The following is a 57671-nucleotide window of genomic DNA, read 5'->3' on the forward strand; positions in this document are numbered from 1 at the left end:
CAGCGAAGTGAGGAATGCCACGTAGGAAGTTGGTGGTGCCGTCCAGCGGATCAATGATCCACAGGTATTCTTCGCCTTCGATGCCGGTACCGGCGTGCATGCCGGTCTCTTCGCCACGGATGGAGTGGTTCGGGTAAGCCTTGCGCAGCGCGTCGATGATTTTCTGCTCGGCGGCGCGGTCCACCTCGGATACATAATCCTTGGCGTCTTTTTCGTCGACCTTGATGGTATCCAGGCGCTCGATGGAGCGGAAGATCAGTTCACTGGCGCTGCGGGCGGCGCGCAGCGCGATATTCAGCATGGGCTGCATGGATGTGTCACCTAAGGTTGTTAAAGAAAGCCGCGCATTCTATCAGAACTTTTCTTCAGGTGAAGGTCGCTGTTCGCTTTCATAGCTTAACGGTAGGCTGTTCTGTAAGATTTGCACCCCTTTCCTGTGTCCGAGAGCGCCTCCCTTGCTGCAGAACATTCGTGTCGTCCTGGTCAATACCAGCCACCCCGGCAACATCGGCGGGGCCGCGCGCGCCATGAAAAACATGGGTCTGTCGCGCTTGGTGCTGGTCGAGCCGCGCCTGTTTCCGCACCACGAGGCCGATGCTCGCGCCTCCGGTGCCGGTGACATCCTTGAAAATGCCCAAGTCGTCGCCACCCTTGAAGATGCCTTGGTCGGTTGCAATCTGGTGCTTGGCACCAGTGCTCGTGACCGCCGTATCCCCTGGCCGCTGCTGGATCCGCGCGAATGCGGAACCAAGGTGGTTGAGGAGGCCGGGCAAGGCGCGCAAATCGCTTTGGTATTTGGTCGTGAAGATTCCGGCCTGACCAATGACGAGCTGCAGCGATGTCACTTTCACGTGCATATCCCCTCCGATCCTGAGTTCAGCTCGCTGAATCTGGGGGCGGCGGTGCAGGTGTTGAGCTATGAAGTGCGTATGGCCTGGCTGGCGGCACAGGGTCAGCCGAGCAAGATCGAGAAAGAAGAAGTGGCCTCGGTGAAAAGCGCCGAGCTGGCGACCATGGATGAGCTGGAGCGATTCTATGAGCATCTGGAGCAGACGCTGGTCGCTATCGAATTCCTCGATCCGGAAAAACCGCGGCACTTGATGGCGCGCCTGCGCCGGTTGTACGGACGCAGCTCGGTCAGCCGGGCGGAAATGAATATATTGCGTGGCATCCTCACGGAAACCCAAAAAGCGGCCCGTGGTGAGCTTCTAAGGCGGAAGGACTGAATGATGTTTGAGCGTTTGCGTGAAGATATCCAGAGCGTATTCCATCGAGACCCGGCGGCGCGTAACGCTTTTGAAGTCCTGACCTGCTACCCCGGCATGCACGCCATCTGGATTCATCGATTGGCAGGCATGCTCTGGCGCAATGAGCTGAAATGGCTGGCGCGATTGGTGTCGAACTTCGGTCGCTGGTTGACCGGGATCGAAATTCATCCGGGGGCCAAGGTCGGTCGGCGTTTTTTCATCGATCACGGTATGGGGATCGTCATTGGCGAAACCGCCGAGATTGGTGATGACGTGACCATTTATCAGGGTGTGACCCTGGGTGGCACGAGCTGGAACAAGGGCAAGCGTCACCCGACACTGGGCGACGGCGTTGTCGTGGGCGCTGGCGCCAAGGTGCTCGGCCCGTTCACGGTCGGTGCCGGTGCCAAGGTCGGCTCCAACGCGGTGGTGACCAAAGAAGTACCGCCGGGCGCTACAGTTGTGGGCATTCCGGGTCGAATCATCGTCAAATCCGATGAGGAGCAGGACGCCAAGCGCAAGGCCATGGCCGAGAAGATCGGTTTCGATGCCTATGGTGTCAGCGAAGACATGCCCGACCCGGTGGCGCGCGCCATCGGTCAGTTGCTCGACCACCTGCAAGCGGTGGACGGGCGGCTGGAAGGTATGTGCGGCGCATTGAAGGATCTGGGCAGTAATTACTGTGCGAAAGATCTGCCTGAGCTGCGCGAAGAAGACTTCGCCTGCGTGAAGGGCAAGGATCAGAGTCAGGCCAGCTAAACCGCACCGCTGCTTTCGCGAGTATGGGATTGCATTCCTGTGTGGGAGCGAGCCTGCTCGCGAAGAGCGGTAACGCGGTACCTCTGGCTGTTAACGGCCTGCCTTTGCTATGATGCGCGCGCTCTTTCGCGGGTAAACCCGACTAAAGCACTAGGTCTTATAGTTGACTTAAATACTCGGGAATTGCATACTCGCCCCATTCTGAACTCCGTGGTAATTGTCCATGCGACTGACTACAAAAGGCCGATACGCCGTGACCGCCATGCTTGATCTGGCGTTGCACGCGCAGCACGGGCCGGTGTCCCTGGCCGATATCTCCGAGCGCCAAGGCATTTCCCTGTCCTATCTCGAACAGCTTTTTGCCAAGCTGCGCCGCAGTAACCTGGTTTCCAGCGTTCGCGGTCCGGGTGGTGGCTACCAGTTGTCCCGCGACATGCAGGGCATTCAGGTCGCCCAGGTGATCGACGCGGTGAACGAATCGGTCGATGCCACCAAGTGCGGGGGGCAGGGTGATTGCCATTCCGGCGACACTTGCCTGACACATCATCTGTGGTGCGATCTGAGCCTGCAGATTCACGAATTTCTAAGTGGTATCAGCTTGGCTGATCTTGTGACTCGCCGTGAGGTGCAAGAAGTAGCCCAGCGTCAGGACCAGCGCCGTTGCAACAGCAAGGCGCAACGCCTGGACAAGATTGAAGCGTCCGCCGTCGAATGACAGCCGTAGAGCCAGCGGCACGCCAGCCCTGATTTAGGAGATAGTCCATGAAATTGCCGATTTACCTTGATTACTCTGCGACCACACCGGTCGATCCGCGCGTTGCGCAAAAAATGAGTGAATGCCTGCTGGTCGACGGAAACTTCGGTAACCCGGCGTCCCGTTCCCATGTGTTCGGCTGGAAAGCTGAAGAGTCCGTCGAAAACGCCCGTCGTCAGGTGGCCGATCTGGTCAACGCCGACCCGCGTGAAATCGTCTGGACCTCAGGCGCCACCGAGTCCAACAACCTGGCGATCAAAGGTGCGGCACATTTCTACGCCTCCAAGGGCAAACACCTGATCACCACCAAGATTGAGCACAAGGCTGTCCTCGACACCATGCGCCAACTGGAGCGTGAAGGTTTCGAAGTGACCTACCTCGAGCCGCAGACCGATGGTCTGGTGACTCCGGCAATGATCGAAGCCGCGCTGCGTGAAGACACCATTCTCGTGTCGGCGATGCATGTGAACAACGAAATCGGCACCATCAACGACATCGAAGCCATCGGCGAGATGCTTCGCGCCAAAGGCATCCTGTTCCACGTTGACGCTGCTCAGTCCACCGGCAAGGTCGACATCGACCTGTCGAAACTGAAAGTCGACATGATGTCGTTCTCCGCCCACAAGACCTACGGCCCTAAAGGCATCGGCGCGCTGTACGTGAGCCGCAAGCCGCGTGTGCGCATCGAAGCGACCATGCACGGCGGCGGTCATGAGCGCGGCATGCGTTCCGGTACTCTGGCGACCCACCAGATCGTCGGCATGGGCGAAGCGTTCCGTGTGGCCAAGGAAGACATGGCTGCTGAAAACGTGCGCATCAAAGCCCTGAGCGACCGCTTCTACAAGCAGGTCGAGCATCTGGAAGAGCTGTACGTCAACGGCAGCCTGACTGCCCGCGTTCCGCACAACCTGAACCTGAGCTTCAACTACGTTGAGGGCGAGTCGCTGATCATGGCGCTCAAGGATCTGGCGGTTTCGTCCGGTTCGGCGTGCACCTCGGCATCGCTTGAGCCTTCGTACGTACTGCGTGCCTTGGGCCGCAACGACGAACTGGCACACAGCTCGATCCGCTTCACTTTCGGCCGTTTCACCACCGAAGAAGAAATCGACTACGCCGCGCAGAAAGTCTGCGAGGCCGTTACCAAGCTGCGCACTTTGTCGCCGCTGTGGGACATGTACAAAGACGGCGTCGATATCTCGAAGATCGAGTGGGCGGCACACTAAATATAGAAGCCGCCAGATACAGATCCTGTAGCGACGCGGCGACTGACGCAGCGCAGCTACAGGGCCTCAAGAGCGGCCCTGATGAGTGAGGATTAGAACCATGGCTTACAGCGAAAAGGTCATCGACCACTACGAAAACCCGCGTAACGTCGGCAAGATGAATGCCGAAGACCCGGATGTCGGCACTGGCATGGTTGGCGCACCAGCGTGCGGCGACGTGATGCGTCTGCAGATCAAGGTCAACGATCAGGGCATCATCGAAGATGCCAAGTTCAAGACTTACGGCTGCGGTTCGGCAATCGCCTCCAGCTCCCTCGCTACCGAGTGGATGAAGGGCAAGACCCTGGACGAAGCGGAAACCATCAAGAACACCCAGCTGGCCGAAGAACTGGCCCTGCCACCAGTGAAAATTCACTGCTCGGTACTCGCTGAAGACGCTATCAAGGCGGCTGTTCGCGATTACAAGCAGAAGAAAGGCTTGATCTGACTTTCAGGATTTGGCGACGAGTAAGGAGTCACCGATGGCTATCAGCATGACAGAAGCGGCTGCTCGACACGTGCGGCGCTCCCTCGACGGGCGCGGCAAGGGTGAAGGGATTCGTCTGGGTGTTCGCACCACAGGTTGTTCCGGCCTTGCCTACGTGCTGGAGTTTGTCGACGAGGTGGTTGCAGAGGATCAGGTGTTCGAAAGTCACGGCGAAAAAGTGATTATCGACCCGAAAAGCCTGGCCTACCTGGACGGCACCGAGCTCGATTTCGTCAAGGAAGGGTTGAACGAAGGCTTCAAGTTCAACAACCCCAACGTACGCGGTGAGTGTGGCTGCGGCGAAAGCTTCAACATCTGAGGCTTGTCGTGGGTACTCCTTGTCATTTCGCTTTATTCGAGCTGCAACCGAGCTTCCGTCTGGATCTCGAGCAGTTGGCCACGCGCTACCGTGAGTTGGCGCGTGGTGTTCATCCTGACCGCTTTGCCGATGCTTCCGAGCGCGAGCAGCGGTTGGCGCTTGAGCAATCTGCCGGCCTCAACGAGGCTTATCAGGTGCTCAAGAGCCCGCCCCAGCGTGCGCGCTATCTGCTGAAGGTCAGTGGGCATGAAGTGCCGATGGAAATCACGGTCCATGATCCCGAGTTTCTTTTGCAGCAGATGCAATGGCGCGAAGAGCTCGAAGACCTCCAGGACAGTGCCGATCTCGACGGCGTCGCGGTATTCAAGCGTCGCTTGAAAGTGGCCCAGGAAGAACTCAACGAAAGTTTTGCAGCCTGTTGGGACGATGCAGCGCAACGTGATCAGGCCGAACGCCTGATGCGGCGCATGCAGTTCCTCGACAAGCTGACCTACGAAGTGCGCCAGTTAGAAGAGCGCCTCGACGATTAACCCAGTGCCGCTCCGGTCGCACGCCTGATATACAGATAAGTCCTGATCACGATGGCCCTACTGCAGATCGCCGAACCCGGCCAAAGTCCTCAACCGCACCAGCGTCGCCTGGCTGTGGGGATCGACTTGGGTACTACCAATTCGCTGGTCGCTGCGTTGCGCAGTGGTCTTTCCGAGCCGCTGGCCGACGCAAACGGGCAGGTCATACTGCCGTCTGCCGTGCGTTACCACTCCGACCGCGTCGAAGTCGGCGAGTCGGCCAAGCTGGCTGCCGCTTCCGATCCTTTGAACACTGTGCTGTCGGTCAAGCGCTTGATGGGTCGTGGTCTGTCCGACGTCAAGCAATTGGGCGAGCAACTGCCATACCGCTTTGTCGGCGGCGAATCGCACATGCCGTTCATCGATACCGTGCAGGGCCCGAAAAGCCCGGTCGAAGTCTCCGCCGAAATCCTCAAAGTGTTGCGCCAGCGTGCTGAAGCGACCTTGGGCGGCGAACTGGTTGGCGCGGTGATCACCGTTCCGGCGTATTTCGACGATGCTCAGCGCCAAGCCACCAAAGATGCGGCCCAATTGGCCGGTCTGAACGTGCTGCGCCTGCTCAATGAGCCGACCGCGGCCGCTGTGGCTTACGGTCTGGATCAGCACGCCGAAGGCCTGGTCGCGATCTATGACCTGGGCGGCGGCACTTTCGATATATCGATTCTGCGTCTCACTGGCGGTGTGTTTGAAGTTTTGGCGACTGGCGGCGATAGCGCGCTGGGCGGCGATGATTTCGATCATGCGATTGCCAGCTGGATCATCGAGAGCGCGGGCCTGTCCGCCGATCTCGATCCTGGCGCGCAACGTAATCTGCTCCAAACCGCTTGCGCGGCCAAAGAAGCCCTGACCGATGCGGCCAGTGTTGAAGTTGCCTACGGCGACTGGAAAGCACAGCTGACCCGCGAAGCCTTCGATGCGCTGATCGAGCCGATGGTCTCGCGCAGTCTGAAAGCCTGCCGCCGTGCTGTTCGTGATTCCGGCATCGAGCTGGAAGACGTGCATGCCGTGGTCATGGTCGGCGGTTCGACTCGCGTCCCGCGCGTTCGAGAAGCGGTTGCCGAAGCCTTTGGTCGTGAGCCGTTGACCGAGATCGACCCGGATCAAGTGGTGGCCATCGGTGCCGCGATCCAGGCCGATACGTTGGCTGGCAACAAGCGCGATGGCGGCGAACTGCTGCTGCTCGACGTGATTCCGCTGTCCCTGGGGCTGGAAACCATGGGCGGTCTGATGGAGAAGGTGATTCCGCGCAACACCACCATCCCCGTCGCCCGTGCTCAGGACTTCACCACTTATAAAGATGGTCAGTCGGCAATGGCGATTCACGTGCTGCAAGGCGAGCGTGAGTTGATCAGTGACTGCCGCTCGCTGGCGCGTTTCGAATTGCGTGGCATTCCAGCGATGGTCGCGGGTGCGGCGAAGATTCGCGTGACCTTCCAGGTCGACGCTGACGGTCTGCTCAGCGTTTCCGCCCGCGAACTCGGTTCGGGCGTTGAAGCGAGCATTCAGGTCAAACCGTCCTACGGTCTGACCGACGGCGAAATCGCCAAAATGCTCAAGGACTCGTTCCAGCACGCCAATGACGACAAGGTCGCTCGCGTTCTACGTGAACAGCAAGTCGATGCCCAGCGTCTGATCGAAGCCGTGCGGGGTGCTCTGGAGGTGGATGGCGAGCGTTTGCTTGACGCCGAAGAGCGCATGGTTATCGACCTGCAATTGCAGGAACTGGCCGAACTGATGAAAGGTACCGATGGTTACGCCATCGAGCAGCAGACCAAGCGTCTGTCGCAAGTGACCGATGCTTTTGCTGCCCGCCGCATGGATTTGACGGTGAAAGCCGCTCTGTCGGGGCGCAATCTGAATGAAATCGAGGATATCTGATGCCGCAGGTCATTTTTCTGCCCCACGACAAGTTCTGCCCTGAGGGTATGGTGGTCGAGGCTGCGCCCGGCACATCGATTCTTGAACTGGCCCACGAACACCACATCGAGATGGAAAGTGCTTGCGGCGGCGTCTGCGCCTGCACCACTTGTCACTGCATCATTCGCGAGGGTTTCGACTCGATGGAAGAGGCTGACGAGCTGGAAGAAGACTTCCTTGATCGTGCCTGGGGTCTGGAAGCGCAATCGCGACTGGCCTGTCAGGCTATCGTGGGTGAGGAAGACATCACCGTCGAGATTCCGAAATATTCGCTTAACCATGCGGCCGAAGCGCCGCACTGACTGGTAAGACTGTCATGAGCTACGGTTGGAATGATGTTCAACGTATTGCAGAAGAGCTGGCCGAGGCCCACCCCGGTATCGATCCGTATTCTGTAGGTTTCGTCCGTCTGCAGCAGATGATCATGAATCTGCCTGACTTTGATGACACCTCTGGTCGCGTTGGCGAGAAAGTACTGGAAGCGGTTCAGACGCTCTGGGCCGAAGAATTGGACTGATCGTCCTCGCAGGTTAGGCAATACCCAAGAACCCGCGTATAATTCGCGGGTTTAATTTTTCACAAATTACCGTTTCTGGAGTTACACCATGGCTGTTCAACGCACTTTCTCCATCATCAAGCCTGACGCTGTTGCAAAAAACGTCATCGGCGAAATCACCACTCGTTTCGAAAAAGCCGGCCTGCGCGTTGTAGCTTCGAAACTGAAGCAACTGTCCAAAGCTGAAGCTGAAGGCTTCTACGCTGAGCACAGCGCTCGTGGTTTCTTCGGCGACCTGGTTTCCTTCATGATCTCCGGTCCTGTTGTTGTTCAGGTTCTGGAAGGCGAAAACGCTATCGCTCTGAACCGTGAGCTGATGGGCACTACCAACCCTAAAGAAGCTGCTGCCGGTACCATCCGCGCTGATTTCGCTGATTCCATCGACGCCAACGCTGTTCACGGTTCGGACTCCGAAGCCGCAGCTGCTCGTGAAATCTCGTACTTCTTCGCAGCTACTGAAGTAACCACTCGCTAAGCATTGGCTTAAGAGTGAAGGTGAATCCATGACTACATCGACTGTTAAAACCAACCTGCTGGGTCTGACCCAGCCGGAAATGGAAAAATTCTTCGACTCAATCGGGGAGAAGCGTTTCCGTGCCGGTCAGGTAATGAAATGGATTCACCACTTTGGCGTCGATGATTTCGACGCCATGACGAACGTCAGCAAGGCCTTGCGCGACAAGCTCAAGGTTATTGCCGAGGTCCGTGGTCCCGAAGTTGTCAGTGAGGACATCTCCACCGACGGCACCCGTAAGTGGGTGGTGCGCGTGGCGTCCGGCAGCTGTGTCGAGACCGTGTACATTCCCCAGGGCAAGCGCGGCACCTTGTGCGTTTCGTCCCAGGCAGGCTGTGCCCTGGACTGCAGTTTCTGCTCCACCGGCAAGCAAGGCTTCAATAGCAACCTCACCGCCGCCGAAGTCATCGGTCAGGTGTGGATTGCCAACAAATCTTTCGGCAGCGTCCCGGCCACAGTCGACCGTGCCATCACCAACGTGGTGATGATGGGCATGGGTGAGCCGCTGCTGAACTTCGACAACGTCGTCGCCGCCATGCATCTGATGATGGATGACCTCGGCTACGGGATCTCCAAGCGCCGCGTGACCCTGTCCACGTCGGGTGTGGTGCCGATGATCGATGAGCTGTCCAAGCACATCGACGTATCCCTGGCGTTGTCCCTGCACGCACCGAATGACGCATTGCGTAACCAATTGGTGCCGATCAACAAGAAATATCCGCTTAAGATGCTGCTCGAGTCGTGCCAGCGCTACATGTCGTCCCTGGGCGAGAAGCGCGTGCTGACCATCGAGTACACCTTGCTCAAGGACATCAACGACAAAGTCGAACATGCCGTTGAGATGGTCGAGTTGCTGAAAGACATTCCATGCAAGATCAATCTGATTCCGTTCAACCCGTTCCCGCACTCCGGGTACGAGCGGCCTAGCAACAATGCTATCCGCCGGTTCCAGGATCAACTGCATCAGGCAGGCTTCAACGTCACTGTGCGCACCACCCGTGGTGAAGACATCGACGCGGCTTGTGGACAATTGGTAGGACAGGTGCTGGATCGCACCCGTCGCAGCGAACGTTACATTGCCGTGCGGGAATTGAACGCCGACGGCGATCTGGCGCAGAACGCCGCGAATACAAACTAAGAGAGGATCTCTATGTCCCTGCGCTTTGCGCTGCTGTTGCTGCTGGCCAGCCTGAGTGCTGGCTGTGTCCTGTCGGGTGACTACAACCCGATGAAGACCAGCAAGGGCCGCGACGAAGCGCGAGCCGCTTATGTGCAGTTGGGGCTGGGGTATTTGCAGCAGGGCATGACCGAGCGCGCCAAGGTGCCGCTTAAAAAGGCCCTTGACCTGGACAGCTCTGACCCTGACGCCAATGCTGCGCTCGGTCTGGTGTTCCAGGCCGAGATGGAGCCTGCACTTGCTGACGAACACTTCCGCAAGGCCTTGTCTTCACGTCCCGCCGATGCCCGCACCCTCAACAACTACGGCAGTTTTCTCTACGAAGAACAGCGTTACAAGGAAGCCTACGAGCGTTTTGAACAGGCCGCCGCCGATACCCTGTATCCTGAGCGCTCGCGCGTGTTCGAGAGCCTCGGCATGACGGCGGCAAAGCTCGGCCAGCGTGATCTGGCGCAACAGCAGCTGGAAAAAGCCCTGCGGTTGAATCGTCAACAACCGCGCGCATTGCTGGAAATGGCTGAGTTGTCCTTCGAAGACAGGCATTATGTGCCCGCACGTGACTATTACGACCGTTTCAGCCTGCTAACCGAACAAAATGCACGTAGTCTATTGCTCGGCGTTCGGCTGGCGAAAGTGTTTGAAGATCGCGACAAGGCAGCCAGTTATGGCCTGCAATTAAAACGACTCTATCCCGGTACGCCGGAATATCAGCAATACCTGTCGGAGCAATGATGAAAGCGGCGCATCCCGAAGTTGTAGCAGCGAATCGCGTTAACCCCGGTGAGACCTTGCGCCAGGCCCGCGAAAGCAATGGCTGGTCGCTGGCCGAAGTGGCCCTCAAGCTCAACCTCACCGTGACTTCCCTGAGCAATCTTGAAGCCGGCGCTTTCGACAAGCTGCCGGGGCACACCTTCGCTCGCGGCTATATTCGCGCCTATGCCAAGTTGCTCGGCATGGACCAGACCGCTCTGGTTCAGCAATTTGACCAGTCCACCGGCACCGATTCCCAGGGCAGCAACGTGCATGCGCTGGGTCGTATCGAAGAGCCGGTGCGGGTTTCCCACACCATTTTGCGCATCGTCAGCCTGCTGTTGCTGATCGCGGTCATCGGTGGCGGTTTCGTCTGGTGGCAGGATCAAACTTCGCAGCGCACCAAAGACCTGACCAGCCTTGCCCCTGAGCACGTCGAAGTCGAAGGCGCCGACGGTACCACGCAGATTCACCCGATTGACGAGCCGGAAGACCAGGCCGTTGCCGAAGGTCAGGCCGAAGGCACGACTGATTTGGCGCTGCCACAATCGGAAACCACCGCTGAATCCACAGGCGCCGAGCCTGCTGCTCCGGCAACGGCTCCAGCAGCACCGGCCGCGACGCCAACTGCACCGGTTCAAACGCCAGCTCCGGTTGTCGCTGCACCGGCGACGCCGGCAGCGAATGTTCCGGCTACTCCTGCGCCGACCGTCGCCGCTCCGGTGGCTCCTGCGACGCCAGCGCCAACCGCGCAAGCGGCTGCGCCAGTTGCGGGTCAAGGTCAGGTTTCTGTGCAATTCGTTGCTGATTGCTGGACGCAAGTCGCCGATGGCACCGGCAAGATTCTGTTCAGTGGCCTCAAGCGTAAAGGCGATAGTCTGTCTGTTGCCGGCAAACCACCGTTTGCCGTACGACTGGGCTATGCCCGTGGCGCACAGGTCAGCTACAACGGCCAGTCGGTCGATACCGCTCCGTTCACCAGTGGCGAGACTGCTCGCCTGAAGTTGGGTCAATAAGTCATGCACGGCGAATCTCCAATCAAACGTCGCGTTTCGCGCAAGATCTGGGTCGGCAACGTACCGGTAGGCGGCGATGCGCCTATCGCTGTGCAGAGCATGACCAACAGCGACACCAATGACGTAGCCGCCACCGTTGCGCAAATCAATCGTCTGGAAGCGGCCGGCGTCGACATCGTTCGCGTTTCGGTGCCGGACATGGACGCCGCCGAGGCATTCGGCAAGATCAAGCAATTGGTCAAGGTGCCGCTGGTTGCCGACATTCACTTCGACTACAAGATCGCTTTGCGCGTAGCCGAACTCGGTGTGGACTGCCTGCGTATCAACCCGGGCAACATCGGTCGCGAAGATCGCGTGCGTGCAGTGGTTGATGCTGCTCGTGACCGCGGTATCCCGATTCGTATCGGCGTCAACGCCGGCTCGCTGGAAAAAGACCTGCAAAAGAAATACGGCGAGCCAACTCCGGCGGCGCTGGTCGAATCGGCCCTGCGCCACGTTGAGCACCTCGAACGCCTGAATTTCCAGGACTTCAAAGTCAGTGTGAAGGCCTCCGACGTGTTCATGGCCGTCGAAGCCTACCGCTTGCTGGCGAAAGAAATCGTCCAGCCGCTGCATCTGGGCATCACCGAAGCGGGTGGATTGCGTTCTGGCACGGTGAAATCCGCCGTGGGCCTAGGTATGCTGCTCGCCGAGGGGATTGGCGATACTATCCGCATCTCGCTGGCGGCCGACCCGGTCGAGGAAGTTAAGGTCGGTTACGACATTCTCAAGTCTTTGCATTTGCGTTCCCGTGGCATCAACTTCATCGCCTGCCCGAGCTGCTCGCGGCAGAACTTCGATGTGGTCAAGACCATGAACGAGCTGGAAGGGCGCCTTGAAGACCTGCTGGTGCCGCTGGATGTCGCGGTGATCGGTTGTGTAGTCAACGGCCCCGGCGAAGCCAAGGAAGCCCACATCGGCTTGACCGGCGGCACGCCAAACCTGATTTACATCGACGGCAAGCCGGCGCAGAAACTGACGAATGAAAATCTGGTGGATCACCTGGAAAAGCTGATCCGCCAGAAAGCGGCCGAAAAGGTCGAAGCTGACGCAGCGGTTATCGCGCGCGGCTGAGCCTACAGAGCCGAACGAATTTAAGGATTTAAAGTGAGCAAGTCATTGCAAGCCATTCGTGGCATGAACGACATCCTGCCCGAACAGACCCCGCTGTGGCGTTATTTCGAGGGCACTGTTGCGCGTCTGCTGGATAACTACGGTTACAAGCAGATCCGCATGCCGATCGTCGAGTTCACCGAGCTGTTCAAACGCTCGATCGGTGAAGTGACCGACATTGTCGAAAAAGAGATGTACACCTTCGAAGACCGCAACGGCGACTCCCTGACCCTGCGTCCGGAAGGCACCGCGGCATGCGTACGCGCTGTACTTGAGCACGGCATCACGGGCGGTGGCCAGGTGCAGAAACTCTGGTACATCGGGCCGATGTTCCGCCACGAGCGTCCGCAGAAAGGCCGTTATCGCCAGTTCCATCAGATCGGTCTGGAGGTGTTCAACCTCGACGGTCCGGACATCGACGCCGAGCTGATCACCATGACCTGGCGCCTGTGGGGCGAGCTGGGCATCCGTGATGCGGTCAAACTCGAACTCAACAGCCTCGGCACCAGCGATTCCCGTGGTCGCTACCGTGAAGCGCTGGTCGAGTATCTCTCGGCGCATCACGACAAGCTCGACGAAGACAGCCAGCGTCGCCTGAAAACCAACCCGCTGCGCGTGCTCGACACCAAAAATGCCGACACCCAGGCCGTGCTGGTCAATGCGCCGAAAATGGCCGACTACCTGGACGACGAATCCCGTGCACACTTTGAAGGCTTGAAGGCCCGTCTGGATGCCGTCGGCATTCCGTACGTGCTCAACCCGAAGCTGGTACGCGGCCTCGATTACTACAGCAAAACCGTATTCGAATGGGTCACCGACAAGCTCGGCGCCCAGGGCACTGTGTGCGCGGGCGGTCGTTACGACGGCCTGGTCGAGCAAATGGGCGGCAAGCCGACCACCGGCGTTGGCTTCGCCATGGGCATCGAGCGTCTGGTGCTGATGCTCGAGACCCTCGAGCAGATCCCGGAAGAAATTTCCCGTCAGGTCGACGTCTACCTCTGCGCCTTCGGTGAAGAAGCCGAGCTGGCCGGTCTGGCTCTGGCCGAGCGTGTGCGTGATCAGCTTCCAAACCTGCGTCTGCAAGTCAATGCCGGCGCTGGCAGCTTCAAAAGCCAGTTCAAGAAGGCCGACAAGAGCGGTGCGCTGTACGCACTGATCCTCGGTGACGACGAAATGGCCCAGCAAGTGGTAGGTTTCAAACCCCTGCGTGGCCAGGGCGAACAACAAAGCATTGCCTGGGATGCGCTTGCCGCTCACCTGGCCACCTGCGTCGTGCAGGGTTGAAGCTGTCCTAACAGCCGATTTAGCGATTAAGGAGTATTGGGGTGTCGAGTACCGAAGACGAACAGTTGGCGGATTTGAAGGACTGGTGGACACGCAACGGCAAACCTCTGGTCACCGGCGGCCTGTTGGCGCTGGTTATCGTGTTCGGCTGGCAGGCTTATCACAAATATCAGGACAACCAGTCGCAAGGCGCCTCGGTGCTCTATCAGCAACTGCTGGAAACCACGCTGACGCCTGACGGCAAGCCTGATGCTGCCCGCGTTGCGGATCTGGCCGGCAAGCTCAAGAGCGAATTCGGCGGCACTGCTTACGCGCAGTACGGCAGCCTGTTCGTGGCCAAGGTTGCAGTCGACAGCGGCAAGCTGGACGACGCCGCGACCGAACTCAAAACCATCGTCGACAAACCGGCCAATCCGGCGCTGGGCGAAATCGCCCGTCAGCGTCTGGCGCAGGTGCTGGGCGCGCAGGACAAGGCGGATGACGCTCTGAAACTGCTCGACGGCGACGCCGACACGGCGTTCCTGGCCACTCGCGAAGAGCTCAAGGGCGACCTGCTGGTGAAGCTGGGCCGTACCGACGACGCGAACAAGGCGTATCAAAAAGCCAAGGCAGCACTGTCGGATGAAGCGGCGGTCGGTGGCCTTCAAATCAAGCTCGACGACCTGGCTAAAGGGGATGCGTGACGTGATCCGTTGGAAGCATGCAGCATTGCTGGCTCTGGCCATTTTGGCCGCGGGTTGCAGCAGCAACAGCAAAAAAGAATTGCCACCGGCCGAGCTGACCGACTTCAAAGAAGAAGTGGTTCTGCAAAAGCAGTGGAGTCGTTCGATCGGTGACGGTCAGGGCGAAACCTACAACATGCTGGTACCGGCGATCGACGGTGACACCATCTACGCGGCCGATGTGACCGGCGTGGTAATGGCCATGGATCGCGGTAACGGCGACGTGAAGTGGGAACAGGATCTTGATTTGCCTGTCTCGGGCGCCGTTGGCGTCGGTTACGGTCTGGTTCTGATTGGTACGCTTCGTGGCGAAGTCGTCGCTCTGGACACCATCAACGGTGAAGAGAAGTGGCGTGCTCGCGTCAACAGCGAAGTCCTTGCGCCGCCGGCCAACAACGGCGACGTGGTCGTAGTGCAGACTCAGGATGATCGTTTGATCGGCCTGGATGCTTCCACCGGTACTCAACGCTGGGTGTATGACAGCACTCCAGCCGTGCTGACCCTGCGTGGCACCAGCGCACCGCTCGTGACCAACCGCCTCGCGGTGGCTGGCCTGTCGACCGGTAAAGTAGTCGCCCTGGATATTTCCAATGGCGTCCCGGTGTGGGAACAACGCATTGCGATTCCACAGGGTCGTTCGGAACTGGAGCGCGTGGTCGACATCGACGGCGGTCTGCTGCTGTCCGGCGGCACGCTGTACGTTGCCAGCTATCAGGGTCGCGTTGCGGCACTGGATATGGAAAGCGGTCGTCAATTGTGGCAGCGCGATGCGTCGAGCTACGCCGGTATTGCTCAAGGTTTCGGCAGCGTCTACGTGAGCCTGTCTTCGGGCACCGTTGAAGGCGTCGACGAGCGTTCTACCACGGCTTTGTGGAGCAACGATTCGCTGGCTCGCCGCCAGCTGTCGGCTCCGGAAGTGTTCTCCAGCTATGTTGCAGTAGGTGACCTGGAAGGTTATCTGCATTTGCTGAGTCAGGTTGACGGTCGTTTCGTCGGCCGTGAGCGCATCGACAGCGACGGCCTGCGTGCCCGTCCGCTGGTGGTGGGGGACACGATTTATGTGTATGGCAACAGCGGCAAACTGGAAGCCCTGACCATCAAGTAACAACTATGCTTGGGGATAACACCCCAGGCAGCTTCACTTGTGGGAGTGAACCTGTTCACCCCGCAGTGTTGCCCCGAGCACCAGCCGCTGCCTCGCAGCGGCTTTTGTATTTTCTGAAATAACGAAGTGGAGAGCCGCATGGTTCCCGTAATCGCCCTGGTGGGCCGACCGAACGTCGGCAAGTCCACCTTGTTCAACCGCCTGACCAGGACTCGCGACGCCATCGTCGGCGACTTGTCCGGTCTGACCCGTGATCGCCAGTACGGTGAGGCCAAGTGGCAAGGGCGTTCCTACATTCTGGTCGACACCGGTGGTATCTCCGGTGACGAGCACGGTATGGACGAAAAAATGGCCGAGCAGTCGCTGCTGGCCATTGAAGAAGCAGATGTTGTGCTGTTCCTGGTAGATGCCAAGGCCGGTTTCACCGCCGCCGACCAGATGATCGCCGAACACCTGCGCAAACGTAACAAGTGTTCCTACGTGGTTGCCAACAAGGTCGACAACATCGACCCGGAAATGGCCCGCGCTGAATTTGCTCCGTTGGGCATGGGCCACGCGATTCCTATCGCCGGTGCTCACGGCCGTGGCATCACTCAGATGCTGGAAATCGCCCTGGGTGAGTTCCCGAGAGACGAAGAAGAGCCGGAAGACGGCGAAGAAGAAGTCGTTGCCGAAGGCGAGGAAGCCAAGCGCATTCCTGGCCCGAGCGAAAAAGACGGCATCAAGATCGCCATCATCGGTCGTCCGAACGTTGGCAAGTCGACTCTGGTTAACCGCATGCTCGGTGAAGACCGGGTAATCGTTTATGACCAGCCCGGCACCACTCGCGACAGTATCTACATCCCGTTCGAACGGAATGAAGAGAAGTACACGCTGATCGACACCGCTGGTGTGCGCAAGCGCGGCAAGATTCACGAAGAAGTCGAAAAATTCTCCGTGGTCAAAACCCTGCAGGCGATCAAAGACGCCAACGTGGTGATCTTCGTGATGGACGCCCGCGAAGGTGTGGTCGATCACGACCTCAACCTGCTGGGCTTCGCCATCGAGTCGGGTCGTGCGCTGGTGATCGCGATCAACAAGTGGGACGGCATGACGCCGAGCGAGCGCGACTTCGTGAAAGTCGAACTTCAGCGTCGCCTGTTCTTCGTTGACTACGCCGACATCCACTTCATCTCGGCACTGCACGGCACTGGCGTGGGCAACCTCTACGCTTCCGTACAGAACTCGTTCAAGTCGGCGGTCACCCGCTGGCCGACCAACCGTCTGACCCAGATTCTGGAAGACGCGGTTGGCGAACACGCGCCACCGATGGTCAACAACCGCCGGATCAAGCTGCGTTACGCCCACTTGGGTGGTGCGAACCCGCCGATCATCGTGATCCACGGTAACCAGATCGAGAAAGTGCCGAAGTCGTACGTGCGCTATCTGGAAAACACTTACCGCCGTGTGCTGAAGCTGGTCGGTACGCCGATCCGCATCGAGTTCAAGGGCGGCGAGAACCCGTACGAAGGCAACAAGAACACCCTGACTGACCGCCAGGTCAACAGGAAGCGTCGGATGATGTCGCACAGCAAGAAAGCCGACAAGAAACGCCGCGACAAAAAATAAAGAAGCAGCTGCCAGTTTTTAGCTGCAAGCTTCAATTAAAAGCAAAAAGGGCTCTTTTCAGAGCCCTTTTTTGTGTCCGACAGTTTGATGCTTGAAACTTGCGGCTTACAGCTTGAAACTTGCAGCTCACCTGCAAGGGGCTACCGATGATCACCAGTAAGCTGCCGAATGTCGGCATCACGATTTTCACGCAGATGTCTCAGCTCGCGGCGCAGACCGGCGCCATCAACCTGTCCCAGGGTTTTCCTGATTTCGACGGCCCGCAGTCTCTGCGCGATGCGGTAGGTCGGCACATTGCCAGTGGCCATAACCAGTATTCGCCGATGACCGGCCTGCCAGCACTGCGCGAGCAGATCGCGGCGAAGATCGCCCGCAGCTATGGCGTGAAGGTGGATGCTGAACATGAAGTGACCGTGACGCCCGGCGCCACCCAGGCGATCTTCTGTGCGATTCAGGCAGTTATCCACAGCGGCGACGAAGTCATCGTGTTTGACCCGTGCTACGACAGCTACGACCCCGCGACGCAATTGGCTGGCGGTCGCTGCGTGCATGTGCAACTGAGCTCCGACGATTTCTCCATCGATTTCGACAAGCTTGCTGCCGCCCTGAGCCCGCGCACGCGAATGATTGTCCTCAACACCCCACACAACCCGAGTGGTGCGCTGATCAGCCGCGCCGAACTGGATCAATTGGCGGCGTTGATTCGCGATCGCGACATCTATCTGATCAGCGATGAAGTCTACGAACACCTGGTGTTCGACGGCGTGCCGCATGTCAGCGTGCTGGCTCATGAAGAGCTGTATCAGCGCGCTTTCGTGGTCAGTTCGTTCGGCAAGACGTACCACGTTACTGGCTGGAAAACCGGTTATGTCGTCGCGCCGCCAGCCCTGACGGCTGAACTGCGTAAAGTGCATCAGTACGTCAGTTTCTGCGGCGTTACGCCGCTGCAATACGCCTTGGCCGATTACATGGCCGAGCACCCGGAGCACGTCGAAGAGCTGCCGGCGTTCTATCAGGCCAAGCGCGATCTGTTCTGTGATCTGCTGGCACCGTCGCGATTCACCTTTAACCGGGTTGCCGGCACCTATTTTCAGCTGGTCGATTACTCGCAGATTCGTCCTGACCTGAACGACGTCGAGATGGCCCTGTGGATGACCCGCGAGCACGGCGTGGCGAGTATTCCGATCTCGGTGTTCTACCAGAGCCCACCTGAAGGCCAGCGCCTGGTGCGCCTGTGCTTTGCCAAACGCGAGGAGACGCTGCGCGAAGCGGCGACAAAACTATGCGTGATCTGAGTGCATTACCTGACCTTAATCTGGCGCTGATCCAGACCAGTCTGGCGTGGCACGACCGCCAGGCCAACTTCGAACATTTCGAGGTGTTGCTGGAACAGGCGCGCGGGGCGGATTTGATCATCCTGCCGGAGATGTTCACCACTGGCTTCTCGATGGAGTCGGAAACCCTCGCCGAAGCCGAGAATGGTCCGACCAGCAAGTGGCTGCGACTTCAGGCCGCCAGGCTTGATGCGGTCATTACCGGCAGCGTGATCATCCAGGCGGCCGACGGCAGCCATCGCAATCGCCTGCTGTGGGCACGGCCGGACGGTGAAGTGCTGCATTACGACAAGCGTCACCTGTTCCGCATGGCCGGCGAACACAACCACTACACGCCCGGTGAGCGGCAGGTGCAGTTCGAACTCAAGGGTTGGCGAATTCGTCCGCTGATTTGCTACGACTTGCGTTTCCCGGTGTGGAGCCGTGATGCGCAGGACACCGATCTGCTCCTGTACACCGCCAACTGGCCGGGCGCACGGCGTCTGCACTGGAATCGATTGTTGCCGGCGCGCGCCATCGAAAACCTCTGTTACGTGGCAGCGGTGAATCGCGTTGGCACCGACGGCAAAGGCTTTGCCTACACCGGCGACAGCCAGGTGCTGGATTTCCAGGGCGAGTCTTTGCTGGCGGCGGGGGAGGCGGACGGGGTGTTCAAGGCTGTGCTGGAAGCGGCGCCACTGGCGGCTTATCGCGAGCGTTTTCCGGCGAATCTGGATGCCGACACCTTCGCATTCACCTGAAATTCAAGCGGTGACGGGGAGGGCCCTTTCGCGAGCAGGCTCGCTCCCACATTGGAATGCGATCCTCCTGTGGGAGCGAGCCTGCTCGCGAAGGGGGCTGTGAAATCTGCACAAAAATGTCAGGAAAAAAAAGGCCCCGGAGCTTTAACTTCGGGGCCTTTTGCGTTTCAGCGGTGGATTAAGCCGCTTTCGCTTCCGGCTGGCTCAACGAGCGATTCAGCGCGCTGAACAGCGCCTTGAAGCTGGCAGTGGTGATGTTTTCATCGATACCCACGCCGTGCACCGCTCGTTCGCCGTTCACGCGCAGCTCAATGTAAGCCGCCGCTTTGGCGTTGGTGCCCGCGCCAATCGCGTGTTCGTTGTAGTCCATGATCTCCACCGGAATCGGCAAGCCGGCCACCAGTGCTTCCAGCGCACCGTTGCCCTTGCCGCGCCAATGCAGATTGGTTTCGCCCTGACCCTTGCTCGCCACTTCAACTTCGACGGCGCTGTTGCCGTTTTCTTCCTGCAGGCGATGGCTCACCAGCGCATAAGGGGTGTTGGCTTGCAGGTACTCGCTGATCAACAACGAGTGGATCTGCTTGGCTGTCATCTCAAGGCCCAGGCGATCGGTTTCACGCTGTACGACCTGGCTGAATTCGATCTGCATGCGACGCGGCAGGCTGATGCCGTATTCCTGCTCCAGCAAGTAGGCAATGCCACCCTTGCCCGACTGGCTGTTGACGCGAATCACCGCCTCGTAGCTGCGGCCAATATCGGCCGGGTCGATCGGCAAGTACGGCACTTCCCACAGGGCATCTGGTTTCTGCTGGGAGAAGCCTTTGCGGATCGCGTCCTGGTGGGAACCGGAGAATGCGGTGTGGACCAGATCGCCAACGTACGGGTGACGTGGGTGAACCTGAATCTGGTTGCACTCTTCAACGACTTTGCGCACGCCGTCGATGTCGGAGAAGTCCAGCTGAGGATCGAGGCCCTGGGTGTACATGTTCAGTGCGACGGTAACGAGATCGACGTTGCCGGTACGCTCGCCGTTGCCGAACAGGCAACCTTCGACGCGATCGGCGCCGGCCATCAGGCCCAGTTCGGTGGCGGCCACGCCGGTGCCACGGTCGTTGTGGGTGTGCAGGCTGATGATCACGCTGTCACGACGGTTGATGTTGCGACCGAACCATTCGATCTGGTCGGCATAGATGTTCGGCGTCGCGCACTCAACAGTGGCCGGCAAGTTGAGGATCATCTTGTGCTCAGGCGACGGGTTCCAGACCTCGATCACTGCATCACAGACTTCCTTGGCAAATTCCAGTTCGGTGGCGCTGAAGGTTTCCGGCGAGTATTCGAAAGTCCATTCGGTGTCCGGCTGCATGGCGGCGTATTTGACGAACAGCTTGGCCGCGTTTACCGCGATGGCCTTGATGCCGTCCTTGTCTTGGTTGAAGACGATGCGACGGAAAGAAGGCGAGGTGGCGTTGTACAGGTGAACGATGGCTTTCTTCGCGCCGCGCAAGGATTCGAACGTGCGCTCGATCAGGTCTTCACGACCCTGGGTCAGCACCTGAATGGTGGTGTCGTCCGGGATGTGGCCTTCTTCAATCAGGGTACGCACGAAGTCGAAGTCGGTTTGCGAAGCTGCCGGGAACGAGGCTTCGATTTCCTTCACGCCCACTTGCACGAGGGTTTTCCAGAAGCGCAGCTTTTTCACCGCGTCCATCGGTTCGATCAGCGACTGGTTGCCGTCACGCAGGTCGGAGCTGCACCAGATCGGCGCGGTATCGATGGTTTTCGACGGCCAGGTGCGATCAGGCAAATTGATGACGGGGAACGCGCGGTATTTCGAGGACGGATCTTTGAGCATGCTCATCGGGAAATTCCTTATTGTCTGGGCCGAAAAGAGGCGGCCTGCCGGTGCAACGAATGTGTTGGGAAAAGCGTAGGACGAGGCGCCGCGATTCAGCCTGGCAGTCGTGCGCTGACGAGGCACAGGCTGCGGTGCTGGCGAAGCTGAATAAGGGTGTGAGAGGTTTTCATGCCTTCAACCCTAACCGCGAGGACAAAGGTTGGCAAGCGGTCGAAAAAAATTGAGAGGAATACTCGAAAAGACGGGTTTTGCGCGATTTTATTGTTTGTAAGTTGCCGGATCGTTTTGATGTTTGCGCGAGGTTTGGTTGGGGCGCAATTGAGGGTGATGTGTTATTCCAGAATATTTCGGTGACAGTGAGTCCGTCATCGCGGGCAAGCCACGCTGCCACAGAGATTGGTGGTGTACACAACATTCATGTTCACCTCGAACCCTGTGGGAGCGGGCTTGCCCGCGATGAGGCCGGTAGCCTCATCACATAGCTCAGGGCTGAAACGCACCAATGAAAATCGCCGGATCCACCCGCGCATCATTCAGGCTGATGTTCCAGTGCATATGCGGCCCGGTCGCCCGGCCAGTCGAGCCGACCTTGCCAACCACTGCCCCACGAGCCAACTGATCGCCAACCTTCACGTCGATTTTCGACATATGGCAGAACATGCTGATGAAGCCCTGGCCATGATCGACAAACACCGTATTGCCGTTGAAAAAGTAATTGCCGGTCAGGATCACTTTGCCCCCCGCCGGAGTCTTGATCGGCGTGCCGGCCGGTACGGCGAAATCGAGGCCGGCGTGAGGATTGCGTTCTTCACCGTTGAAGAACCGGCGCACGCCGAACTTGCTCGACAACGGCCCGTTGACCGGTTTGTCCAGCAACAGATTGCTTGGGATGTTCGGGCTGAAGCTGCGATAAGCCTTGATCTGCTCGGCCAACTCGCCCTCGATGCGCTTGAGGTTGGCCGGGTTCGGATTGACCTGCTGAGTGTTCTTCAGGGTGATGCGCTGTTCCGGGTATTTTTTGCTGCCAACGGTGAACGGCAAGGTTCGACCGCCACTGCTGATCTGTTGAGCGCCAGGCTTGACCGTCAACGGCACACCGACAATCGCCAGCCAGTTGTTCTGTTCTTTCACCACAAGCACTGGTTTGCCCTGATACGTGGCTTTCGGCGCCTGAGCGGCAGCGCCAAGATCAACCACGGCCACGCCGCCGGGCACCGGTTTGTTGAGCAGACGGGTGATATAACTGTCTGCGTGGGCATTGAAGGTCAGGCACAGCAAAAACAATGGAGCCAGAAAACGCGGCATGGATCAGTCCAGTAAAGAAAGGGTGACGGGCGTCAGGTGATTGTCCTCGACGCGCACTTGCAGTTCGCCTTCGCCGAGTTTGGCTTTCAGGCGCTGGCCGGTGTGTGTCTGCGCGGCGTTGCGAATCGCGTTGCCGCGCTCGTCGAGCAAAATGCTGTAACCGCGGCCCAGGGTTGCCAGCGGGCTGACCACATGCAGCGTCTGCATCTGACTTTGCAATTGCATTCGACGACTTTTCAGAGCTTCGCGCATGGCCCGGGGCAGACGTTCGGCGAGGCTGTCGAGGCGCTGGCGCAACATCGCCAGTTGGCGTCCCGGATGTTGTCCGGCGAGGCGGGTTTCCAGACGGATGAGACGTTCGCGGCGGGTATTGAGCTGGCGCTCGAAAGCCCGCCGCATGCGCATATCCAGATCATCCAGGCGCTGAGCCTGCTGGCGCAGACGTTCGCCGGGATGACGCAAACGACGAGCCATGCCTTCCAGGCGCAAGCGATCGCGCATCAAGCGGTCACGCATACGCATCACCAAACGACGATGCAGGCTTTCGACCTGACGGATCAGATGACTGGAGTCGGGGGCGAGCAACTCGGCGGCAGCGGAAGGTGTTGGCGCACGCACGTCGGCGACAAAGTCGCTGATCGACACATCGGTTTCATGGCCGACGGCGCTGACGATTGGCGTCACGCAGGCATCGACCGCACGGGCCACGGCTTCTTCGTTGAAGCACCAGAGGTCTTCCAGTGATCCACCGCCACGGGCGAGGATCAATGCGTCAAAGCCGCGCGCGTCCGCCATTTTCAAGGCGCGGACGATTTGCGCGGTGGCTTCGCGGCCCTGCACGGCGGTCGGGATCAACGTCAGCTGCACTTGTGGCGCCCGGCGGCGGAACACGCTGATGATGTCGCGGATCACCGCACCGGTCGGCGAGCTGATGATGCCGATGCGCTGCGGATGGGCCGGCAGCGGCACTTTGCGTTCGGCGCTGAACAGACCTTCGGCGCTGAGCTTTTCCTTCAGCGCGTCGAAGGCCAGGCGCAACGCGCCGTCACCGGCCGGTTCCACGGTGTCGAGTATCAATTGATAGTCGCCACGGCCCTCGAACAGCGAGACCTTGCCGCGCACCTTCACCGCCAAACCGTCCTTCAACGCCTGACGCACCCGAGCGGCGTTCTGTCGAAACAGTGCGCAGCGCACCTGAGCACCGCTGTCCTTGAGGGTGAAATAGATGTGGCCGGACGCCGGACGGGCGAGGTTGGAGATTTCGCCCTCGACCCAGATGTTACTGAACACGTCTTCAAGCAACACCCGCGCGCGGCCGTTGAGCTGGCTGACGGTCAGGACTTCACGGTCCAGGCCAAGTCTTGCAAAGGGATCTTTAATCATGGGGCGCAGTTTAAAGGCATTCGCCGGTGAATGTCTGGAGGAAGTGTTGGATCAAAGGTGTGGGATTTTGCCTATAGGCGAGGGCGCCGGTGCTGTTGCAATCGGCATCCGAGGGAAGGAATCTTACGCCGATGGGGGCGCTGTCCTGAATCAACAGCAAAAATCGAATGGTTGCGGCTGCTGCCGTGCATGGCGGTGGGCTGTTTGCCATCGCAGGTGTGTATGCCGAGCTACCCTTGTTGATGCTGGCGCTGTGTTTGTTACCGGCCATGGCATTGGGATTGTGGACTGGTCGGCGGCTGACGATGCGTTTGTCCCGCGAGGCATTTGTGCGACTGGTGATGTGGCTGGTGCTGGCAAGCGGGATTGCGTTGATCGTGCGCTACTTCAGCACTTGACCGGATTTCGTCAGGGATTAAGCTGCCGGCCGCACTGACGCCATCGCGGGCAAGTCGAATCGGCGCACCGATGCTCCCACAGTGATTTGAGTCGATCACAATGTTTGTATTCGCCTCAGACCCTGTGGGAGTGGGCTTGCCCGCGATGGCGGTGGAGTGAGCACCGCAGAACTTCCATTAGACGTCGCAGGCTGCATCATGAATTCGCAAAGCATCATCGTCCCGAAAATCTCCACCCTGCCGGTGCACGAGCCCCGGGCGCGGGCGATCGTGCGCTGGCTGGTGCGCAAGAACATCGTCAAGGAAGAGCTAAGCACCTGCGGGCGCACCGGCAACCGCATGGCCTACGCGATCGCTGATGGCGCCCGCGCGGTGGTGCTGCATCCCGAGGCGCTGCCATTCGGTGAGGCGATCAATGGCCTGGAGATCGTCACCAAGCGCTGCATCTTCACCCCGGCCAAGGGTTTTCTCGAAGAAGCAGGTTGCGCCGAATGTCGTCGGGAAATCGGCGAAGCGCTGTTCGATAGCCTTGAGGAATGGATGCCGGCACGCACCGACAACTTCACCTGCCCCGAATGCGGCCATGAAGACGACATTAATGGCTTTCTGTTCTTGCAGGAGTGCGCGTTCTCCAACCTCGGGTTCATCTTCAACAACTGGCTGGAAGCGGGTTTCAAACAGAGCTTTATCGACGAATTTGCCGATTGGCTCGATCAACCTGTCTCTTGGGTCAAGGTGGAGCTGTAGCAGCCGTCGTTCCCGTATATCAGCAACATTTATATAAGGCTGAGTTTTACATTGAACAGCAGGGGGTGTCTGACTATAATGGCGCGCTTCCATTTTCCCGCTCGGGAGCCCCCGCGATGCTGCGTATCAGCCAAGAAGCTCTGACCTTCGACGACATTCTTTTAGTACCTGGTTATTCCGAGGTGCTTCCTAACGAAGTCAGTCTCAAGACCCGTCTTACCCGTGGCATCGAACTGAACATTCCTCTGGTTTCTGCCGCCATGGACACCGTTACTGAAGCCCGTCTGGCAATCGCCATGGCTCAGGAAGGTGGCATCGGCATTATCCACAAGAACATGACCATCGAGCAGCAAGCTGCCGAAGTGCGCAAGGTCAAGAAGTTCGAAGCCGGTGTGGTCAAGGATCCGATTACCATCGAGGCTGACGCCACGGTGCGTGACCTGTTCGAACTGACCCGCATGCACAATATCTCCGGCGTTCCGGTGCTGCACGATGGCGACCTGGTCGGCATCGTCACCTCCCGCGACGTGCGTTTCGAAAGCCGTCTGGAAGCCACCGTCCGTGAAGTGATGACGCCCAAAGAGCGTCTGGTCACGATCAAGGAAGGCGCCAGCAAGGACGAAGCACGCGAATTGCTGCACAAGCACCGCATCGAGCGCGTGTTGATCGTCGACGACAAATTTGCCCTCAAAGGCATGATGACCGTCAACGACATCGAAAAAGCCAAAGCCTATCCGCTGGCCAGCAAGGACGATCAAGGTCGTCTGCGCGTGGGTGCTGCGGTCGGTACCGGTAAAGACACCGGTGACCGCGTCGCCGCTCTGGTCAATGCCGGTGTGGACGTAGTGGTGGTCGACACCGCTCACGGTCACTCCAAAGGTGTGATCGACCGTGTTCGCTGGGTCAAACAGAATTTCCCTGACGTGCAGGTGATCGGCGGCAACATCGCCACCGGCGCTGCCGCCAAGGCCCTGGCCGAAGCTGGCGCCGATGCGGTCAAGGTCGGTATCGGCCCTGGCTCGATCTGCACCACCCGCATCGTCGCCGGTGTCGGCGTTCCGCAAATCAGTGCCATCGCCAACGTCGCCGCTGCCCTTGAAGGCACAGGCGTGCCGTTGATCGCCGACGGCGGCATCCGTTTCTCCGGTGACCTGTCCAAGGCCATCGTTGCCGGTGCTTCCTGCGTGATGATGGGCTCGATGTTCGCCGGTACTGAAGAAGCGCCGGGCGAGATCGAACTGTTCCAGGGCCGTTCGTACAAGGCTTATCGCGGCATGGGTTCGCTGGGCGCCATGTCCCAGGCTCAAGGTTCCTCCGACCGTTACTTCCAGGACTCCTCGGCAGGCGCCGAGAAACTCGTTCCGGAAGGCATCGAAGGCCGTGTGCCGTACAAAGGCACCCTGAGCGCGATCATTCACCAGTTGATGGGGGGTCTGCGTTCCTCGATGGGTTACACCGGCAGCGCCGACATCGAAGAAATGCGCACCAAGCCCGAGTTCGTGCGGATCACCGGCGCCGGCATGGCCGAATCCCACGTTCACGACGTGCAGATCACCAAAGAAGCGCCAAACTACCGCGTAGGTTGAGCCTTCAAGCAAATCGTTAAGCAACCGGGGCTGTGTTATTCAGCCCCGAGTTGTTTCTGAATCACGACTGTTTCTGAATTACTTAGACGAGACTGAATCATGGCCCTCGACATTCACGCTCACCGCATCCTGATCCTCGACTTCGGTTCGCAATACACGCAACTGATCGCCCGCCGCGTGCGCGAGATCGGTGTTTACTGCGAACTGCACCCGTTCGACATGGACGAAGATGCGATCCGCGAATTCGCACCTAAAGGCGTCATCCTCGCCGGCGGCCCCGAGTCCGTGCACGAAGCCAACAGCCCGCGCTGCCCGCAAGCCGTGTTTGACCTCGGCGTGCCGGTCTTCGGTATCTGCTACGGCATGCAGACCATGGCCGAGCAACTGGGCGGCAAGGTTGAAGGTTCCGAGCTGCGTGAGTTCGGTTACGCCCGCGTTGACGTGGTCGGCAAGAGCCGTCTGCTCGACGGCATCGAAGACCACATCGACGCCGACGGCCTGTTCGGCCTCGACGTGTGGATGAGCCACGGTGACAAGGTCACCAAGATGCCGGAAGACTTCCACATTCTGGCCAGCACCCCAAGCTGCCCGATCGCTGGCATGTTCAACGACGACCGCGGCTACTACGGCGTGCAGTTCCACCCGGAAGTGACCCACACCAAACAGGGCGGCCGCATCCTGTCGCGCTTCATCCTCGACATCTGCGGCTGCGAAGCACTATGGACGCCGTCGAAGATTGCCGAAGACGCCATTGCCAACATCCGCGCACAGGTCGGTACCGACAACGTGTTGCTGGGTCTGTCCGGCGGCGTTGACTCCTCGGTGGTTGCCGCGCTGCTGCACAAAGCCATCGGCGACCAGCTGACTTGCGTCTTCGTCGACAACGGTCTGCTGCGTCTGCACGAAGGCGAGCAAGTGATGGCCATGTTCGCCGAGAACATGGGCGTCAAGGTGATCCGCGCCAACGCTGAAGAGCAGTTCCTGAACAATCTGGCCGGTGAAGCCGACCCAGAGAAGAAGCGCAAGATCATCGGTCGTACCTTCATTGACGTCTTTGATGCCCAGTCGAACAAACTGGACAACATCAAGTACCTCGCTCAGGGCACCATCTACCCGGACGTGATCGAGTCGGCTGGCGCCAAAAGCGGCAAGGCTCACGTGATCAAGTCGCACCACAACGTGGGCGGCCTGCCGGAAGAGATGAACCTGAAACTGGTCGAGCCACTGCGCGAACTGTTCAAGGACGAAGTCCGTCGTCTGGGTCTGGAACTGGGCCTGCCGTACGACATGGTTTACCGTCACCCGTTCCCGGGTCCGGGCCTGGGTGTGCGCATCCTCGGTGAAGTGAAAAAGGAATACGCCGACCTGCTGCGTCGTGCCGACCACATCTTCATCGAAGAACTGCGCAAAGCCGACTGGTACCACAAGGTCAGCCAGGCGTTCGTGGTGTTCCAACCAGTGAAATCGGTTGGCGTGGTTGGCGATGGCCGTCGTTACGCCTGGGTCGTTGCCCTGCGTGCCGTAGAAACCATCGACTTCATGACCGCACGTTGGGCGCACCTGCCTTACGAACTGCTGGAAACTGTCAGCGGCCGCATCATCAATGAAATCGAAGGCATTTCGCGCGTCACTTACGACGTGTCTAGCAAGCCGCCGGCGACCATTGAGTGGGAATGATTCCGCTGCACTTGAATGCCTGCATCAAGTGACTGAAAACCCCTGGCCTCGGCCGGGGGTTTTTCGTTTCAGGTGCGCGAAAACGTTCAGAGGGGCAGGCGGCTTTGCAGTTTCAGCCCTATTTCCGTCAGGCGCTGGGAGAGTGCGGCGATATCAGGAAACAATACGCCACTGATCCGCGGCATGGCCTGGACCCAGACATACACCTGGCCGTCCACTGTCTGATTGACCGGGGTTCGGACAAGGTTGCCCGAGCTATTGCGGCGTATGAGGGTGTAATTGTTCTGGGTTTTTTCCAGCAGGTACATGCCATTGCGGTGCAGCAGCCGATCCAGCGTTTCCTCGGTCCAGGTCACGGGGGGCGCTTCGATTTGCAGGCGCAGGTCGGCGTAGAGATAGTCGAACGAGTCGCGTGTGCTTGCGCCATTGTCGAAGGGGCCGCGAGCGACTTTGATGCCGGGGTCGATGTCCACGCCAACCTCCTCTGACGGCAAGGCCTCTTCTATCCGCAACCCGATGCCGCCCCGCAGTTCGCTGATGCCGGGCAGGTTCCTGAAGTTATTGGTGTTCTGGGCATCGATCAGTGCGATCCATTTGCCCGGACCGTTAAGCACATCATCACCCCACATGATTTGCGACATCAGGCTGGTGTGCATCATTTGCTCTTCAATCGAGGTGAGGGACACGTTCATTTTGTAGCTGGCCGCGCAATCGATCCCTTGCACCCGGATGCCATTGACCTGGGCCGTCCTGACCAGCTCGAGCATGTTGAACCTCTCGTTCGGATCGGTCCCGAGGCTGGTCAGGTAAAGGCGTAAATCTTCGGACATCTGCCCGCTGGTGTAGAAGTTGTTCAGATCAACCTGAGCGAAATCGTTGAGCAGGCCACGCACATAGAGCGTCTTGGCATGTCGGGCAAGCGCGGGCATGTTTTCGATCATGAAGCGCATGCTGGTGATGCGATCGAGGGTTTCGCCAACGGCCAGGCCTTCGGCGTGTTCAAAGATGCCGTCAATCAGTTCGCCGGTTGGCATGGCGCGGGTGATTGCAGGCTGTTTCGGCCGTACCGGCAGGTTGTTCCAGTCCAGCTCGGCGTAAAACTCCTTGGCCTCACTCAGAAGCTGTGCGCGTCGGTGGCTGAAATGGGTGGCATACACGTGGTCGACCGTTCTATTGCCGGCGGCGCCGGCAGCTGCATCGGCTGAATCTTCGGGCAGGTTCATTGCCCATTTTCTCAGGTTGAGCATGTCCGAACCGTACACGTCGTAGAGGGTACGCACGCGGCGCAACGGGCGGGAAATCGTCGCGGGTGGCAGGACCAACGATTCGTCTGGCGTTGGTTCCAGTGAGGGGATCGACGAGCTCTTGCCGGGGCCACAGGTGCCCAGGCATTGCCCGCCGCCTTTGAGACGCAGCGCCGGCATGCGCTCCCAGGTGCCGTCGGCACTCAAGCTAACCGGCAAGGAATAGGCGAACTGGCTGGGCCGCTCCGGGTCGACGATCGCCCAGTTGCCACTGTCCTCGGAGGCGGTGAAGTAACGCACGTAGTACGGTTTGCCATCGAGGCTGATGGCATACGCTGGCTCCGAGTCGAGGCGGTAAATGCCCTGGAACTTCCCCGGTTCGGTTTCGGCGTGAAGGTGTTCAAGTACGGCATCACACTGATACCGGACAGGGATTTTCAGCGCCGAAGACGATGGTGGTGCAGCGGGGGCGAGCACCTCGGGAGTGGGCGAAGGGGTTGTGGCCTCATCCGACAGTCCGGTTGCCGTCTCGCCCGCCTCGGCTACGGCCTGCGGCGCATCGAGCGCTGGCAGAAACGGCTCGTTCGCCGCGGTGAACTCGATCAACCCGGCCATTTCCTCGGCCTCGGCAAATTCAACCTGCGGGCCCACTTCCAGCAACGCGCCGGAGCCGCTGAGGAACGGAACGTTGAGCAGCGCCTCGACACCGTCGAGCACCGCGCCCAGGGTGCCGACCCTGCGCTCGGCGGGAGTCCTGCCGTTGACTGCCAGGTCGATGTTCAGGCTCATGTTGGCGATGCCGGCGCCAATCACCGGTAGTGCCAACGGCCAACCCACAACGGCCATCGGGCCGAAGACCTTCAGACCCGCGCTCAAATAACCCATCCACAGTTTTTTGCGCAGATCGCTGTTGGCGGTCAGCGCCAGACGGGCCTCGGCAAACATGGCGTTGCGTGTCGAATCGGTTAGCCAGGTGAACGGGTCAGTGCTGATGGCGACGCTGCTGCCATTGACCAGCCGATGATCGCTGCGACCCCAAGTGCTCACCAGACGGTTCATCAGATCGGTCAGCTTTTCGTTCATCGCGTTGCGATCGGCCAGCGGGAACCGGTTTAGGAAGGCTTTGCGCTTGCCCTCGGTGTTCATCTGTTCGAGCACCCACCAGTGCAGATCCGCGTCATCCTCCATGACCCGCAAAGCTCGGGCTTCGCCGGGCAGATAGAGGATCTGCCGGCCACTGTCCTGCACCAGGCGCAGGGCATTGATGGCGACATGTCCGTCAATTTCCAATGCACGTACTTCGCCGCTGGCCGCGTGGCTTGCCTGCAGCATTTGCAGGGTGACGGGCCAGGTGATGGGGCCAGTCACCGCGTCGATCACTCGTTGGAAATCTGTCCCGTCAAGGTGGCCTTGCTTGAGTGCCTGAACTGCGAGGGCGAGAAAATTGCACTTGGCCAACGTGCGGAAGTCGTCCGCCGAGGCCTGCCAGAATGTCGTCAGCTCCCCGGTGTAGCGCGTGCTGAAATCGATGTTCCAGAATTCATTCAACACATCACTGCCCAGCAATCGCACTTCATTGCTCTGATCAAAGCTTTCGGCCTCCGGCCCCTCGGAGTAGAAACCGCAGTAGAGCGCCAGCAGGTCTGCGTTGTCCTGATCGGTGGCGCGAAAACGCTGGATCACCAGTTGCGTGAGGGTCAACGACTCGTACGGTTTTTCCTGCGGGTGTTCCCAGCCGGTGAAGGTCAGGGCGCTGCTCTGCGCGGTCCTGAATCGATGGAAGTAAATCCGGTCCGGATTGGCGCCCGACAGACCTTTATCAGTCAGTAACTGAGTGGCGACGGCTCGGGCAGCGTCCTCAAGGCCTGGACATACCAGCACGAGGGTTGTAGCGATTGCCTTGAGGCTGGCCTTGTCTGCCGCGTTGGGCAACTGGCGGCGTTCGGGTGCGTTCATGCACTTCTCCATCCATGGGGAAAACGAAGATCGAGCATGAACGATTGGTTGCGGGCGCAGGCACTAACTATGTATCGCCCATGGAGGCTGGCGTGGAAATAGCAAACCCCTGGCTCGCGTCAGGGGTTTTGTCTGTCTGAAGCGGGTGTCAGTCGGGCAGGCGGCTCTGCAGCGACAGGCCCATTGCGGTCAGGCGTTGGGACAGTTCCTTGATGTTGGCGAAGCGGATGTCGTTGACCTTTGGCCAGCCAGGGCGATGCAGGGAAACGGCGCCATCAGGCAGTTGCGTCACGGGTGTGCGCATCAGCATGCCTCGCTTGCTGCGGTGCAGCACGGTCCAGCTGTCGTCGTTCTTGATGAACATGAACATGCCGCGTCGATGCAGCAGGTTGTCCAGCGTGTCCTCATTCCAGTTCACCGGTTCTGCCGGCATTCTCAGGCGCAGGTCAGTGCGAATCACGTCATGATTGACTGACGCTCCGGCTTCGGCGGAAAACGCCTCGCGACGCACTTCCAGGCCCGGATCGACATCGACCACCGTGGGTTGGCCCATTGCCGCCTCTTCGATGCGCAAACCGATGGCGCCCTTGATTTCGGCGAGACCGTCCAGGCCTCTGAAGGTGTTGGTGTTCTGCGCGCCGGTCAGCACCATCCATTTTCGCGGACTGTTGATGTAGGTGTCGCCGGTCATGATGTCACTGGCCAGATACGTGCCGATCATTTGCTCGTCGTAGGGCGCGGCCGGCGAATTCATCTTGTAGCTCGCCGCGCAATCGATGGCCTGTACCCGCACGCCGTTTTCCCTGGCGACCCTGACCAGTTCCAGTGCATTGAAGCGTCCCGCCGGGTCGGTGCCCAGACTGGTCAGATAGGTGCGCAGGTCTGCCGACATGGCGCCGCTGGTGAAGTAGCGGTTCAGGTCCACCTGCGCGAAGTCACTGAGTACGCCGCGCATATAAAGGGTTTTGGCATGGCGGGCGAGCGCCGGCATGTTTTCGATCATGAAGCGCATGCTGGTGATGCGGTCCAGGGTTTCGCCCACGACCAGCCCGGGCGCCGACTCAAAGATACGGTCGAGCAGTTCGGCTATGGATGTCTGCTCATCAAAGGCAATGGGCGGGCGCGGCGGCGACGTGATCCACGGCAGATCGTTGAAGAATTTTCTCGCGGCGACTTGCAGCGACTGCCGCTTGGCCAGCGCATGGAGTTCGAAGGGGTCCTCCATGCCGAAAGTGCCGTCGACGGTGGGCGTCAGTTCGACATGGGTTTCGTCGAGGTTCAGCGCCCAGGCCTTGATCGAGCGGCGCACCGTCGGATCGATATCGTAAGCCGAGGGCACGATGCGCACCGCGCGCGGTATCGGCGACTGTGGTTCTGTCGGCGGTAGCGTTTCGGCCTCGGTGGATTCAGTCGACTCAAGGGTGTTGAGTTCGATAGGCGGCGTGCACTGTTTGCCCGCGCACTGGCCACCGCCTCGAAGGCCCAGCGCCTGCATCCGCTCCCACTCGCCTTGGGGGTTCAGGCGCACCGGCAACGAATGCACGAACTGGTTGGGACGATCCGGATCGACAATCGCCCAATAGCCGCCCTCGCTGGCATCGCCGAAAAAGCGCACGTAATACGGGTTGTTGTTGAGCAGGATGGCGAACGGTGGATCACGATCAAGGCGAAAGATCCCTTGAAACTGTCCGGGCTCACTTTGCGCAGTCAGCCCTTCGAGCAGTTCGTTGCACACGTATCTCTGCGCAATCGGTGGCGGGGTCGCACGGCCAACCGGGCCCGGCCAGTTTAACTCGGCGACCGGGGTGAGCGTTTCGGCGTCCTCGGCCGCTTCGCTGAATGCTTCAGGCGCAAGCGGATCCGCCGGCGTCTGGGCCGCAGTTGCTTCGCTGAACTCGGCCATCTGTTCGGCTTCTGCTGCGTCCACCTCAACGCCGACCTCCAGCGTTGAGCCTGAGCCTTTGAGAAACGCGACGTTGAATAGCGCGTCAATGCCACTGAGCACCGCACCGAGCACCCCGGCCTTGCGTTCACTGGCGCTTTTGCCATTGACCGCCTGATCGATGTTCAGGCCCATGCTGGCAAGGCTGGCGCCAATCACCGGCAGGGCAATCGGCCAGCCGACCGCAGCCATGGGGCCGAATACCTTGAGGCCCGCGCTCAGGTAACCGATCCAGAGTTTCTTGCTCAGTTCGCTGTTGGAGGTCAGGGACAGGCTGGCCTCGGCGAACATCGCGGCGCGGGTCGCTTCACCGAGCCAGCGCATCGCATCACCGCTGATCGCGCGATTGTGCTGGTTGATCAGGTGATGGTCGGCGCGTCCCCAGGTGCCGACCAGCTGGTTCATCAACTCGGTGAGACCCTCGGTGATCTGCTGCCGATCCGCCAGTGCAAAGTGGCTCAGCAGCGCCTGTCGCCGAGTTGCCTCGTTCATCTGTTCGAGCACCCACCAGTGCATGTCCGCCGGGGTCTGCATGACCACAAAAGCCTGCGCTGCGCCCGGCAGATACAGGATCTGCCGACCGTCGGCAGCCACGATGCGCAGCAGATTGATGGCGACATGCCCGGCGATATCGAACGCACGCACATCACTGGTCGTCGTGTGGCTCGATTGCAACATGGCCAGCGTCACCGGCCAGGTAACGGGGCCGATGACCGCATCGACGATCCATTGGAAATCGCTGCCGCTCAGTTGCTCGAGTTCAAGTGCCTGCACCGCCTGACTGAGAAAGTTGCACTTGGCCAACGTGCGGAAATCTTCCGCGTGGGCGCTCCAGAAGCTGTTCAGCTTTTGCTGGTAGCGCGAGCTCAGATCAATGGCCCAGAAATCGTTGAGCACTTCGTTGCCATGCAGGCGCACTTCATTGGTGTGGTCGAACGTCTCGGCCTGCGGCCCGTCCGTGTAGAAGCCGCCGTAGAGGTCCAGCAAGTCGGCATTGTCCTGATCGGTGGCGCGAAAGCGATGCACCACCAATTGGGTGAGGGTCAGCGATTCGTAGGGCTTTTCGCCGGTGTGCTCCCAGCCGGTAAACGACTGCGTGCTGCTTTGCGCCAGGTTGAAACGATGGAAATAAACCTGATCCGGGTCGATCTCGGTAAGGCCCTTGCGCACCAGCAACTCGCTGGCGACTTGATGGGCCTCGTCGTAAAGGCTGGGGCAAAGCTGCACGACGGTGGTGGCGATGGCCTTGAGTGACGCTTTGTCTGCCGCATTCGGCAGACGACGCTGTGGGGACGATTTCATGTGCTCTCGATCCTTGAGAAATGAAGGTCGAGCATGGCCGAATCGCTGCGGCGGCGTGCATTAGATACCTACCGCACAGGGTGTCTGCAAACGTGTCGAGGGTCAGCGCCGCGCCACGTCGGAGAAGTAGAACTTGTCCAGGGTGTGTCGGGATTCGGTGTATTCGAACTGGCGGCCATCCTGAAGGAATGTCTGGTTGCTGACGACGATCACGTGGCTCTGGCCGTCGAGGTCCAGGTGCGACAGGTCATCCTTGCTGCACGGGCGGGCTTCGATGGTGCGCTGCGCGTAGGCGATCTGAAGCTGCAGGGTCTGTTCGATGTAGGCGTAGATTGATTGCTCGGCGATATCGAGGGACAGGCCGGGAATGACCTCGGTGACAAAATGGTTGATGTCGAGGATCACCCGTTTGCCATCAATGCGCCGCACCCGTTTGACCCGGGTAATCAGGCTGCCGGGCTGCGCATCGATGTGTTCGAGCAATGCGCCTTCGAGGGGAATCTGCGCCAGCTCGACCACTGCGGTGCTGACGTCGTCGCCCAGGCGTGGGTAGGTCTCCTGAAAACTGACGATGCCACCGAGCTGAAATTCGATCGGGTTGGTCGACAGGACGAAGGTGCCCTTGCCATGGACTTTCTGCGCGAAACCGCGCTCCTGAAGTTGCTCAATGGCCTTGCGCACGGTGCCGCGGCTGGCCTGATAGCTGTCCATCAGCTCGGTTTCGGAGGGCAGGCGAGCGCCGCGTTGCAGACGTTCAGTGGTGATACTCGCCAGCAGATCGCTGTAGATCTGGTTGTATTTGCTCATGAGAGGGGGCTCGATGCCGGCTGTGCTCAAAGCTTCGAACCTTAAGGGCAGGGTAGGGCTTTGTCCATGTGGGGATTGGAAATCACCTTAGGCTGAGGTAGGAAAATTCTCTGCTGGTCTGGCAAAAACATACAAAAACAAACTCGTCTGTACGAGTTGTTGCAATAACTCGTACAGACGAGTACTTTTCGTTCCCACGTGCTGCCAATAACAACAATCCACAGCGGAAGAACTAGCATGAGCCACGACTATCCGAACATCGCCCGAGCGCTGCTGCAAAGCCTTGGCGGTCGCGAGAACATCGAACAGGCCGCGCACTGCGTCACGCGCCTGCGCCTGGCGTTGAAGAATCCAGCCCTGGTCAACAGCGCCACGCTCAACCAGATCGATCTGGTCAAAGGCTCGTTCTTCACCGGCGGTCTGTATCAGGTGGTGATCGGTCCGGGCGACGTGGAAAAGGTCTACGCCGAATTGCGCCGACAGACCGGCCTCGCCGCGTCGACCATCGCCGACGTCAAACAGAAAAGCGCCGAGAAGATCAACGCCATGCAGCGTCTGGTGCGGGTGTTCTCCGACGTGTTCATGCCGATCCTGCCCGCGCTGATCGTTGCCGGTTTGCTGATGGGCATCAACAACCTGATCGGCGCCAAAGGCATGTTTATCGAAGGTCAGACCCTGCTGGATGCCTACCCCAAACTCGAGGGACTGTGGAGCCTGATCAATCTGATGGCCAACACCGCGTTCGTGTTCTTGCCGGCATTGGTGGGGTGGTCGGCGGCCAAGCGCTTTGGCGGCAGTGAGATTCTCGGCATCGTACTCGGCCTGATGCTGGTTCACCCGGATCTGCTCAACGCCTGGAACTATGGCAAGGCGGTGGCCGGTCTGGACGGTCAGCAGATGCCGTACTTCGACATCCTCGGATTGTTCCAGGTAGAGAAAGTCGGTTATCAGGGGCAGATCCTGCCGATACTGCTGGCCGCTTACGTGATGAGCGTCATCGAAAAATGGTTGCGGGCACGCGTGCCCAACGCAGTGCAATTGCTGGTGGTGCCTATCACCACGATTGTCGTCACGGGAGTTCTGGCGTTGGCGGTGATCGGGCCTGTAACCCGTCACATCGGTATCTACATCACCGAGGGCGTGGTCATGCTGTTCGACCTGGCGCCGATGGTCGGTGGGGCGATTTTCGGACTGCTCTATGCGCCGCTGGTGATCACCGGAATGCACCACATGTTCCTCGCCGTCGATCTGCAACTGATCTCGACCCAGGGCGGCACGTTCATCTGGCCGATGATCGTCATGTCCAACCTCGCTCAAGGCAGCGCGGCGTTGGCGGTGTTCTACATGACGCGCAATGCGCGGGACAAAAGCATGGCGTCGACCTCAGCGATTTCCGCGTATTTCGGTATCACTGAACCCGCCATGTTCGGGGTCAATCTGCGTTACAAATTTCCGTTCTATGCCGCGCTGACCGGCTCGGCGCTGGGCTGCATCTTCCTGTCGATTAACAAGATTCAAGCCTCGGCCATCGGCGTCGGCGGCTTGCCCGGGTTTATCTCGATCATTCCGCAGTTCATTCCGATGTTCGTGATCGGGATGATCATCGCCATGGTTGTGCCGTTTGTTTTGACCTGTGCGCTGAGCATGAAGATTGTCCGCCCCGGCTATCGGGTCGCCTGATATCGACCCGTAGGAGCTGCCGCAGGCTGCGATCTTTTGATGTTGTTTTTTGAAAAGCCAAAGTCAACAGATCGCAGCCTTCGGCAGCTCCTACAGGGGGCACTGGGTTTGCCGGTTTTAAAATCAAGAGGGAAATGTGCCATGCAAGACTGGCAGCGTTCGGTTATCTACCAGATCTACCCGAAGAGTTTTCACAGCCATGCCGGCAACCCGACAGGTGATTTGCTCGGTGTCGTGGCCAAGCTCGATTACCTGCAATGGCTGGGTGTCGATTGCTTGTGGATCACGCCATTCCTGCGCTCGCCGCAACGTGACAACGGCTATGACATCAGCGACTACTACGCGATTGATCCCAGTTACGGCAGCATGGCCGACTGCGAGTTGCTGATCGCCGAGGCGGGCAAGCGCGGGATCAAGTTGATGCTCGACATTGTGGTCAACCACACCTCGATCGAACATGTGTGGTTTCAGCAGGCGCGCAGCAGCCTCGATAATCCCTACCGCGACTTTTATATATGGCGCGATCAGCCGAACAATTGGCAGTCCAAGTTTGGCGGTTCGGCCTGGGAGTACGAAGCCCAGACCGGTCAGTACTATCTGCACCTGTTCGACCACACCCAGGCTGACCTGAATTGGGACAACCCCAAGGTACGCGCCGAAGTCTTCAAAATGATGCGTTTCTGGCGGGACAAGGGCGTGGGTGGTTTTCGGCTGGACGTGATCAATCTGATCTCCAAGCCTGCGGATTTTGCCGAGGACAACAGCGACGGCCGACGCTTTTACACCGACGGGCCGAACGTCCATGAGTACTTGCAGCAGATGCACCGTGAGGTCTTCGCCGGCCACGACCTGATCAACGTCGGGGAGATGTCATCCACCAGCCTCGAACACTGCATTCGTTACTCCAATCCGCAGTCGCAAGAGCTGTCGATGACCTTCAACTTTCATCATCTGAAAGTCGATTATCCAAACCTGGAAAAGTGGGTTCGCGCCGATTTCGATTTCCTCCAGCTCAAGCAGATTCTGTCCGACTGGCAGACCGGCATGCAGGCCGGCGGTGGCTGGAATGCGCTGTTCTGGTGTAACCACGATCAGCCTCGGGTGGTCTCGCGGTTCGGTCATGACGGCGCATATCGTGAGCTCTCGGCGAAAATGCTCGGAACGGCGCTGCACTTTTTGCAGGGCACGCCGTTTGTGTACCAGGGCGAAGAACTGGGCATGACCAATCCGGGTTTCGAGCGTATCGATCAGTACCGGGATGTCGAGACGCTGAACATCTTTCGGCTCAAGCGCGAAGCAGGCACCAGCGACATCGACAACATGGCGGCGATCATGCAGAAGTCCCGTGACAACGGGCGTACGCCGATGCACTGGAACGCGGAACCGAATGCCGGTTTCAGCCACGTCGAACCGTGGATCGGGTTACCGGCCAATGCCGCCCGGATCAACGTCGCCCAACAGCTTGATGATCCCGATTCGGTTCTTCATCACTACCGTCTTCTGATCGCGTTGCGGCGCACAGAGGCGCTGATTTCGCTGGGCATCTATCGACAGTTGTTGCCTGAAAACAAGCAGGTCTGGGCTTATCTGAGAGAAGGCACCGGCGAGCGTCTGCTGATCGTGAACAACTTCTATGCCACACCGTGTGAAATCGAACTGCCAATAGAGATTGATGAGACGCTGAACCAGCGGTTGCTTGTCAGCAATTATCCGGACTGTCCGCCACGTAATCGACAGGTGAGTTTGCGCCCGTATGAATCGTTCGTCCTGCACCTGATTGATCCCTGATTCCTAACTAAAAACAAGATTTCAAAAAGCACGCAGAGCACTGCGCGGGGGAGTTTTGCGCGCCGAATTCATGGAACACACAATAAAAATAATGGGGTGGCTTATGAAAACAACAATTAATCGCAGCCTTGCAGTCGCAGGTTTATGCCTCGCGTTACCACAGACATCATCAGCGCTGGAGTTCGGTGGTTACTTGCGCAGTGGCGTTGGCAACGCGACCAAGGGCGGTAGCCAATCGTGTTTCCAGTTGCCGGGGGCGCAGACCAAATACCGCTTGGGCAACGAATGTGAGCAGTACGGCGAGCTTGAGTTGCGCCAGGATTTGTACACCCTCGACGATGGCTCGGTACTCAGCGTCGATGGCATGGTCTCGCTGTACAACCGCTACAACCAAAGCCTCACGTTCAATGAAGACAACGGCTCGGTGCGTCTGCCGCAGGCCTATGCACAGTGGTCGAACATGCCCGCGCTCAATGGCGGTTCGCTCTGGGCCGGACGCCGTTACTACAAACGTAATGACATCCACATTTCCGATTTCTACTACTGGAACCAGAGCGCTACCGGTGGCGGGATCGAAGATGTGCTGATCGGCGATCTGAAATACAGCTACGCCTTTTCGCGAAAGGACAACCTCTATCAAAAGGACTACATCAACCGGCACGACTTCAACGTCGCCGGGTTCGCTACCAATCCCGGCGGCGAGCTTGAGTTTGGCTTGAGCTACATCGACAAGCCCGACAGCCGCGATGCGCACCGGGGCTGGGCGATCACCACGCAGCATGTGCAGAAGGACTTTCTCGGTGGTAAAAACAAACTGGCCTTCCAGTACGGCGAAGGGCCTGGCACCGGGCTGGGCTATACCGGTAACGTCAAACTGGACGACAGCAATAAAAGTTATCGGATTGTCGAGTTTTTCGACTGGCAACTGACGCCGCGCTTTGGCGGGCAAATCGAGGCGGTGTATCAAAAAGACATTCGCCCTGACGGTGCTGACCAGAACTGGCTGTCGCTGGGTGTGCGTCCGACCTATGCGCTTACCGAACAATTCAAACTGGTCACCGAACTGGGCCATGATCAAGTCGATGCACCGGGCGGCACGCGCAAATTGAGCAAGTTCACCGTTGCGCCAACATGGTCACCCAAGGGCCCGGAATTCTGGGCGCGCCCCGAGGTGCGTTTGTATTACACCTATGCCAGTTGGAACGAGGCAGCCAAACGTGCGGCCAACGAATTGGCCCAAGGGTCGGCGCTGTCCGATACCGGCGCTTTCGGTACCGCTCGCCACGGTGCGAACGTTGGATTGCAGGTCGAATACTGGTGGAAATAAGCGATGCTGGTGGGGCGGCGCGCTCCACGGGTACTTCCAAGAACAAAACCGCAGGTGACAACATGGCCACACCCCAACAATTGCAACTGCTGGCGCCTTTGTCCGGCGTGCTGATCCCAATGGATCAAGTGCCCGACCCGGTGTTTGCCAATCGCGTGATCGGCGACGGCCTGTGCATCGACCCGACTTCATCTGCCTTGTGCGCTCCGCTGGCCGGGGTGATCAGCAACGTGCAGGCAAGCGGTCATGCCGTGAGCATCACCGATGACCGTGGCGTTCAGGTGTTGCTGCACATCGGTCTGGATACGGTGAATCTGGGCGGTCAGGGCTTCACCCACCTGGTTGAAGAAGGTCAGCGGGTGGCGGCTGGCGAAACGCTGATCGAGTTCGATGCCGATTACATCGCCCTGCACGCGCGCAGCCTGATGACCCTGATGCTGGTGGTCAGCGGTGAGCCATTCACCTGGACGGCCGCGCAGACGGGGCTGGTCCAAACGGGCCAACCTCTGCTGAGTCTCACCGGTGCGCATGCCATCCGCGAAGAACAGGTCGCGCCAACAGGCGAAGTGATTTTCTCAAATGTGCTGAAACTGCCCAATCCCAACGGTCTGCATGCGCGTCCGGCCGCGGTATTCGCACAAGCGGCGAAGGTTTTTTCGGCAAAGATCTATCTGCATAAACAGCAGGCCGAAGCCAACGCCAAGTCACTGGTGGCAATCATGGCGTTGCAGACCGCTTTGGGTGACAGCGTGCAAGTGAGCGCCGTGGGCGAAGACGCGCAAGCAGCAATCAGCACACTCTCGCGGTTGCTCGCCGAGGGGTGCGGGGAATCGGTCACAGCGTTGCCTGTGACGGAGCCTTCCGAGCGCGTCGAACCTGAGGTGCTGACGGTTCTGCGTGGAGTCTGTGCATCGCCCGGTTCGGCATTGGGCCAGGTCATGCAGATCACCGAGCCAAGCCTCGACATAAAAGAGTCCGGCGCCGGGGCGAAAACGGAACAGGAGGCGCTGACGAACGCGCTGATCGAGGCGCAAATGGCGTTGCAGCACTTGCGCGACACGGCGGGAGGCAGCGCTCAGGAGGAAATCTTCAAGGCTCATCAGGAACTGCTCGATGACCCGAGCCTGCTCGATCAGGCACAGGCGTTGATTGCCGATGGCAAAAGCGCGGCGTTTGCCTGGCATGCTGCTACCGCGTCCACCGCGACGCTGTTTCGGCAGTCGGCCAGTCCGTTGCTGGTTGAACGTGCGGCAGATCTGTCGGACGTGAGCTTGCGAGTCCTCAAGTTGATTCTCGGCGTGCAGGACCCGGTCCTGACGTTACCGCACGGGACGATCCTGATCGCCGATCAACTGACACCGTCGCAGACGGCGGGTCTCGATGTCACAAAGGTGCTTGGCATTGCCACGGTCGGGGGCGGCGCCACCAGTCATGTCGCCATTCTTGCGCGGGCCTTTGCCCTGCCGGCGATTTGCGGGGTGCCGGCGCAGATGCTGGCATTGGCGAACGGCAGCACGGTGCTGCTCGATGCCGACAAGGGTGAACTGCAACTCAATCCCGATCCGCTCGCCATCGAGCAATTGCAGGCCAGACTCGAGCAACAGCGTCTGCGCCATCAACATGACCACGCGCAGGCGACACTGGCCGCTTGCACCCGCGACGGGCACCACATCGAAGTGACAGCCAACGTCTCCTCGCTGAGTGAAACCGAACAGGCGATGGGCCTGGGCGGTGCCGGCGTCGGGCTTTTGCGCTCGGAGTTTCTTTATCTGGATCGCAACCACGCGCCCACTTTCGACGAACAAGTCTCGACCTACAGCGCCATCGCCCAGGCCGTGGGGCCGTCGCACAATCTGGTGGTGCGCACCCTGGATGTCGGCGGCGACAAACCATTGGCCTACGTGCCGATGGACAGCGAAACCAATCCGTTCCTCGGACTGCGCGGGATTCGGCTGTGTCTGGAGCGCCCGCAACTGTTGCGCGAGCAGTTCCGGGCGATCCTTGGCAGTGTCGGTCTGACGCGCCTGCACATCATGTTGCCGATGGTCACGCAAATCTCGGAGCTGCATCTGGCCCGGCACATGCTGGAGGAGGAATCGCAGGCACTGAACCTGGTCGAACGGCCAAAACTGGGGATCATGATCGAAGTGCCGGCGGCGGCACTGATGGCCGATGTGTTCGCGCCCTACGTGGATTTCTTCTCGATCGGCACCAACGATCTGACCCAATACACCCTGGCGATGGATCGCGATCATCCTCGCCTGGCCAGTCAGGCCGATAGTTTTCATCCCTCGGTGTTGCGCCTGATTGCCATGACCGTCAAAGGCGCGCACGCCCATGGCAAATGGGTCGGCGTCTGTGGCGCGATGGCCTCGGAACGTCTGGCCGTGCCGCTGTTGCTGGGGCTCGGCGTGGATGAGTTGTCGGTCAGCGTGCCGCAGATTCCGGCGATCAAAGCGGCAGTGCGGGAGGTGGATCTGCTCGACTGCAAGGCCATCGCCGACCAGGTACAGAGTCTGGAAAGCGCTGAGGAAGTACGCGAAGCGCTGCGCCTGTATCACGAGGCAACGGTCGATATTTCACCGGTTCTGGAGAACTGACATGTTCGATAAATTGCAGCAGGCGTTCTGGAAAGCCCTGACCCCGGATCTGGTGCCGGACGAGCTGACAATACCGGCCGAACCTGCCGAGGGGTTAAGCGCAGATATCGTTGCGGCGTTGGGGGGTGGGGATAACCTCAAAGCGCAGCAACCGGTGGCGTTGACCCGGGTGCGGGTGGTGTTGCGTGATGTTTCACGCATGGACCGTCAGGCATTGAGCGAGGCCGGTGTCGCGGGCGTCATGCCCCTTGAGGATGGGGTGGTGCACCTGATTACCGGCCTGCGGCCATAAGTCCGTAGGGGTGTGCGGCCTCAGGTCACCCTTACTGTTTCTCAACCGCAGGTGTATCGTATTCGCCTTTTACGGGCCTTCAGGGGTCTGTCGCTGATATGTGAGGTAGTTGAGTTCATGTCCTTTACCCGTCGCCAAATCCTCGGTGGCCTGGCCGGTCTTGTTGTCGTAGGCGTTGGAGCGGGAGGCGCGTCGCGTTACTGGCTGGGCAAGATGGCTGACGCCGAGGCGGGCCACGACTACGAGTTGATCGCCGCGCCCCTGGATGTGGAACTGGTGCCGGGGCACAAGACCGAGGCCTGGGCGTTCGGCCCGTCGGCACCGGGCACCGAGTTGCGCGTGCGTCAGGGCGAGTGGCTGCGGGTGCGGTTCATCAACCATCTGCCGGTGGCGACCACCATTCACTGGCACGGCATTCGCCTGCCGCTGGAAATGGACGGCGTGCCATACGTGTCGCAATTGCCGGTGTTGCCGGGCGAATACTTCGACTACAAATTCCGCGTGCCGGACGCCGGCAGCTACTGGTATCACCCGCATGTCAGCAGTAGCGAAGAACTGGGGCGCGGATTGGTCGGGCCGCTGATCATCGAAGAGCGCGAGCCGACCGGTTTCAACTACGAAAAGACCCTGAGCCTGAAGAACTGGCACATCGACGAAGAAGGCAATTTCGTTGAATTCAGCATCCCTCGTGAAGCCGCGCGCGGTGGTACGGCGGGACGTTTATCGACCATCAACGGCGTGCCGTTGCCGGTAATCGACCTGCCGGCCGGGCAGATCACCCGCGTGCGTTTGCTCAATCTCGATAACACCCTGACTTACCGCATCAACATTCCTGGTGTTGAGGCAAAAATCTACGCGCTGGACGGCAACCCGGTTGAGCCGCGCCCGCTGGGCAAGGAATACTGGCTCGGCCCCGGCATGCGTATTTGCCTGGCGATCAAGGCACCGGCGGCAGGCGAAGAATTGTCGCTGCGCAATGGCCCGGTGCGTCTGGGCACTCTGCGCTCGGTGGCCAACACGGACGCGCCGACCGAGTGGCCGCCGGCGCTGCCCGCCAACCCGGTGGCCGAACCGGACCTGGCCAATGCCGAGAAACTCAACTTCAATTTCGAATGGGTCGGTTCGGTGTCGGTCAACGTCGACAACGGCAAGCCGCCGAGTCTGTGGCAGATCAACGGCAAGGCGTGGGACATCACCGACAAGACGTGCGCCGATCGTCCGATTGCCAGTCTCAAACTGGGCCAGAGCTATATTTTCGAATTGAAGAACATGACCCAGTATCAGCACCCGATTCACCTGCACGGCATGAGCTTCAAGGTGATTGCGTCGAACCGGCACAAGGTCATCCCGTACTTCACCGACACCTATCTGCTGGGCAAGAACGAGCGCGCGCAAGTGGCGCTGGTGGCGGATAACCCGGGGGTATGGATGTTCCATTGCCACGTGATCGACCACATGGAAACCGGCCTGATGGCCGCCATCGAGGTGAAGTGATGCGCCAGATTCGCCCCGCAGCGATCATCGACCGCAGCCGTGACCGCGACTTCATGCGCGAAGCGCTTGCCCTTGCAGCGCAAGGCGCAGCCCTCGGCGAAGTGCCGGTGGGCGCGGTGCTGGTGCAGGAGGGCGAGATCATCGGTCGTGGCTTCAACTGCCCGATCAGCGCCAGCGACCCGAGCGCTCACGCCGAAATGGTCGCGATCCGCGCCGCGGCGCAGGCGGTGGATAACTATCGACTGCCCGGCAGCACGCTGTACGTGACGCTGGAGCCGTGCAGCATGTGCGCCGGTTTGATCGTGCATTCTAGGGTGGCGCGGGTGGTGTATGGCGCGCTGGAGCCAAAAGCCGGGATCGTGCAAAGCCAGGGGCAGTTTTTCACCCAGGGCTTTTTGAATCACCGGGTGTTGTATGAGGGCGGGGTGTTGGCAGAGGAGTGTGGGGCGGTGTTGACCGAGTTCTTCAGAGCCCGTCGCGCACGCCGGGATTAAAATCAAAAGATCGCAGCCTTCGGCAGCTCCTACAGGGATCGGTGTAGGAGCTGCCGAAGGCTGCGATCTTTTGATCTGCTCTATTTTTTCGCCACAATCACCGCCCGCATCGGCGCCGGCAGCCCTTCGATCGTCTTGCTGTGATCGTCCGGATCAAGGAAGTCACTCAGCGACTGATACTTCATCCACTCGGTGCCGCGCTGTTCCTCAATCGTCGTCGTACTGACATCCACGCATCGAATATCGGTAAACCCGGCACGCCGTAACCACAGCTCCAGCGCCGGCACCGACGGCAGGAACCACACGTTACGCATTTGGGCGTAACGGTCTTCAGGCACCAGCACCTGGTGCTTGTCGCCTTCAACCACCAGCGTTTCCAGTACCAGTTCGCCGCCCTTGACCAGGCAATCCTTCAGCGCCAGCAAGTGCTCGATCGGCGAGCGGCGGTGGTAGAACACGCCCATGGAAAACACCGTGTCGAAACCTTCCAGATTCGGCGGCAAATCCTCGAACGGGAAGGGCAGGTGCCACGCGTTTGGCTCAGACAGATAACGCTGCACAGCCTGAAACTGGCAGAAGAACAACCAGTTCGGGTCAACCCCGATCACGCTGTCCGCACCGGCGCCAAGCATGCGCCACATGTAGTAGCCGTTGCCGCAACCGACATCGAGGATGCGTTTTCCCTTCAGATCCAGATGCGGGGCGACCCGCGACCACTTCCAGTCCGAGCGCCATTCGGTGTCGACGTGCACACCAAACAGATCGAACGGCCCCTTGCGCCACGGCGACAGGCCCATCAGGGCGGTGCGCATTTGCGCGCGGGTTTCGTCGTCGCAATCGGTGTCGAGTTTCAAGCCGTTGAGCAGGTCGACTTCGCTCGGCTGGATCTTCGGCAAGGCGTCCAGCGCACTTTGCCAGCGCTCCAGATCGCCGTGGCCCTTCTCCATTTTCTTGTCGAGTTGACGCTGCAGCGTGTTGGCCCATTCGGCCAGCGGTGTACCGGCCAGACGGCGGGCGAGGGGAGACAGATCAATCATGGCAAGGCAATCAACGAGGCAAAGTTAAGACACTGGAACCACGGCACGACTTTCGAAAACCCGGCGGCCAACAGGCGTTCGCGGTGTTCTTCGAGGCTGTCGGGCTTCATGACGTTTTCGATGGCGCTGCGCTTCTGGGCGATTTCCAGTTCGCTGTAGCCGTTGGCGCGTTTGAACGCGACGTGCAGATCGGTGAGCAATGCATGTTCTTCGGCGTCGTTGAAGCGCAGTTTTTCCGACAGAATCAGTGCGCCGCCGGGCAGCAATGACTGGTGGATGCGCGACAACAACGCGGTGCGCTGATCCGGGGCGATGAATTGCAGGGTGAAGTTCAGTGCCACCACCGAGGCGGGTTGAAAGTCGAGGGCGAGGATGTCGCCTTCGATGACCTCGACCGGTAGCAACTCCTGAAACATCGAGTCCTGCCCATTGAGGTATTCGCGGCAACGTTCGACCATGGCGGCCGAGTTATCCACCGCGATTACCCGGCAACCGTCGGTGCGCACGTGACGGCGCAGGGCCTGGGTCACCGCGCCAAGGGAGGCGCCGAGGTCGTAGAGCACGCTGTTCGGCTGGGCGAACTGCGCGGCAAGCACACCGAGGTTTTCGACGATGGTCGGGTAACCCGGCACCGAGCGCTTGATCATGTCCGGGAACACCCGCACCACGTCTTCGTTGAAGGCGAAGTCAGGCACCTGGGCCAAAGGCTGGGCGAAAATGCGATCGGATTCTTTGCTCACGGCGGTTTCCGGCGGTGTCGGTGGAAAAGGCCGGCATTTTAGCCAAAGTGGCGCGGGGATGCTTGGGTTGTCCGACGTGGCGAGGGGATTTAGCGGTGTTTTTGCGAGAAGGCCGATGCTGCAATGCCCCATTGCCCCAGCCAATAGCTGAGGATGATGACGTACGGCGCAGCGTGGAACGGCGCGACAAAGCGATCGATGCCGATCACGCTGTCGGAGAACACGAACGCCAAGGCACCGCCGGCGGCCAGCAGCGCCGAGCACTTGGGCACATCGCTGCCGAGGCGGGCGAGGGCGCGCCAGAGCATGGCGCTGATGGCGGCGCCGTAAACGATCACGGGAATCAGCAACGGCCCCAGCCCGCTGGAAATCAGAATCCCCAGCAGCACCGCACCGACAGCGACGGCGAACACCAGCGGCAACAGCGCCAGACGTTTGCAGTCACTGAGGTAAGCCTTGAGATACGCCAGATGCGCAACAAGAAATGCGCCAAGGCCGAACACGAACAGATCCCCTGGCCACGCCAACAACACATCGCCCAGCAGGGAAAAAATCAGACCTAGGCTGATCCAGCGGCGATAGTCGCTGGGCGGTGCGTCGTGCAGCCAGCCGAGCAATGCCAACACCGGCAACGGTTTGACCAGCAGACAAAGCAGCGCTGCGTGGGTGCTCAAGCCGTAGAGAAAGGTCACCGCGCCCATCAGCGCCAGAATCAGCCAGCCCACGATCAATTCACCGAAATGGCGCAGTCAAAGGTTTCTACCGGCAACACTTCCGGCGCCCAGGGTTGTTGCGAGGTCAGGCGCAGACGCCCGGTGCCCGCAGCAAACGCTTGAAAACGCCAAGCGGAAAGCCCGGCAGCACCGACCACGCCAGCATCTTCCGGGTTGCTGTAGACCTCGGGGCTGAGGGCGCGCAAGACGCCGCCGGCGGAATCCTGAATCGCCCAGCGATAACCCGTGGTCGGGTTGCTTGGCAGCATCACGATCAGGTTTTGCCCGGTGGTGAGTCGCACGGGGCATTCGCTTTGTTTTTCCACGGTCACGTTCTGTTTCGGCTGCGTGGCGCAAGCGGCCAGCAAAGAAAGGGCGATAGGGACAAACAGGCGAATGGGGGACATAAGGTCAGCGGCTCCGGCGTTGGCGACGAACGGCGAGCATAACCGAAGATGAGACAAATTGTGACAGCGCGGCGGTTTGGCGGTGTTGTCAAGGACGCCATCGCTGGCAAGCCAGCTCCCACAGGTTTCTCGGTAGAGCACAAGATTTGTGAGCACCAATGAACATTGTGGGAGCTGGCTTGCCAGCGATAACGGTAGTGCAGTTGCTACTTCATGTTCAGAAGAGCACCTTCGCCACATCCGCAAACCGCTTGGCGAAATGCACGGTAATGCCTTCTTTCAAGTAGTCCGGCAGCTCCTCGAAGTTGCCCCGATTCGGTTCTGGCAGGATCAACTCGAAAATCTTCTGCCGCCGGGCCGCGATCACCTTTTCACGTACCCCGCCAATCGGCAGTACATGCCCGGTCAGTGTCAGCTCGCCGGTCATCGCCACGCCTTTTTTCGGCGCTTGATTGCGTGCGAGAGAGAGCAAAGCGCTGGCCATGGTCACGCCGGCGCTCGGGCCATCCTTCGGTGTCGCGCCTTCCGGTACGTGCAGGTGGACGAAGGCTTCGTCGAAGAACTTCGCATCGCCGCCGAATTGCTTCAGGTTCGAGCTGACGTAGCTGTAGGCGATCTCCGCCGATTCCTTCATCACGTCACCCAACTGTCCGGTGAGTTTGAAACCGCGATTGAGCGTGTGAATCCGCGTCGCTTCGATCGGCAACGTGGCGCCGCCCATGCTGGTCCACGCCAGCCCCGTGATAACGCCCGTGCCGGACAGCACTTGCTCGTTACGGAACACCGGATGGCCCAACGAGGCTTCCAGATCTTTCGGCCCGAGTTTGATCACCGCTTTTGGCTCGTCGATCAGTTTCATCACCGCTTTGCGCACCAGTTTGCCCAGTTGTTTTTCCAACTGACGCACCCCGGCTTCACGGGCGTAACCGTCGATCAAGGTTTTCAGGGCGCTGTCACTGATGCTCAGGCTGCCCTTGGATACGCCGGCCTTTTCCAACAATTTCGGCCACAAGTGACGCTTGGCGATGGCGACTTTTTCTTCGGTGATGTAGCCCGACAGACGAATCACTTCCATACGGTCGAGCAACGGGCCGGGGATCGAATCAAGCGTGTTGGCGGTGCAGACGAAGAGGACTTTCGACAAGTCCATGCGCAGATCGAGGTAGTGGTCGAGGAATTCGACGTTCTGTTCCGGGTCGAGGGTTTCGAGCAGCGCCGAGGCCGGGTCGCCCTGGTAGCTCTGGCCCATCTTGTCGATCTCGTCGAGCATGATCACCGGGTTCATCACTTCGACGTCTTTCAACGCCTGCACGAGTTTGCCTGGCTGTGCGCCGATGTAAGTGCGGCGGTGACCCTTGATCTCGGCCTCGTCGCGCATGCCGCCGACGCTGAAGCGGTAGAACGGGCGGCCGAGGGATTCGGCGATGGATTTGCCGACACTGGTTTTACCCACACCTGGCGGGCCGACCAGCAGCACGATAGAACCGCTGATCTCGCCTTTATAAGCACCGACGGCGAGGAATTCGAGGATGCGGTCCTTGATGTCGTCGAGGCCGGCGTGGTGTTTGTCCAGCACCTTGCGCGCGTGCTTGAGGTCGAGTTTGTCCGCGCCATAAACACCCCACGGCACCGACGTCGCCCAGTCGAGGTAGTTGCGGGTGACCGCGTACTCCGGCGAGCCGGTCTCGAGGATCGACAGTTTGTGCGTTTCTTCGTCGAGGCGTTTCTGCACCTGAGCCGGCAGGACTTTACCTTCCAGACGCTGCTGGAACTGTTCGAGGTCAGCGCTGCGGTCGTCCTTGGTCAGGCCGAGTTCCTGCTGGATGACTTTGAGTTGTTCCTTGAGGAAGAACTCGCGCTGATGCTCGCCGATCTTGCGGTTGACCTCAGCGGAGATTTCTTTTTGCAGGCGCGCGACTTCGACTTCCTTGCGCAGCATCGGCAGGACTTTTTCCATGCGCTTGAGCATCGGCACGCAGTCGAGCACGGCTTGCAGCTCGGGGCCGGTGGCCGAAGTCAGGGCGGCGGCGAAGTCGGTCAGTGGCGACGGATCGTTGGGGCTGAAGCGGTTGAGGTAGTTCTTCAGCTCTTCGCTGTACAGCGGGTTGAGCGGCAGCAATTCCTTGATCGCGTTGATCAGCGCCATGCCGTAGGCCTTGACCTCGTCGGTCGGCTCGGTCGGCTGATGCGGGTATTCGACTTCCACCAGATACGGCGGGCGGTGGTGCTTGAGCCAGGTCTTGATGCGGACGCGGCTCAGGCCTTGGGCGACGAACTGGAGTTTGCCGTTTTCGCGGCTGGCATGGTGCACCTTGACCAGTGTCCCGTACTCGGGGAGGGCGTCGGTGTTGAAGTGGCGCGGGTCTTCCTGGGGCGTGTCCATGAAGAACAGGGCCAGGGAGTGGTGTTCGGATTTGCTGACCAGTTCGAGGGTTTCGGCCCACGGTTCTTCGTTGACGATGACCGGCAGTACTTGCGCCGGGAAGAACGGGCGGTTGTGGATCGGGATGATGTAGACCTTGTCCGGCAGGTTCTGGCCGGGCAGGGCCAGCCCTTTGCCGGAGGTGGTGTGTTCGATGTGGTCTTCGCTGGCTTCGGTGTAGTCGTCGGAGTTATCGGGGAATTCTTGCTGGTCGCTCATGGGGCACCTGCGCAATTGGGTATGGGTGTTAGATGGGGCAGGGCTTGAGTGGTTTCAATGGGGGTGGGTGTTTCTGGTTGTGTGTTCAGGGTTTTGACAGGGGTCTCGCTTTGGACTTGGCGGCCTTTGGGCCGACCATGTTCTTGGGGTTTTGGGGGTATATCCGTTTTTGCGGTGCCGCTGCTGGCGGTTTCGCTTTTACAGCGAGTCACTTTTGCAGACGCCCAAAAGTAACCAAAACGCTGGGCCCCGGCGTTCGGCCCGCTCGCTGGGGCTCGGGGTTCCTTCGCTCCGGCATTGATCCGGGGGCATCGCTTCCGGTTTGCTTCGCTGCACCTCCTTTCGATGTATTCGACTTCGTCGAACGGCGCTACGCGCCCACCCCCCGGATCAATCCCTCCACTCAGCCTGCCGAAGGGGCCAGGTAGATCAAGAGCTGCAGCCGAGCTAACGCTCATCCTGTTGAGTGGTGAAGAGCGTGCGGTTGGCTTTTGACACGTATTTGCCCCTCTCCCGAGGGAGAGGGAGCCGTTTTTTGGGCTTTTCAGGATTTGAGTTCGACTCGGTATTTCACGTCGGCGTATCTCGCCCAGACACCTCGGTCAGTCCCCTCTCCCTCTGGGAGAGGGTTAGGGTGAGGGCTGCTTCAGAGGCTGTTTGAGTTTGAAGAGCAACCCTCAACTTTTTTTCCATCAAACTCAGCTGTGTGGCGCCGGTTGTGGGATTTCGAGGTTATCCAGCACCCGATTCACCGCCAATTCGGCCAGCATGATGATTTGCTGGATCGCCAGGATCGTGCGCCGCTGGGGCAGGTCGATGTAGGCGGCGATGTCGCTGCTCATGAGGCTGGCTTGTGCCAGGGATTCGCAGGCGTGAACCAGCAGGCTTTCGCTGTCCTGGTCTGGCGCGACCTGGAACATGGTGCTGGGTTTGTGGAAGCGCAAGGTGAGTGCGTTGGGTTTGAGGTAGTGGTCGAGGGCGCGTTCGGCGGCTTCGTGGAATTTCTTCGAGTCGGGGGATTGGTAGGGCGAGGTGTCGTTGGTTTCTGGTGGGTTGGGTGTGGGCTTTTTCATGGTGAAACTCCGAATGATAAGTGGGGCTGTCACTCTCAATCACCGCGACGCGACAGAGGGTGGCAGCTGTACGCGGGTTCGCGGACCGAGCCATTCGGCAATCTCGGCATACCCGAAGGTATCCCGCGCACAGCCACCATCAAACCAAACGAAAAGCGCTGGGCGCTCCAGTTTGGGCTGGCGATTATGCATCAAATCGAATGAACTGCTCGGGCCGCGACGCCCGGTCGCTGAATTTGCAGCGACCCACCGAGCCTATCCAGCCGGTTTCCGACGCACAACCGACGCGACTTGTCGGAAAACTCCCTGCAATTCCAGGCGTCTGTAGGACGAGCAAAATTCCTACATCCAACGCTGATCAAACTGTGGGAGCTGGCTTGCCAGCGATGGCGTTCTTCCAGCCGGCATGTGTGCCGTCTGACCCACCGCTATCGCTGGCAAGCCAGCTCCCACAGGTTTCTTTGGTGGACTCAGAAATTGCATGCACAAAAAAGGCGATGCCCCTTTCGGGACATCGCCTTCATCACTACCGGTTAAATCTTATTCCGGCAGTTTGTACGCAATCACATAGTCACCCATCTTGGTGCCCAGCGAACCGTGACCGCCGACAACGAGCAGGACGTATTGCTTGCCGTCCTTGCCCGTGTAGGTCATCGGGGTCGCTTGACCACCTGCTGGCAGACGCGCTTTCCACAACTCTTTACCGGAGTTGACGTCGTAGGCGCGCAGGTACTGGTCGAGGGTGCCGCTGAGGAAGCCAACGCCACCGGCCGTCACGATCGAGCCGCCCATGCTAGGCACGCCCAGGGTGAAGCCGATCGGGATTGGCGAGCTGTCGCGGCTGGTGCCGTTTTTGCGTTTCCACACGACTTTGCCGGTGGTCAGGTCGATACCGGCCACGTAGCCCCAGGCCGGGGCCTGGCACGGTACGCCGAAGGGCGACATGAACGGGTGCATGATCACCGCGTAAGGCGCGCCGGTGTTTGGTTGCACGCCAGAGGTTTCGCTTTCGCGTTTGCTGCCGGCGGCGACTTGCTCGCGTGGCACCATTTTCGAAACGAAGGCCATGTAGTTCGGGCTGGTGAACAGCATCTGGCGAACCGGATCGACCGACACGCCGCCCCAGTTGAACACGCCGACGTTGCCCGGGTAGATCAGGCTGCCCTGTTCCGACGGAGGGGTGTACTGGCCTTCATAACGCAGTTCCTTGAACTGGATGCGGCACAGCATCTGGTCGAACGGGCTCGCGCCCCACATGGCTTTTTCGGTCAGTTCCGGGGCCAGCAGGTTGAGGTCCGAACGGGCCTGGGTCGGTGCGGTGAAGTCGCCTTTGACGGCGCCTTGCGGTACCGGGATTTCCTTGATCGGGATGATCGGCGTGCCGTCACGACGGTCGAGGACGTACAGGCTGCCCTGTTTGGTCGGGGCGATCAGCGCAGGTTTCACGCCATCGGCGGTTTTCATGTCGAGCAGGGTTGGCTGGCTGCCAACGTCCATGTCCCACAGGTCGTGGTGGGTGAACTGGTAGTTCCAGCGCACTTTACCGGTGGCCAGGTCCAGAGCAACGATGCCAGCGCTGAATTTCTCGGCGCCCGGGGTGCGGTCGGCGCCCCATTGGTCAGGCGTCTGGTTGCCCAGTGGCAGGTAGACCATGCCGAGTTTTTCGTCGACGCTGGCCAGCGACCACATGTTGGCCGAGTTGCGGCTGTAGGTTTCGCCCGGTGCCAATGGTTCGGTGGCGTCCGGCTTGTCGCTGTCCCAGTTCCAGACCAGGTGGCCGTCGTGCACGTCGAAGGCGCGGATCACGCCCGATGGCTCGTTGGTCGACTCGTTGTCGGTGACGTGACCGCCCATGATCACCAGATCACGGGTAATCGCGGCCGGCGAGGTGGAGTAGTAGCCACCAGCCGTGAACGGGCCGATGCCTTGGGTCAGGTCGACCACGCCCTGGTTACCGAAGCCTTCGCAGATCTTGCCGGTGTCGGCATTCAGTGCGATCAGGCGAGCATCAGCGGTTGGCAGGTACAGACGACGCGGGCAGGCCTGAGCAACGGCTTTGCCAGCTTCGGAGATGACCGCAGAGGCAGCGTTTTCAGACTTGGCGTAATTGGCTTCGTCGTAGTACGACACGCCACGGCAGGTCATGTGGGCGAAGCCTTTGAAGCCGACAGGGCTCTTGATCTGCGGGTCGAAGCGCCACAGTTCTTTACCCGTGTCCGGGTCCAGTGCCAGCACTTTGCTGTGCGCGGTGCAGGCGTAGAGCATGCCGTTGGCTTTGAGCGGGGTGTTTTCGTTGGTCAGCTCAACCGGGTCATCAGCGCTCGGCAGGTCGCCGGTCTGGATGCGCCAGGCTTCTTGCAGCTTGCCGACGTTGGCCGGGGTGATCTGCTTGAGCGGCGAGTAACGGTCACCGAACTCGCTGCGGCCATAGGCCTGCCAGTCGCCATCAGGCATGGCTGGTGCGGTGCTGGTCATGTCCGCGGTGTCGCGGCCCAGTTCGCCGAACGTTTCGCCCGGATGGGTGAACAGGCTGGCCACAGCGGTAACGCCGGCCAGAATCACGGCCACGGTCAGGCCGCCAGTCCCCATGCGGGCAGGGCCGTTGATCAGCAGTGGACGACGGAACCACGGCAGCAGCATCACGAAACCGAGGGCAAACCACAGTGCCAGACGCGGCACCAGTTGCCACCAGTCCAGACCGACTTCCCACAGCGCCCAAACGGTGCTGGCAAACAGCACGATGGCGTACAGGCCCAGCGCCGCGCGACGACGCAGCAGCAACAGAATACCGGTCAGCGCGATGCCGATACCGGCCAGCAGGTAGTACAGCGAGCCGCCGAGCATGCTCAGCTTGACGCCTCCGGCCAACATGGCCAGGCCCATCAGTAGAAGCAGAATGCCGAGCAGGCTTGGTAGCAGACGGCCCCGACTCGAAGCACTTTCGGTGCTCATAGTGTGATTCTCCGTGACGTTTATGTAGTCCCGCGCTGTAGTCACTTTAGATGACGATTTGGCGTGGGCATGGTTCAGATAAAAACTTGTCTAGCTAACGAATTTTTCCCGATCCCTGTGGGAGCTGGCTTGCCAGCGATGGCGGTCTATCTGCCGGCACATCTGCGGTCTGACCCACCGCTATCGCTGGCAAGCCAGCTCCCACAGGTTTTTTCGGTGTTGGTTAGAACGAGGACTGGATCTTGATCCCGCCGATCAGTGCGTCATCAACCTTGTCCACACCGCCCGGATGGCGGATGTATTGCAGGTTCGGGCGCACGGTCAGCCAGTTCGTTACATGCACGCCGTAATACAGTTCGGCGCTGTATTCGGTGTCTTGCGGCGGCAGGAACGATGGATCGTCGTAGTCGTAGACAGCGCGCGCCTGATTGCTCTTCTCGGCGTTTTTGCGATAGGCCGGGTTGACGTGGACGCGGGCCATGGCGAAACCGATGTCGTCTTTGGCGCGACTGGCGAGCAGGCCTTTGTAGACCAGACCTGCCTGCACGTAGTTGTCGATGGCGTTGGTTTTCTTGTCGTGCATCGTGCCGTTGGCGAACACGCTCAGGCCCCGCGAGTTGTCGCTGGCCATGCTGGTGATTTGCTGCTGCACGCCGAGCCACACACCGTGTTTGCTGGAGGCGCTGCGGTAGGCTTCGCCACTCAGGGCGGCAGGTTGACCGTTGTTGTCCTTATAGACATCGCTGGCCTTGGCGTTGCTGTAGTAATAACCGGCACGATACTCGCCCGGCAGGCCGTTGAATTTCGGCGTCCACACCAGTTCAACCGGCAGGATCGCGCCTTGGGTGCCGCTGCCGCTCAACTTGAAGCCGTTGCCGCGATCGAGGTTCGACGGGTTTTGCTCGTAAGCGCCGACCTGCGCGTACAACTCAGGCGTCAGGTGATATTTGACGCGCATCGCCCACTGGCTGACGGGCCAGTTGTACCAGATGCCGCCCACCCAGTTGCCGACCTGCGAGCCGCAGAACGCCAGGTTCTGGAAGTCGCACGGGAAGCTGTTGAAGTCTTCGCCTTCACCGAAACGGCCGACCTTGATGTCGAGTTTCTGATCGAAGAATTTTTGCTGGTACCACATCTGTGTCAGGCGCGTGGTCTGGCCACGGCCCCAGACTTCCTGGGCCGACGTGAAGCCACCGACGCGCGGATCGTTGATGCGGTCGTTGCTGATGTTGTTGCCGCTGCGCTTGGTGATGGTCAGTTGAAACTCGGCGTCGTCCCAGCCAAGGATCTTTTGCAGGTCCAGGTGCGTGCCGAGGCCGAACTGGTCGCTGTAGCGCGCCGTGCGATTGTGGTCGTAGCCGCCGTGCAGGTTGCTGCCCATTTCGCCGGTGTAGTCGAGCTTGAAGTCGTAGCCTTTTTCCGAGAGTTCTGTACGCGTGCCGTTCCAGTCACCGAGCATGTACGGCGATTCACTGTCGAACGCGGGAGCGGCTTGGGCGCAGGTGGCGAGGCCGAGGGCGGTGCAGCCGCCAATCAGGCGCAGGGTTGAGATAGCGCTATCTCGAAACAACGGAAAATCGGGCATAAATGGGTCTTTCTGGGTCTTTTTCTGGGGATAAGCTGGCCGCTACGATTTGTCGCAGGCAGTGAAGCGATTCAGCGGAAGGGCGGCAGGATAATGATCTGTAACAAAAAGACAAAGTGCTTTTGTCGACATGCAGCGTTTCGTATTCGGTAACAGTGCGGCAAACGGGCGCATTGTCGGGCGTCTGCGAGGCTGCGATCTTCGCGGGTTGACCTACATTTGAAGGAAGCACTTCCACCCGGTCTGCCCCTCGGCTAAGGTGCGCGGCTTCTGCATTTTCACTTCGCCCAAAGGCCAGGCATGAACGAACAAACCCCCGATCCGCTGCACGGCGTAACCCTCGAACAGATCCTCACCGCGCTGGTGGCCCACTACGAATGGTCGGGGCTGGCCGAGCGTATCGACATTCGTTGCTTCAAGAGCGATCCGAGCATCAAGTCGAGCCTGACGTTCCTGCGTAAAACCCCGTGGGCGCGGGAGAAAGTCGAGCGTCTGTACGTAAAGTTGATGCGCACCAAGCGACCACTCTGAGATGGACGCCGTGTGGCGCCATCGCTTGATCACCCTCGCAGCCACCCTTGGCTGGGCCGGGTTGAGCATTCAGCTGTACCTGATTTTTATCGCGCGTTTGAGCGTCGAGGCCAGTCTGCTGGGCGGGTTGGTGAGTTTCTTCAGCTATTTCACGGTGTTGACCAATACCTTGGTGGCCACCGTGCTGACCTGCGCCGTGACCCCGCGCGAATCCGCCGTACGGCGCTGGTTTTTGCAACCATGGGTCAGTAGCGGTGTGACAGTGAGCATCGTTGTGGTCGGCCTCGCCTACAGTCTTTTGCTGCGGCATTTGTGGCATCCCGAGGGTTGGCAATTCGTCGCCGACGAATTGCTCCACGACGTGATGCCGCTGGTGTTTCTGGGCTATTGGTGGTTTTGCGTACCGAAAGGCACGTTGCGCCTGTGGCATCTGCCAGTGTGGCTGATTTATCCGCTGGTGTATTTCGCTTACGCATTGCTGCGCGGGGATTTGCTCGGGGCGTATGCGTATCCGTTCATTGATGTGGCGGTGTTGGGTTATCCACAGGTGTTCATCAATGCCGGAGGAATATTGGCGGGGTTTGTGGGGATTGGCCTGGCGGTGATTGGCCTTGACCATTGGCGCTCCCGCACGAAGTTAAAGTACCTGTAGGAGCTGCCGCAGGCTGCGATCTTTTGACTTTGGCTTAAAAAAACAAGATCAAAAGATCGCCGCCTGCGGCAGCTCCTACAGGGGATATCACTCTTCTTCAGAGCCCTCGGCACGCCAGTAGCCGACGGCTTTGACCAACTTGTCATCCAGCCCGTGCTCATCCAGCAGCACCCGGCGAATCTGCCGCGAGA

Annotated in this window: 49 protein-coding genes and 1 pseudogene (2 of these 50 cut by a window edge); 34 read left to right on the plus strand and 16 right to left on the minus strand. The window is 59.7% G+C overall.

Features of this window, described 5'->3' with window-relative positions; translation table 11 throughout:
• On the minus strand, nt 1-310 hold the 5' end (the start) of the coding sequence (suhB, locus tag H8B20_RS05730; protein WP_008084666.1) for a type III secretion system regulator SuhB. It extends 509 nt beyond the left edge of the window; the window shows 310 of its 819 coding nt (coding positions 1-310); the start codon lies at nt 308-310; its stop codon lies beyond the left edge, outside the window.
• Between the two features lie 145 nt (nt 311-455).
• Between suhB and trmJ the strand changes: the two genes are divergently transcribed.
• The 21 genes from trmJ to H8B20_RS05835 all read left to right on the plus strand — a co-directional run bounded on the left by trmJ (nt 456) and on the right by H8B20_RS05835 (nt 19272).
• A complete protein-coding gene (gene trmJ, locus H8B20_RS05735) occupies nt 456-1226 on the plus strand; it encodes a tRNA (cytosine(32)/uridine(32)-2'-O)-methyltransferase TrmJ (RefSeq protein WP_210622598.1) in 771 nt (256 codons plus the stop codon).
• 3 nt (nt 1227-1229) lie between these two features.
• Nucleotides 1230-2006, plus strand: a complete 777-nt coding sequence (gene cysE, locus H8B20_RS05740) for a serine O-acetyltransferase (protein WP_025109222.1) — start codon at nt 1230-1232, stop codon at nt 2004-2006.
• A 223-nt stretch (nt 2007-2229) separates the two neighbouring features.
• Nucleotides 2230-2721, plus strand: a complete 492-nt coding sequence (gene iscR / locus H8B20_RS05745) for a Fe-S cluster assembly transcriptional regulator IscR (protein ID WP_042560933.1) — start codon at nt 2230-2232, stop codon at nt 2719-2721.
• A 47-nt stretch (nt 2722-2768) separates the two neighbouring features.
• Nucleotides 2769-3983 carry an IscS subfamily cysteine desulfurase gene (locus H8B20_RS05750; protein WP_047303011.1) on the plus strand — a complete coding sequence of 405 codons (1215 nt, stop codon included), beginning with the start codon at nt 2769-2771 and terminating at the stop codon, nt 3981-3983.
• A gap of 100 nt (nt 3984-4083) precedes the next feature.
• Nucleotides 4084-4470 (plus strand): Fe-S cluster assembly scaffold IscU, encoded by a 387-nt coding sequence (gene iscU, locus H8B20_RS05755; RefSeq protein WP_042560931.1) that lies wholly within the window; start codon nt 4084-4086, stop codon nt 4468-4470.
• A gap of 34 nt (nt 4471-4504) precedes the next feature.
• The gene (gene iscA, locus H8B20_RS05760) at nt 4505-4828 is read left to right on the plus strand and encodes an iron-sulfur cluster assembly protein IscA (protein WP_003227904.1); all 324 of its coding nucleotides are present in this window, start codon (nt 4505-4507) and stop codon (nt 4826-4828) included.
• Between the two features lie 8 nt (nt 4829-4836).
• The gene (gene hscB, locus H8B20_RS05765) at nt 4837-5358 is read left to right on the plus strand and encodes a co-chaperone HscB (RefSeq protein ID WP_210622599.1); all 522 of its coding nucleotides are present in this window, start codon (nt 4837-4839) and stop codon (nt 5356-5358) included.
• 51 nt (nt 5359-5409) lie between these two features.
• On the plus strand, nt 5410-7275 hold the full coding sequence (gene hscA, locus H8B20_RS05770; RefSeq protein WP_210622600.1) for a Fe-S protein assembly chaperone HscA: 1866 nt from the start codon (nt 5410-5412) through the stop codon (nt 7273-7275).
• Nucleotides 7275-7616 carry an ISC system 2Fe-2S type ferredoxin gene (gene fdx, locus H8B20_RS05775; RefSeq protein ID WP_042560928.1) on the plus strand — a complete coding sequence of 114 codons (342 nt, stop codon included), beginning with the start codon at nt 7275-7277 and terminating at the stop codon, nt 7614-7616. The genes hscA and fdx overlap by 1 nt, the downstream gene beginning before the upstream one ends.
• A gap of 14 nt (nt 7617-7630) precedes the next feature.
• Nucleotides 7631-7831, plus strand: a complete 201-nt coding sequence (iscX, locus tag H8B20_RS05780; protein ID WP_042560927.1) for a Fe-S cluster assembly protein IscX — start codon at nt 7631-7633, stop codon at nt 7829-7831.
• Nucleotides 7832-7919: 88 nt separating this feature from the next.
• Complete coding sequence (gene ndk / locus H8B20_RS05785) at nt 7920-8345, plus strand: nucleoside-diphosphate kinase (RefSeq protein WP_210622601.1); 426 nt, start codon at nt 7920-7922, stop codon at nt 8343-8345.
• Between the two features lie 28 nt (nt 8346-8373).
• The gene (rlmN, locus tag H8B20_RS05790; protein ID WP_042560925.1) at nt 8374-9522 is read left to right on the plus strand and encodes a dual-specificity RNA methyltransferase RlmN; all 1149 of its coding nucleotides are present in this window, start codon (nt 8374-8376) and stop codon (nt 9520-9522) included.
• Nucleotides 9523-9534: 12 nt separating this feature from the next.
• Nucleotides 9535-10293, plus strand: a complete 759-nt coding sequence (gene pilW, locus H8B20_RS05795) for a type IV pilus biogenesis/stability protein PilW (RefSeq protein WP_042560924.1) — start codon at nt 9535-9537, stop codon at nt 10291-10293.
• Nucleotides 10293-11327 carry a RodZ domain-containing protein gene (locus H8B20_RS05800; protein ID WP_210622602.1) on the plus strand — a complete coding sequence of 345 codons (1035 nt, stop codon included), beginning with the start codon at nt 10293-10295 and terminating at the stop codon, nt 11325-11327. The genes pilW and H8B20_RS05800 overlap by 1 nt, the downstream gene beginning before the upstream one ends.
• 3 nt (nt 11328-11330) lie before the next feature.
• Nucleotides 11331-12440: a flavodoxin-dependent (E)-4-hydroxy-3-methylbut-2-enyl-diphosphate synthase gene (ispG, locus tag H8B20_RS05805; RefSeq protein ID WP_042560922.1), complete on the plus strand. Its 1110-nt coding sequence runs from the start codon at nt 11331-11333 to the stop codon at nt 12438-12440.
• Nucleotides 12441-12473: 33 nt separating this feature from the next.
• Entirely contained in the window at nt 12474-13763 is a 1290-nt protein-coding gene (gene hisS / locus H8B20_RS05810; RefSeq protein ID WP_210622603.1) for a histidine--tRNA ligase, read from the plus strand.
• A gap of 41 nt (nt 13764-13804) precedes the next feature.
• Complete coding sequence (locus H8B20_RS05815) at nt 13805-14446, plus strand: YfgM family protein (protein ID WP_042560920.1); 642 nt, start codon at nt 13805-13807, stop codon at nt 14444-14446.
• Entirely contained in the window at nt 14439-15590 is a 1152-nt protein-coding gene (bamB, locus tag H8B20_RS05820; protein ID WP_210622604.1) for an outer membrane protein assembly factor BamB, read from the plus strand. Before H8B20_RS05815 ends, bamB begins: the two co-directional genes overlap by 8 nt.
• Nucleotides 15591-15728: 138 nt before the next feature.
• Nucleotides 15729-17198 (plus strand): ribosome biogenesis GTPase Der, encoded by a 1470-nt coding sequence (gene der / locus H8B20_RS05825; RefSeq protein WP_042560918.1) that lies wholly within the window; start codon nt 15729-15731, stop codon nt 17196-17198.
• Between the two features lie 146 nt (nt 17199-17344).
• Entirely contained in the window at nt 17345-18493 is a 1149-nt protein-coding gene (locus tag H8B20_RS05830; protein WP_210622605.1) for a pyridoxal phosphate-dependent aminotransferase, read from the plus strand.
• A complete protein-coding gene (locus H8B20_RS05835) occupies nt 18481-19272 on the plus strand; it encodes an amidohydrolase (RefSeq protein WP_210622606.1) in 792 nt (263 codons plus the stop codon). The genes H8B20_RS05830 and H8B20_RS05835 overlap by 13 nt, the downstream gene beginning before the upstream one ends.
• 178 nt (nt 19273-19450) lie before the next feature.
• Here the strand turns inward: H8B20_RS05835 and leuA are convergent, their stop codons facing one another.
• The 3 genes from leuA to xseA all read right to left on the minus strand — a co-directional run bounded on the left by leuA (nt 19451) and on the right by xseA (nt 23815).
• A complete protein-coding gene (gene leuA, locus H8B20_RS05840; protein ID WP_210622607.1) occupies nt 19451-21130 on the minus strand; it encodes a 2-isopropylmalate synthase in 1680 nt (559 codons plus the stop codon).
• A gap of 480 nt (nt 21131-21610) precedes the next feature.
• Nucleotides 21611-22432, minus strand: a complete 822-nt coding sequence (locus H8B20_RS05845) for a M23 family metallopeptidase (RefSeq protein ID WP_042560914.1) — start codon at nt 22430-22432, stop codon at nt 21611-21613.
• Between the two features lie 3 nt (nt 22433-22435).
• The gene (gene xseA / locus H8B20_RS05850; protein ID WP_210622608.1) at nt 22436-23815 is read right to left on the minus strand and encodes an exodeoxyribonuclease VII large subunit; all 1380 of its coding nucleotides are present in this window, start codon (nt 23813-23815) and stop codon (nt 22436-22438) included.
• Nucleotides 23816-24009: 194 nt separating this feature from the next.
• Between xseA and H8B20_RS05855 the strand changes: the two are divergent.
• The 4 genes and pseudogenes from H8B20_RS05855 to guaA form a co-directional block, all read left to right on the plus strand.
• A pseudogene (locus tag H8B20_RS05855) lies at nt 24010-24213 on the plus strand (sulfite exporter TauE/SafE family protein); the annotation flags it as partial.
• A gap of 198 nt (nt 24214-24411) precedes the next feature.
• A complete protein-coding gene (locus tag H8B20_RS05860) occupies nt 24412-24960 on the plus strand; it encodes a sugar ABC transporter ATPase (protein ID WP_210622609.1) in 549 nt (182 codons plus the stop codon).
• 116 nt (nt 24961-25076) lie between these two features.
• Nucleotides 25077-26546 carry an IMP dehydrogenase gene (gene guaB, locus H8B20_RS05865; protein WP_115147749.1) on the plus strand — a complete coding sequence of 490 codons (1470 nt, stop codon included), beginning with the start codon at nt 25077-25079 and terminating at the stop codon, nt 26544-26546.
• A gap of 99 nt (nt 26547-26645) precedes the next feature.
• A complete protein-coding gene (gene guaA, locus H8B20_RS05870; protein ID WP_042560909.1) occupies nt 26646-28223 on the plus strand; it encodes a glutamine-hydrolyzing GMP synthase in 1578 nt (525 codons plus the stop codon).
• An 86-nt stretch (nt 28224-28309) separates the two neighbouring features.
• On the opposite strand, the gene H8B20_RS05875 is transcribed toward guaA, so the two are convergent.
• The 3 genes from H8B20_RS05875 to treR form a co-directional block, all read right to left on the minus strand.
• A complete protein-coding gene (locus tag H8B20_RS05875) occupies nt 28310-31423 on the minus strand; it encodes a membrane-targeted effector domain-containing toxin (RefSeq protein ID WP_210622610.1) in 3114 nt (1037 codons plus the stop codon).
• Nucleotides 31424-31571: 148 nt separating this feature from the next.
• Nucleotides 31572-34667 (minus strand): membrane-targeted effector domain-containing toxin, encoded by a 3096-nt coding sequence (locus H8B20_RS05880; RefSeq protein WP_210622611.1) that lies wholly within the window; start codon nt 34665-34667, stop codon nt 31572-31574.
• A 102-nt stretch (nt 34668-34769) separates the two neighbouring features.
• Entirely contained in the window at nt 34770-35474 is a 705-nt protein-coding gene (gene treR / locus H8B20_RS05885; RefSeq protein ID WP_042560906.1) for a trehalose operon repressor, read from the minus strand.
• A gap of 237 nt (nt 35475-35711) precedes the next feature.
• Here treR and treP point away from each other — a divergent pair, with 237 nt between their 5' ends.
• From treP to tadA, 7 genes are all read left to right on the plus strand, one after another.
• Complete coding sequence (gene treP, locus H8B20_RS05890) at nt 35712-37154, plus strand: PTS system trehalose-specific EIIBC component (RefSeq protein ID WP_115147752.1); 1443 nt, start codon at nt 35712-35714, stop codon at nt 37152-37154.
• A gap of 141 nt (nt 37155-37295) precedes the next feature.
• Nucleotides 37296-38942 (plus strand): alpha,alpha-phosphotrehalase, encoded by a 1647-nt coding sequence (gene treC / locus H8B20_RS05895; RefSeq protein ID WP_210622612.1) that lies wholly within the window; start codon nt 37296-37298, stop codon nt 38940-38942.
• A gap of 103 nt (nt 38943-39045) precedes the next feature.
• Entirely contained in the window at nt 39046-40269 is a 1224-nt protein-coding gene (locus H8B20_RS05900) for a maltoporin (protein ID WP_210622613.1), read from the plus strand.
• A gap of 62 nt (nt 40270-40331) precedes the next feature.
• Nucleotides 40332-42869 (plus strand): phosphoenolpyruvate--protein phosphotransferase, encoded by a 2538-nt coding sequence (gene ptsP, locus H8B20_RS05905; RefSeq protein ID WP_210622614.1) that lies wholly within the window; start codon nt 40332-40334, stop codon nt 42867-42869.
• Between the two features lies 1 nt (nt 42870).
• Nucleotides 42871-43161: a PTS sugar transporter subunit IIB gene (locus H8B20_RS05910; protein WP_210622615.1), complete on the plus strand. Its 291-nt coding sequence runs from the start codon at nt 42871-42873 to the stop codon at nt 43159-43161.
• 117 nt (nt 43162-43278) lie between these two features.
• Complete coding sequence (locus tag H8B20_RS05915) at nt 43279-44655, plus strand: multicopper oxidase family protein (protein WP_042560900.1); 1377 nt, start codon at nt 43279-43281, stop codon at nt 44653-44655.
• A complete protein-coding gene (gene tadA / locus H8B20_RS05920; protein WP_210622616.1) occupies nt 44655-45149 on the plus strand; it encodes a tRNA adenosine(34) deaminase TadA in 495 nt (164 codons plus the stop codon). The genes H8B20_RS05915 and tadA overlap by 1 nt, the downstream gene beginning before the upstream one ends.
• 80 nt (nt 45150-45229) lie before the next feature.
• Here the strand turns inward: tadA and cmoB are convergent, their stop codons facing one another.
• The 8 genes from cmoB to H8B20_RS05960 form a co-directional block, all read right to left on the minus strand.
• Nucleotides 45230-46186, minus strand: a complete 957-nt coding sequence (gene cmoB, locus H8B20_RS05925; protein WP_150616263.1) for a tRNA 5-methoxyuridine(34)/uridine 5-oxyacetic acid(34) synthase CmoB — start codon at nt 46184-46186, stop codon at nt 45230-45232.
• Nucleotides 46183-46926 carry a carboxy-S-adenosyl-L-methionine synthase CmoA gene (cmoA, locus tag H8B20_RS05930; RefSeq protein ID WP_210622617.1) on the minus strand — a complete coding sequence of 248 codons (744 nt, stop codon included), beginning with the start codon at nt 46924-46926 and terminating at the stop codon, nt 46183-46185. Before cmoA ends, cmoB begins: the two co-directional genes overlap by 4 nt.
• Before the next feature lie 89 nt (nt 46927-47015).
• On the minus strand, nt 47016-47651 hold the full coding sequence (locus H8B20_RS05935) for a lysoplasmalogenase (RefSeq protein ID WP_210622618.1): 636 nt from the start codon (nt 47649-47651) through the stop codon (nt 47016-47018).
• Between the two features lie 2 nt (nt 47652-47653).
• Nucleotides 47654-48046: a protease inhibitor I42 family protein gene (locus tag H8B20_RS05940; RefSeq protein WP_210622619.1), complete on the minus strand. Its 393-nt coding sequence runs from the start codon at nt 48044-48046 to the stop codon at nt 47654-47656.
• A gap of 217 nt (nt 48047-48263) precedes the next feature.
• Complete coding sequence (gene lon, locus H8B20_RS05945) at nt 48264-50687, minus strand: endopeptidase La (RefSeq protein ID WP_047302950.1); 2424 nt, start codon at nt 50685-50687, stop codon at nt 48264-48266.
• 698 nt (nt 50688-51385) lie between these two features.
• Nucleotides 51386-51760 carry a DUF6124 family protein gene (locus H8B20_RS05950; protein ID WP_150616258.1) on the minus strand — a complete coding sequence of 125 codons (375 nt, stop codon included), beginning with the start codon at nt 51758-51760 and terminating at the stop codon, nt 51386-51388.
• Between the two features lie 540 nt (nt 51761-52300).
• Nucleotides 52301-54712, minus strand: coding sequence for a glucose/quinate/shikimate family membrane-bound PQQ-dependent dehydrogenase (locus tag H8B20_RS05955; protein ID WP_210622620.1), 2412 nt, complete (start codon nt 54710-54712; stop codon nt 52301-52303).
• 223 nt (nt 54713-54935) lie between these two features.
• Nucleotides 54936-56297: a carbohydrate porin gene (locus tag H8B20_RS05960; RefSeq protein ID WP_042560788.1), complete on the minus strand. Its 1362-nt coding sequence runs from the start codon at nt 56295-56297 to the stop codon at nt 54936-54938.
• Between the two features lie 300 nt (nt 56298-56597).
• On the opposite strand from H8B20_RS05960, the gene H8B20_RS05965 reads away from it, so the two are divergent.
• Together H8B20_RS05965 and H8B20_RS05970 are read left to right on the plus strand one after the other, a co-directional pair.
• Nucleotides 56598-56828, plus strand: coding sequence for a VF530 family protein (locus tag H8B20_RS05965; protein ID WP_042560787.1), 231 nt, complete (start codon nt 56598-56600; stop codon nt 56826-56828).
• Nucleotide 56829: 1 nt separating this feature from the next.
• The gene (locus tag H8B20_RS05970) at nt 56830-57480 is read left to right on the plus strand and encodes a Pr6Pr family membrane protein (RefSeq protein ID WP_210622621.1); all 651 of its coding nucleotides are present in this window, start codon (nt 56830-56832) and stop codon (nt 57478-57480) included.
• An 87-nt stretch (nt 57481-57567) separates the two neighbouring features.
• Here the strand turns inward: H8B20_RS05970 and H8B20_RS05975 are convergent, their stop codons facing one another.
• Nucleotides 57568-57671, minus strand: the final stretch of a protein-coding gene (locus H8B20_RS05975) for a siderophore-interacting protein (protein WP_210622622.1). It continues 679 nt past the right edge of the window; the window shows 104 of its 783 coding nt (coding positions 680-783); its start codon lies off the right edge, out of view; its stop codon occupies nt 57568-57570.

Origin of the sequence: Pseudomonas sp. P42, assembly GCF_017973755.1 — a bacterium.
In the GTDB taxonomy this organism is placed as follows: Bacteria; Pseudomonadota; Gammaproteobacteria; order Pseudomonadales; family Pseudomonadaceae; genus Aquipseudomonas; species Aquipseudomonas iridis.

What these genes read in the sequence shown, in the direction of transcription:
- bamB (WP_210622604.1), top strand. Translation starts at nt 14,439, where the DNA reads ATGCGTGACGTGATCCGTTGGAAGCATGCAGCATTGCTGGCTCTGGCC.
- H8B20_RS05835 (WP_210622606.1), top strand. Translation starts at nt 18,481, where the DNA reads ATGCGTGATCTGAGTGCATTACCTGACCTTAATCTGGCGCTGATCCAG.
- ndk (WP_210622601.1), top strand. Translation starts at nt 7,920, where the DNA reads ATGGCTGTTCAACGCACTTTCTCCATCATCAAGCCTGACGCTGTTGCA.
- pilW (WP_042560924.1), top strand. Translation starts at nt 9,535, where the DNA reads ATGTCCCTGCGCTTTGCGCTGCTGTTGCTGCTGGCCAGCCTGAGTGCT.
- H8B20_RS05970 (WP_210622621.1), top strand. Translation starts at nt 56,830, where the DNA reads ATGGACGCCGTGTGGCGCCATCGCTTGATCACCCTCGCAGCCACCCTT.
- xseA (WP_210622608.1), bottom strand. Translation starts at nt 23,815, where the DNA reads ATGATTAAAGATCCCTTTGCAAGACTTGGCCTGGACCGTGAAGTCCTG.
- ispG (WP_042560922.1), top strand. Translation starts at nt 11,331, where the DNA reads ATGCACGGCGAATCTCCAATCAAACGTCGCGTTTCGCGCAAGATCTGG.
- treP (WP_115147752.1), top strand. Translation starts at nt 35,712, where the DNA reads ATGAGCCACGACTATCCGAACATCGCCCGAGCGCTGCTGCAAAGCCTT.
- cmoB (WP_150616263.1), bottom strand. Translation starts at nt 46,186, where the DNA reads ATGATTGATCTGTCTCCCCTCGCCCGCCGTCTGGCCGGTACACCGCTG.
- H8B20_RS05955 (WP_210622620.1), bottom strand. Translation starts at nt 54,712, where the DNA reads ATGAGCACCGAAAGTGCTTCGAGTCGGGGCCGTCTGCTACCAAGCCTG.
- H8B20_RS05950 (WP_150616258.1), bottom strand. Translation starts at nt 51,760, where the DNA reads ATGAAAAAGCCCACACCCAACCCACCAGAAACCAACGACACCTCGCCC.
- H8B20_RS05960 (WP_042560788.1), bottom strand. Translation starts at nt 56,297, where the DNA reads ATGCCCGATTTTCCGTTGTTTCGAGATAGCGCTATCTCAACCCTGCGC.
- guaB (WP_115147749.1), top strand. Translation starts at nt 25,077, where the DNA reads ATGCTGCGTATCAGCCAAGAAGCTCTGACCTTCGACGACATTCTTTTA.
- H8B20_RS05750 (WP_047303011.1), top strand. Translation starts at nt 2,769, where the DNA reads ATGAAATTGCCGATTTACCTTGATTACTCTGCGACCACACCGGTCGAT.
- H8B20_RS05965 (WP_042560787.1), top strand. Translation starts at nt 56,598, where the DNA reads ATGAACGAACAAACCCCCGATCCGCTGCACGGCGTAACCCTCGAACAG.
- ptsP (WP_210622614.1), top strand. Translation starts at nt 40,332, where the DNA reads ATGGCCACACCCCAACAATTGCAACTGCTGGCGCCTTTGTCCGGCGTG.
- H8B20_RS05830 (WP_210622605.1), top strand. Translation starts at nt 17,345, where the DNA reads ATGATCACCAGTAAGCTGCCGAATGTCGGCATCACGATTTTCACGCAG.
- H8B20_RS05880 (WP_210622611.1), bottom strand. Translation starts at nt 34,667, where the DNA reads ATGAAATCGTCCCCACAGCGTCGTCTGCCGAATGCGGCAGACAAAGCG.
- der (WP_042560918.1), top strand. Translation starts at nt 15,729, where the DNA reads ATGGTTCCCGTAATCGCCCTGGTGGGCCGACCGAACGTCGGCAAGTCC.
- tadA (WP_210622616.1), top strand. Translation starts at nt 44,655, where the DNA reads ATGCGCCAGATTCGCCCCGCAGCGATCATCGACCGCAGCCGTGACCGC.
- rlmN (WP_042560925.1), top strand. Translation starts at nt 8,374, where the DNA reads ATGACTACATCGACTGTTAAAACCAACCTGCTGGGTCTGACCCAGCCG.
- treR (WP_042560906.1), bottom strand. Translation starts at nt 35,474, where the DNA reads ATGAGCAAATACAACCAGATCTACAGCGATCTGCTGGCGAGTATCACC.
- H8B20_RS05845 (WP_042560914.1), bottom strand. Translation starts at nt 22,432, where the DNA reads ATGCCGCGTTTTCTGGCTCCATTGTTTTTGCTGTGCCTGACCTTCAAT.
- iscA (WP_003227904.1), top strand. Translation starts at nt 4,505, where the DNA reads ATGGCTATCAGCATGACAGAAGCGGCTGCTCGACACGTGCGGCGCTCC.
- treC (WP_210622612.1), top strand. Translation starts at nt 37,296, where the DNA reads ATGCAAGACTGGCAGCGTTCGGTTATCTACCAGATCTACCCGAAGAGT.
- H8B20_RS05915 (WP_042560900.1), top strand. Translation starts at nt 43,279, where the DNA reads ATGTCCTTTACCCGTCGCCAAATCCTCGGTGGCCTGGCCGGTCTTGTT.
- leuA (WP_210622607.1), bottom strand. Translation starts at nt 21,130, where the DNA reads ATGAGCATGCTCAAAGATCCGTCCTCGAAATACCGCGCGTTCCCCGTC.
- H8B20_RS05940 (WP_210622619.1), bottom strand. Translation starts at nt 48,046, where the DNA reads ATGTCCCCCATTCGCCTGTTTGTCCCTATCGCCCTTTCTTTGCTGGCC.
- H8B20_RS05860 (WP_210622609.1), top strand. Translation starts at nt 24,412, where the DNA reads ATGAATTCGCAAAGCATCATCGTCCCGAAAATCTCCACCCTGCCGGTG.
- H8B20_RS05800 (WP_210622602.1), top strand. Translation starts at nt 10,293, where the DNA reads ATGAAAGCGGCGCATCCCGAAGTTGTAGCAGCGAATCGCGTTAACCCC.
- guaA (WP_042560909.1), top strand. Translation starts at nt 26,646, where the DNA reads ATGGCCCTCGACATTCACGCTCACCGCATCCTGATCCTCGACTTCGGT.
- hscA (WP_210622600.1), top strand. Translation starts at nt 5,410, where the DNA reads ATGGCCCTACTGCAGATCGCCGAACCCGGCCAAAGTCCTCAACCGCAC.
- H8B20_RS05910 (WP_210622615.1), top strand. Translation starts at nt 42,871, where the DNA reads ATGTTCGATAAATTGCAGCAGGCGTTCTGGAAAGCCCTGACCCCGGAT.
- iscR (WP_042560933.1), top strand. Translation starts at nt 2,230, where the DNA reads ATGCGACTGACTACAAAAGGCCGATACGCCGTGACCGCCATGCTTGAT.
- fdx (WP_042560928.1), top strand. Translation starts at nt 7,275, where the DNA reads ATGCCGCAGGTCATTTTTCTGCCCCACGACAAGTTCTGCCCTGAGGGT.
- H8B20_RS05875 (WP_210622610.1), bottom strand. Translation starts at nt 31,423, where the DNA reads ATGAACGCACCCGAACGCCGCCAGTTGCCCAACGCGGCAGACAAGGCC.
- iscX (WP_042560927.1), top strand. Translation starts at nt 7,631, where the DNA reads ATGAGCTACGGTTGGAATGATGTTCAACGTATTGCAGAAGAGCTGGCC.
- iscU (WP_042560931.1), top strand. Translation starts at nt 4,084, where the DNA reads ATGGCTTACAGCGAAAAGGTCATCGACCACTACGAAAACCCGCGTAAC.
- cysE (WP_025109222.1), top strand. Translation starts at nt 1,230, where the DNA reads ATGTTTGAGCGTTTGCGTGAAGATATCCAGAGCGTATTCCATCGAGAC.
- H8B20_RS05900 (WP_210622613.1), top strand. Translation starts at nt 39,046, where the DNA reads ATGAAAACAACAATTAATCGCAGCCTTGCAGTCGCAGGTTTATGCCTC.
- lon (WP_047302950.1), bottom strand. Translation starts at nt 50,687, where the DNA reads ATGAGCGACCAGCAAGAATTCCCCGATAACTCCGACGACTACACCGAA.